This is a genomic window from Burkholderia pyrrocinia (assembly GCF_001028665.1).
GTDB classification, from domain to species: Bacteria; Pseudomonadota; Gammaproteobacteria; order Burkholderiales; family Burkholderiaceae; genus Burkholderia; species Burkholderia pyrrocinia.
Genome location: NZ_CP011503.1, coordinates 57,672 through 114,421, shown reverse-complemented (window position 1 = coordinate 114,421; position 56,750 = coordinate 57,672). Strand labels below are relative to the sequence as shown.

Genomic DNA, 56,750 nt, shown 5'->3' with positions numbered 1-56,750 from the left:
GACAGCCACTTCGACCTGTTTCACCTGCCGGCGCAATTCGCGCTCGACGAGGCGACGCTCGACGCCGCCTATCGGACGGTGCAGACGCAGGTGCATCCCGACCGCTTCGCGGCAGCCGGCGACGCGCAAAAGCGCATTGCGATGCAATGGGCAACCCGCGCGAACGAGGCGTACCGCACGCTGCGCGATCCGCTGAAGCGCGCGTCCTATCTGCTGTCGCTGCGCGGCGTCGACATCGGCGCGGAAAACAACACCGCGATGGAGCCTGCGTTCCTGATGCAGCAGATGGAGTGGCGCGAGGGCATCGAGGATGCAGCGGCTGCCCGCAACGTCGACGCGCTCGACGCGCTGCTCGCCGAGTTGCGCGACGAGAAGCGCGTGCGCGTCGAGCGCCTCGGCATGCTGCTCGACAGCGGCGCCGATCAGGCGGCCGCCGAGGCCGTGCGCCAGTTGATGTTCATCGAACGGGTCGCGTCGGAAGTGGGCACGCAGATCGAGCGCCTCGAAACTTAACCGCGTGCCTTGCGGCACGCGCAGCAAACGGGCCGAGCGCCCGAACGAACCAAGATGGCTTTACTGCAAATTTCCGAACCGGGCATGGCGCCGGCGCCGCACCAGCGGCGACTCGCCGTCGGGATCGATCTCGGCACGACGAACTCGCTCGTCGCGGCCGTGCGCAACAGCGTGGCCGAAGTGCTGCCGGACGAAGCGGGCCGCGTGCTGCTGCCGTCGGTGGTCCGTTATCTCGAGAAGGGCGGCCGCCGCATCGGCCACGAAGCGAAGGAGCAGGCCGCGACCGATCCGCGCAACACGATCGTGTCGGTCAAGCGCTTCATGGGCCGCGGCAAGGCCGAGGTCGAAGGCGCGGCGAATGCGCCGTACGAATTCGTCGATGCGCCGGGCATGGTGCAGATCCGTACCGCCGACGGCGTGAAGAGCCCGGTCGAAGTGTCGGCCGAGATTCTCGCGACGCTGCGCTATCGCGCCGAGGATTCGCTCGGCGACGATCTGGTCGGCGCGGTGATCACGGTGCCCGCGTATTTCGACGAAGCGCAGCGCCAGGCGACCAAGGATGCCGCGCGCCTCGCGGGCCTCAACGTTCTGCGCCTGCTGAACGAACCGACGGCCGCGGCGATTGCCTACGGCCTCGACAATGCGGCCGAAGGCCTCTACGCGGTGTACGACCTCGGCGGCGGCACGTTCGACCTGTCGATCCTGAAGCTGACGAAGGGCGTGTTCGAAGTGCTGGCCGCGGGCGGCGATTCCGCGCTCGGCGGCGACGACTTCGATCACGCGCTGTTCGGTCATGTGCTCGCGCAGGCCGGCATCGACGCGAAGACGCTCGCGCCCGAGGACGTGCGCCTGCTGCTCGACCGTGTGCGCGTGCTGAAGGAGGCGCTGTCGTCCGCGCCGCAGGCGTCGCTCGACGTGACGCTGTCGGGCGGCGCGCACCTCGTGCAGACGATCTCGCACGACACGTTCGCATCGCTCGTCGAGCCGCTCGTGCAGCGTACGCTCACACCGACCCGCAAGGCGCTGCGCGACGCGCAGGTGACGCCGGCCGACATCAAGGGCGTCGTGCTCGTCGGCGGCGCGACGCGCATGCCGGTGATCCGCGATGCGGTCGCGAAGTATTTCGGCCAGCCGCCGCTGGTGAACCTCGATCCGGATCAGGTCGTCGCGCTCGGCGCGGCGATCCAGGCCGACCTGCTCGCGGGCAATCGCGGCACTGGCGACGACTGGCTGCTGCTCGACGTGATTCCGCTGTCGCTCGGCGTCGAGACGATGGGCGGCCTCGTCGAGAAGATCATTCCGCGCAACTCGACGATTCCGATCGCACGCGCGCAGGAATTTACGACCTTCAAGGACGGCCAGACCGCGATGGCGATCCACGTCGTGCAGGGCGAGCGCGAGCTCGTCGCCGACTGCCGGTCGCTCGCGCGCTTCGAGCTGCGGGGCATTCCGCCGATGACGGCCGGCGCCGCGCGCATTCGCGTGACCTATCAGGTCGACGCGGACGGCCTGCTGTCGGTGTTCGCACGCGAACAACTGTCGGGTGTCGAGGCATCGGTCGTCGTGAAGCCGTCGTACGGCCTCGCCGACGACGATATCGCGAAGATGCTCGAAGACAGCTTCAAGACCGCCGAAATCGACATGCGCTTACGCGCGCTGCGCGAAGCGCAGGTCGAGGCCCAGCGGATGCTCGAGGCGACGCAGGCCGCGCTGGCGGTCGACAGCGAACTGCTCGATGCGGACGAGCGCACGCAGATCGACGCGCTCGCCGCGGCGCTGCGCGCGGTTGCGCAGGGCGACGATACGAATGCGATCGAAGCGGCGACCAAGACGCTGGCCGACGGCACCGACGAATTCGCGGCGCGCCGGATGGACAAGAGCATCAAGCGCGCACTGTCGGGCCGACGGCTCGACGAGATCTGAATTCACGAACTGCGCATCGGCCGGCGACGACGGCCCGCGCGATAATGAACCGTGCGGCGCCTGTCGCCGCACCCTGACTGACGGAACGGACATGCCTCAACTGGTGGTGCTGCCTCACGTCGAACTGTGCCCCGACGGCGCAGTGATCGACGCGACGCCCGGCAAGAGTATCTGCGACAACCTGCTCGACCACGGGATCGAGATCGAGCATGCATGCGAGAAGTCGTGCGCGTGCACGACGTGCCACGTGGTGATCCGCGAGGGCTTCAACGATCTGACGCCGTCCGAGGAGGACGAGGACGATCTGCTGGACAAGGCGTGGGGCCTCGAGCCGACGTCGCGCCTGTCGTGCCAGGCGATCGTGAACGAAGATTCGGACCTGGTGGTCGAGATTCCGAAGTACTCGATCAACCACGCGAAGGAAAATCACTGACCAACCGGAGGCAGGCGATGAAATGGACCGATTCGCGCGAACTAGCCATTGCGCTGGCGGACAAGTACCCGGACATCGACCCGCAGCGGATCAACTTCGTCGACCTGCGCCAGTGGGTGCTTGAGCTCGACGGCTTCGACGACGATCCTAAGCATTCCGGCGAGAAGATCCTCGAAGCGATCCAGGCGCACTGGATCGACGAATCGGACTTCGACGACGAAGACTGAGCACCGCGTGCGCCGTAATGGCGCACGCGGCTCCAATGAGAAAACGGCTCGTGAGCGATCGCTCACGAGCCGTTTTCGTTTTCAGGTCGCGTGCCCGCGCACGACGCGCGGGCAGGGGACGCTTACGCGCCGACCAGCGTGCCGTTCTCGATCCGCACGCGCTGGCCCTGGCCGAACGGCGGCGGGTTGTGGTACGTGAACGTACGCGTCGCGCCGCTTTCCATCTGCACTTGCACCTGATAGTCGGTTTCCGCGCGTACCTGCTTCTCGACCTGGTTGCCGGCGAGACCGCCGCCCAGCGCGCCGATGATCGTCATCGCGGTGCGGCCGTTACCGTTGCCGAACTGGTTGCCGAGCAGGCCGCCGGCCGCTGCACCGCCAACGGCGCCGATCCCCGAACTCTGGCCCGGCGTGCGCGTCTGCGTGATCGCGACGACCGTTCCGCAAGTCTGGCAGTAGGTCTGCGCAGGCGTCGACGGCTGTTGCTGTGCGTATTGCGGCGGCTGCGGCGCCGTCGCGTGGCGGCGGTGCGTCGGCGCCGGGCGCGGCGCGGGCTTCGGTTCGGCCTGCGCGATCGCCTTCTGCTGCGCGGCGGCTTGTGCGGCGGCCTGTTCGGCCGCCTGCTGCCGGGCTTGCGCGGCCAGCGCAGCGCTGGCGGCTGCGGCCGTATCGACGGCCGGCTGCGACGCGATCAGCGCGGCCTGGGTCTGGCCGTTCTGTTCGTTGCTGCTGCTGGCCTTCGGGAATACGCCCGTGATCGCTGCCGTCGCCGCGAGGCTGGCGACGATGACGGCGCCCGCTGCCGTGGCGATCAGCGGGTGGAGGCGTTGCTTTTGCGGCGTGGTCTGATTCTGGTTGTCCATTTTTTTCTCCGATGTCGATCCGGATCGGCACGTCGGCGCCGGGCCGGATCCCACGCTTCGGGATCGAGCAGACTCGGCGTTCCGGCGCCTCGTTCTGGTCCCGTGGTCATGCGTGGTGACGCAAACGGAGTGTCGTCCACTGGCGTGCGGCGCGCCGTATCAAGGTGTAACGAATTGCTGCGGGGCGTGGGCGGTCGTTACCGGGAAAACCCGCGGCAGGCCGTCGCGACGAGGGAATAAAACGGGGTTGGATCGAAAGCCGGCGGACGCCGGCTGGCGGGATTTACGCGTCGTTACAAAGCCGATGCGTGTACGCCGCAGGGCGCGGCGCACACGCGGGTATGGCTGTCAGTCTTCGCGGCGCAGATGGGGGAACAGCAGCACGTCGCGGATCGTCGGGCTGTCGGTCAGCAGCATCACGAGGCGGTCGATGCCGATCCCGCAGCCGCCGGTCGGAGGCATCCCGTATTCGAGCGCGCGGATGTAGTCGGCGTCGAAGAACATCGCTTCCTCGTCGCCCGCATCCTTCTGCTCGACCTGCTTCTTGAAGCGTGCGGCCTGGTCTTCCGGATCGTTCAGCTCCGAGAAGCCGTTCGCGATCTCGCGGCCGGTCATGAACAGCTCGAAACGCTCGGTGATGCCCGGCACGGTATCCGATGCGCGTGCGAGCGGCGACACCTCGACCGGGTAGTCGATGATGAACGTCGGCTCCCAAAGGTGCGCTTCGGCCGTTTCCTCGAACAGCGCGAGCTGCAGCGCGCCGGTGCCCGCGTTCAGGAACGCCGGCTGCGTGACGTCGACGCCGAAGCGCTTCAGTTCGGTGCGCAGGAACGCGTCGTCGGAGAGCTGGCCGGCGGTGTAATCCGGCGCGTACTTCTGGATCGCCTGCGTGATCGTCAGGCGATGGAACGGCTTCGCGAGGTCGAGCTCGCGGCCTTGATACTGGATCGTCGCGGTGCCTAGCGCATCGATCGCCGCCTGGCGGATCAGTTGCTCGGTGAAGTCCATCAGCCAGCGGTAGTCGGTGTACGCGGCGTAGAACTCCATCATCGTGAATTCCGGGTTGTGACGCGGCGACACGCCTTCATTCCGGAAGTTGCGGTTGATCTCGAACACGCGCTCGAAGCCGCCGACGATCAGGCGCTTCAGGTACAGCTCCGGTGCGATGCGCAGGAACATCTGCATGTCGAGCGCATTGTGATGCGTGACGAACGGCTTCGCGGCCGCGCCGCCCGGGATCGGGTGCAGCATCGGCGTCTCGACTTCCATGAAGTCGGCCGAATCCATGAACTTGCGGATCGACGCGATCGTCTTGGTACGCGCGCGGAACGTGTCGCGCGTTTCCGGCGTGACGATCAGGTCGACGTAGCGCTGGCGATAGCGCATTTCCTGGTCGGAGAGGCCGTGGAACTTGTCCGGCAGCGGACGCAGCGCCTTCGACAACAGGCGTAGTTCCTTGCACTGGACCGACAGCTCGCCCTTGTTGGTGCGGAACAGCACGCCGCGCGCGGCGACGATGTCGCCGAGGTCCCACTTCTTGAACGCGTCGTAGGTTTCCGCGCCGACGTCGTTCGGCGTCACGAAGAACTGGATCTGGCCCGACCCGTCCTGCACCGTCGCGAAGCTCGCCTTGCCCATCACGCGCTTGAGCATCATGCGGCCGGCGACCGACACCTCGACCGGGTTCGCTTCGAGCGCGGCCTTGTCCGAGTCGGCGAATTTCACCTGCAGATCGGCTGCGTGGTGCGTCGGCCGGAAGTCGTTCGGGTAGGCGACGCCTTGCTCGCGCAACGCGCGCAGCTTCTCGCGGCGCTCGGAAATGATCTGGTTTTCGTCCGCTGCGACGGCGGGCTGCGTTTGAGTCGGTTCGGTCATGATGGTCGGAATTCGGATTGGGTGCGGCAACGCAAACGGGAAGGGCAACGATGGCGCGACCTGGCCAGGCCGCGCCGCGGCGCTTACACGCCCTGTTTGAGGCTCGCGCTGATGAAGTCGTCGAGGTCGCCGTCGAGCACCGCGCGGGTGTTGCTCATTTCGACGTTCGTACGCAAGTCCTTCACGCGGCTCTGGTCGAGCACGTACGAGCGGATCTGGTGGCCCCAGCCCACATCGGTCTTGCTCGATTCGAGCTTGTCCTGCTCGGCCTGGCGCTTGCGCATCTCGACTTCGTACAGGCGCGACTTCAGCATCGCCATCGCTTCCGCGCGGTTGCGGTGCTGCGAGCGGTCGTTCTGGCACTGCACGACGATACCGGTCGGCATGTGCGTGATCCGCACCGCGGAGTCGGTCTTGTTGATGTGCTGGCCGCCTGCGCCCGATGCGCGGTACGTGTCGATGCGCAGGTCGGCCGGGTTGATCTCGACTTCGATCGAGTCGTCGATTTCCGGATAGACGAACACCGACGAGAACGACGTGTGGCGGCCGCCCGACGAATCGAACGGCGACTTGCGCACGAGACGGTGGATGCCCGTTTCGGTGCGCAGGAAGCCGTATGCGTATTCGCCCGAGACCTTGACCGTCGCGTTCTTGATGCCGGCGACGTCGCCGTCGGACTCTTCGAGCACCTCGGCCTTGAAGCCCTTGCGTTCGCAGTAGCGCAGGTACTGGCGCAGCAGCATCGATGCCCAGTCGCACGCCTCGGTGCCGCCGGCGCCGGCCTGGATGTCGATGAAGCAGTTGTTCGGGTCGGCCGGGTTCGAGAACATCCGGCGGAACTCGATGTCGCCGACGCGCGCCTCGAGCTTCGCGGCGTCTTCTTCCGACGCGATGAGGGTGTCTTCGTCGCCTTCCTCGCGGGCCAGCTCGAACAGGTCGAGCGCGTCGCGCAGGTCGCCGTCAAGCGCGGTGAGCGTCGTGACGACGCCCTCGAGCAGCTTCTTCTCGCGACCGAGCGCCTGGGCGTTCTTCGAATCGTTCCAGACGTTCGGGTCTTCGAGTTCCTTGTTGACTTCGGTCAGACGCGCAGCTTTTGCGTCGTAGTCAAAGATACCCCCGGAGCTCGCCCGCGCGATTGCGCAGGTCGAGCAGGGAGCTTTCGATCGCGTTGAGACGTTCCGCTTCCATGATCGCTCGCTATTCTTGCTTCGTAAAAAAGCGGAATTATAGCCGATCGGCAGGGTTGCCCGGTGACGCGAATGGTGCTCGCACGCGCGCCGCGGCCCCGTCCGGCGCAGCGTGCATGCATCGGCGGGCACTGCGGGCAGGGCGGTCCGCGCTCAGCCGGCCGCGTGTTCGACGATCAACTGGACGCGCGTGACGCCGTTCCACGTGTCGGCGACGAGGCGGTACGCGATCAGCGCGCTCGCCGGCAGCGGCTCGGTGTGGTTGAACCAGATCGCGTTGAAGCGCTGGCGGCCGCGCGCAAGCTGCAGCTTCAGGTGCTTTTCCTTCACGAGCGACTGCGACACGACGTCGAATTCGCCGGAGAAAAGCGGGGCCGGAAAACCTTGCCCCCAGACGGCCTCGTCGAGCAGCCCGACGAACTGCGGCGTGAAGTATGCGTCCTCGAGTTCGCCGTCGGTCTCGATCACGCGGGCGAGCGCGTCGTCGGACAGCCATTCGCGCGCGACGGCCTCGAACGCGGCCGCGAAGCGCGGCACGTTCTCGGTGTCGAGCGTGAGGCCGGCCGCCATTGCATGGCCGCCGAACGCGACGATCAGGTCCGGCTCGCGTTTCGACACGAGGTCGAGCGCGTCGCGCAGGTGGAAGCCGGCGATCGACCGGCCCGACCCCTTGACCCGCTTGCCTTCGTCGTCCGCGTGCGCGAACGTGAACGACGGGCGGTGGAATTTTTCCTTGAGCCGCCCGGCGACGATGCCGATCACGCCCTGGTGCCACTCGGGGTTGAACAGCGTGATCGTGCACGCGTCGGCCGGGTCGACGTCGGCGAGATCGGCGAGCGCCTGCTGCTGCATGCCGGCCTCGATCTCGCGGCGCTCGCGGTTCATCACGTCGAGCTGCTGCGCGAGATCCCACGCGCGGCCGATGTCGTCGGTGATCAGGCACTCGATGCCGAGCGACATGTCGGACAGCCGCCCCGCGGCGTTGAGCCGCGGGCCGAGGCCGAAGCCGAGGTCGAAGCCCGACGCGGTGCGCGCTTCGCGCGCGGCGGCGCGGAACAGCGCGGCGATGCCCGGCTGCATGCGGCCGTTGCGGATGCGCTGCAGCCCCTGTGCGACGAGCACACGGTTGTTGCCGTCGAGCCGCACGACGTCGGCGACGGTGCCGAGCGCGACGAGGTCGAGCAGGCCGTCGAGGCGCGGCTCGGCTTCCTTGCTTGCGAATGCGCCGCGGCGGCGCAGTTCGGCGCGCAGCGCGAGCAGCACGTAGAACATCACGCCGACGCCGGCGATGTGCTTGCTCGGGAACGCGCAGCCGGGCTGGTTCGGGTTGACGATCGCGCGGGCGGCGGGCAGCGCGTCGCCGGGCAGGTGGTGGTCGGTCACGAGCACGTCGATGCCGCGTGCGTTCGCGGCTTCGACGCCCGCGACGCTTGCGATCCCGTTGTCGACGGTGATCAGCAGGTCGGGCTTGCGCGCGGCCGCGAGCTCGACGATCTCGGGCGTGAGGCCGTAGCCGTATTCGAAGCGGTTCGGCACCAGGTAGTCGATCTGCGCGCCGAACATCCGCAGGCCGCGCACCGCGACCGCGCACGCGGTCGCGCCGTCGCAGTCGTAGTCGGCGACGACGAGCAGGCGTCGTTTGTCGGCGATCGCGTCGGCAAGCAGCGACGCCGCGTCGGCGCAGCCTTTCAGCTCGGTGGGCGGGACGAGGCGTGCGAGCGCGGTCTCGATGTCGGTCGGGGACTGCACGCCGCGCGACGCGTACAGGCGTGCGAGGACGGGATGCAGGCCGTGGCGCGCGAGCACTTCGGCGTCGGCGGGCGCGACGGGGCGGGTAACGATCCGGGTCATTCGGGGTCTGCTGGTTATTCGAACAGGGAGGCGAGCGCACGGCGGCGCCAGAATTTGCGCAGATCGCCGCGCGTCGCGTGCAGCGTCACGGAGCTCGTATCGCCGCACAGCGTGAAGTCGACGCTGGCGAGCGCACCGTTCTGCAGTGCGGCGAGCGCGGGCGCGAACCAGTCGCGCTCGAGCGCGGCGAGCCCGTCGTGCCAGCGCGCCCAGTCCTGTTCGATGAATGGGGTAGTCAGCGCCGGCAGCTCGACGAGCGTCGCGCCATCGGCGGCGGGCAGCGCGCCGAACGTGGCGGGCGGGGTGCCGGCTTCGGCTTGCGCGGCGCGCGCGAGGCCGAGCGCGGCGGACGACGCAGACAGCACGCGCGCGAACGGCTTGCCGACCGGCTTCAGCGTGCCCTGCGCATGGAACCAGATCGAATTGACGGTCGGCAGGCCACGCGCCTCGCGGGCTTCGTTGACAGGATGCTCGAACCACGCCATCTGCACTTCGTTCTGCAGTTTCATCCACATCCGCGAGCGTTCGCCCGTGTGCGCCTCGTGCGGCAGCCAGATCTCGATGTTGCGGCCGCTTGCGCGCAGCGGCGCGGCGCCGGCGAGCCGTGCGAGCTGTTCGCTCGACAGGTACCAGCGCGCGGGGTTCGGCGCTTCGAGGCGCACGCCGAGCTCCTCGATCAGCGGCCGCGCGACCGCGAGCAGCGCGGCCGCGTCGCCTTCGTCGAGCGCGAGGGCCGCCGGATCGACGAGCACCAGGTGATCGTGCGCGATTTCGACGTGCACGGGCTCGACGCATGCCCAGGCGTGCGCGCCGGGTTCGCCGCCGTCCGCCAGCAACATGTAGGGCGCGAGCGGCGCCTCGTCCGCGGCGTTGCCCCGGGTTGCGCCGAACTGGCGGGCCAGCCAGCGCTCGTGCGGCAGCGTGCGCTGGAAGTCTTCGCCGGCCACGCGCTCGACGAGGCTCGCGCGGGCGAGCAACTTTTCGAGCGCGGGGCTGTCCAGCGTGTGCAGGGACGAGGCCGCATCGGCCGCCGACGGCAGCGCGAACGGAACGAGAAAATGGAGGCGTCGGTCGTGCATGATGGTGCGCATTGTATGGCAAACTGCGCGCGTGATCGGGCCGGCAGACGGCCCGTTCGCGTCCGGCGGCCGTTTTTCGACCGTGCCCGGGCCGGTGGCCGCCGCCGGGCGGCGGTTCGGCCCCGGGGCGCCTCCCCGCCGTAACCAGCAGAAAGGATTCGCTTGAAACTTCCGTACGAATGGCAGATCGGCTGGCGCTATACGCGCGCCGGCAAACGCACGACCGGCAACGGCTTCATTTCCTTCATCGCCCTCGTGTCGATGCTCGGGATCGCGCTTGGCGTCGCGGCGCTGATCGTCGTGCTGTCGGTGATGAACGGCTTCCAGAAGGAAGTGCGCGACCGCATGCTGTCGGTGCTCGCGCACGTCGAGGTGTTCTCGCCGACGGGCTCGATGCCCGACTGGCAACTGACCGCGCAGGAAGCGCGCCGCAATCCGTCGGTGGTCGGCGCGGCGCCGTACGTCGACGCGCAGGCGCTGCTCACGCGCCAGGACGCGGTGAGCGGCGTGATGCTGCGCGGCGTCGAGCCGGCGCTCGAGCCACAGGTGTCGGACATCGGCAAGGACATGAAGGCCGGGCAGCTTACCGCGCTCGTGCCGGGCCAGTTCGGCATCGTGCTCGGCGACGCGCTCGCCGGCAACCTCGGCGTGACGGTCGGCGACAAGGTCACGCTCGTCGCGCCCGAAGGCTCGATCACGCCAGCCGGAATGATGCCGCGCCTGAAGCAGTTCACGGTCGTCGGCGTGTTCGAGTCCGGCCACTACGAATACGACAGCACGCTCGCGATGATCAACATCCGCGACGCCGAGGCGCTGTTCCGGATGGCCGCGCCGACCGGCGTGCGGCTGCGGCTGACCGACATGCAGAAGGCGCCGCAGGTCGCGGTCGAGCTGTCGCATACGCTGTCGGGCAGCCTGTACATCCGCGACTGGACGCAGCAGAACAAGACGTGGTTCTCGGCCGTGCAGATCGAGAAGCGGATGATGTTCATCATCCTGACGCTGATCATCGCGGTGGCCGCGTTCAATCTCGTGTCGTCGCTCGTGATGACCGTGACCAACAAGCAGGCCGACATCGCGATCCTGCGCACGCTCGGCGCGCAGCCGGGGTCGATCATGAAGATCTTCGTCGTGCAGGGCGTGACGATCGGCTTCGTCGGCACGGCGTCGGGCGTCGCGCTCGGCTGCCTGATCGCGTGGAGCATCCCGTGGCTGATCCCGATGATCGAACACCTGTTCGGCGTGCAGTTCCTGCCGCCGTCCGTGTACTTCATCAGCGAGCTGCCGTCCGAGCTTGTTGCGAGCGACGTGATCCGGATCGGGCTGATCGCGTTCGCGCTGTCGGCCGTCGCGACGCTCTATCCGAGCTGGCGCGGTGCGAAGGTGAAGCCGGCGGAGGCACTTCGTTATGAATGACCGCGCGACCGCATTCGCGGATTCAAAACAACACAACAGACAGGATTCGGCAGGTATGCAGGAATACGTGCTTCAGGCGCGCGGGATCACGAAGGCGTTCGTGCAGGGCGGCTTCAACGTGCAGGTGCTCAACAACACCGAGCTGACGGTGCGGCGCGGCGAGAAGCTCGCGGTCGTCGGCGCGTCGGGTTCCGGCAAGAGCACGCTGCTGCACGTGCTGGGCGGGCTCGACGAGCCGAGCGCGGGCGAAGTGTCGCTGCTCGGCAAGCCGTTCACGCAGCTCGCCGAGCGCGAGCGCAACGAATTGCGCAACCGCGCGCTCGGCTTCGTCTACCAGTTCCATCACCTGCTGCCCGAGTTCACCGCGCTCGACAACGTTGCGATGCCACTGCGCATCCGCCGGATGACGACCGAGGACGCGCGCGCGCAGGCCCAGGCGATGCTCGAACGCGTCGGTCTGGGCCCACGTGCGAAGCACCGGCCGGGCGAGCTGTCGGGCGGCGAGCGGCAGCGCGTCGCGATCGCGCGCGCGCTGGTCACGAAGCCCGCGTGCGTGCTCGCCGACGAGCCGACCGGCAACCTCGACGGCACGACGGCCGACACGGTGTTCAACCTGATGCTCGAACTGTCCGAGACGCTCGAAACGAGCTTCGTGATCGTCACGCACGATCCCGATCTTGCCGCGCGCTGCGACCGCATCATGCGGTTGCGCGACGGCGTGCTGCACGAGGAGCCGGCGCTGCCGGTGTAAGCGAACGCCGCTGGCCGCGCTGCCGGGTTTGTCCCGGCGCGGTGCAGCGGTACAGGAATGCCGTCATGTGGATCGATACGCACTGCCACCTCGATGCCGCCGAGTTCGACACCGACCGTGACGCGGTCGCGCAGGCGGCGCGCGCGGCCGGCGTGTCGCGAATCGTGATCCCGAGCATCGGGCGCGACAACTTCGCGACGGTACGCGAACTCGCGCAGCGCACGCCGGGTGCGGCCTACGCGCTAGGCATCCATCCGATGTATACGCCGCACGCGCGCGACGAGGATCTCGACCGGCTGCGCATGGAGATCGAAGCGAGCCTCGACGATCCGCGCTTCGTCGCGATCGGCGAGATCGGTCTCGACTATTTCGTACCGGGGCTCGACGAAGACCGGCAGCAGCTCTTCTACCAGGGGCAGCTCAAGCTGGCGCGCGAATTCGACCTGCCCGTGCTGTGCCACGTGCGCAAGTCGCAGGACCGCGTGCTCGCGGGGCTGCGCCGTTTCAACGTGCGGCGCGGCATCGCGCATGCATTCAACGGCAGTTTCCAGCAGGCCGAAGCGTATCTCGCGCAAGGGCTGCATCTCGGCTTCGGCGGCAACGTGACGTTTACGCGCGCGTTGCAGATCCGCCGGCTCGCCACGGAATTGCCGCTCGACGCGATCGTCGTCGAGACGGACGCGCCCGACATTGCGCCCGAATGGGCGTACAGATCCCGAAACACGCCCGACCAGGTGCCGCGCATCGGCGACGTGCTCGCCGAACTGCGCGGTCTCGACGCCGGCGCACTGTCCCTATGCACTTCGGCTAACGCGCTCGCCGCGCTGCCGCGACTCGCACTTTCGTCCTCATAATCGTTGCCGGAAGGCGCCGCGTTCGCAACGGCGGCGCCAGGTCGACGAGGAGGCGGGATGCGCGTGTGGTGGGTCGCGTTCGCGCTCGGCGCCGTCGTGCTGCAGCGGCAGGCGGCGTTGCCGGGTGCGATCGCATGGACGATCGGTGCGGTCGTGCTCGCGGGCTGTGCGGTGCCGGGTGCGTGGTACATGCGCCGCCGGCGCACGCGCACGACCGTCGCGCTCGGATGGATGCTGTGCGCGCTCGCGGCCTGTGTGGCCGGGTTCGGCTACGCGGCGGCGCGGGCCGAATGGCGGCTGCGCGACAGCTTGCCCGTCGAATGGGAGGGGCGCGACATCGTCGTCACCGGCGTGATCCGGGGGCTGCCCGTCGTCGACGAGACGGGCGCGCGGCTGCTGCTCGCGGTCGAGTCGAACGATGCGGGGCTGGCCCGTTTCCCGCCATTGATTCGGCTGTCGTGGCGCGCGTATGGCCCAGCCGCGACCCGCGACGCGCTTCCCGACCTGCGTGCCGCGCAGCGCTGGCGTTTCGTCGTGCGCTTGAAGCGCCCGCACGCCGAGGCCAATGCCGGCGTGCGCGACAGCGAGGCGGCATGGCTTGCCGCAGGTATCCGCGCGATCGGTTATGTCAGCGCGCCGCGGCGGTCGGTATTGCTCGATGCGCACGCATCGGGTTGGCGTGCATCGATCGATCGACTGCGCGATGCGCTGCGGGCACGCATCGGCGAGACGCTCGGGGTCGACGCCGGCCATCGCGGCATCGTCGCCGCGCTCGCGATCGGCGACCAGTCCGGCATCGGCGGCGACGACTGGCGCGTGCTGCGCAACACGGGCACGAGCCATCTGGTCGCGATTTCCGGTCTGCACGTCGGGCTCGTCGGCGCGATTGCGGGCGGGCTCGTGTCGATGGTCTGGCGCCGGTTGCGCTGGCGTGCGCGGGCCGCGACGCTCGTGTTGCCGGCGCCGTACGCGGCATCGCTTGCCGCGCTGGCCGCTGCGGCCGGTTATGCGGCGCTCGCCGGCTTCAACGTGCCGGCGCAGCGCGCGTGGTGGATGATCGCGGCCGGCGGCATCGCGTATCTGGCCGGGCGCAGCGTGCCGACGTCGGCGGTGCTGTGCGCGGCGCTCGGCGGCGTGCTGCTGGCCGATCCGTGGGCCGTGCTGTCGGCCGGGTTCTGGCTGTCGTTCGGGGCGGTCGCCGTCATCCTGCTGACTGTCGCGGGCTGGCGAGCGGCGCGTGAAGTCGACACAGCGGGCGTAGAGCAGGACGATACGCCCAGCCCGCCGGGCCGGTTGCGCGCGTGGGGCATGCGCGCCGCGCGCCGCATCGCCGAGGCCACGCGCGTGCAGTACGCGGTGACGATCGGTCTTGCGCCGCTGACGGCGGCGTGGTTCGCGCAGATTTCGCTGTCGGGCCCGTTCGGCAACGCGTTCGCGATTCCCTGGGTGAGCACGGTCGTGACGCCGATCGTGCTGGCTGGCATCGCGCTGCCTGCGCCGCTCGATGCGTACGCGTTCCGGCTTGCGCATGCGGCGCTCGAACCGATGATGACGCTGCTCGGGTATCTCGCCGACTGGCCGGCTGGCGTGTTCTGGCTGCGCATGCCCGACTGGCCGGTGCTGGCGCTTGCGTGCGTGGGCGTCGCGTGGGCGCTGATGCCCCGCGGCTGGCCGTTGCGCTGGGCGGCGCCGCTCACGTGGCTGCCGCTCGTCGCGCCCGCAGCCGATGCACCGCCGCCGGGCGGCTTCCGGCTGACCGTGCTCGACGTCGGGCAGGGCGCGTCGGTGCTGGTGGAGACCGCGCGCCGAACCTTGCTGTTCGATGCGGGGCCGGGCGCGGAGTCGACCCACGCCGGGGCGCGGATCGTCGCGCCGACGCTGCGGGCGCGCGGCATCGCGGTAATCGATTCGCTCGTGCTCAGTCACGCGGACGCCGATCACGCCGGCGGCGCGCCGGCCGTCTATGCGGCAGCCGACGTGCGTCAGCTGCTGGCCGGCATTCCGGCGAAGAGCCCGCTGTGGCGCGACGCGACGGCCGCCGGCGTGGCCGACCGGCTGCCGTGCGCGGCCGGGCAGCGCTGGACCTGGGACGGCGTCGTTTTCACGATGCTCTGGCCGTCGGGCGGCCCGGGCGCGGGCTCGTCGAACGGGCAATCGTGCGTGCTGCGCATCGACGCGGGCGGCACATCCGCGCTGCTGACGGGCGACATCGAAGCACGCGTCGAACGCCAGCTCGTGGACGCCGCGCGCGACGCGCTGGCCGCGCAGATCCTGGTCGTTCCGCACCACGGCAGCCGCACGTCGTCGGTCGAGCCTTTCCTCGATTCGGTCGGGCCGCGCGTCGCGGTATTTCCTGTAGGCTATCGCAATCGCTTCGGACATCCGCACCGGACCGTCCTCGCGCGCTACGAGGCGCGCGGGATTCCGCTGCCGCGCACCGATCGCGACGGCGCCGTGCGGTTCGACGTCGCGCCGGCTGACGGCGGGTTCGCATTCGAGCGTTACCGCGACGTACAGCGACGGTACTGGATGGACCGTTGACCGGGGCGAGGGCGGGTTTATAAAGAATGCATGTGGCCAGCGCAAAGTGCCGGAGCACTGGCCCGGTAGAACGCGAAGCATGGGACGGGAGTCAGTGCTGAAGCACTCACTCCCGTCGACAAAGGAGACATCGGCATTTGAAGGACATCCTCCACTTCTCGCATGCGAACGGCTTTCCGGCGTCGACATACCGGACGATCTTCGCCGAACTGGCCGACGACTACGAGCTGCGCTACATCGAACGGATCGGCCACGACCGCCGCTACCCGGTGACGCGCGACTGGCCGCATCTCGTCGAGCAGCTGCTCGACGACATCGGCAGCCGCTACGAGCGCCCCGTGTGGCTCGTCGGCCATTCGCTCGGCGGCTACCTGTCGCTGATGGCCGCGCTGAGGAAGCCGCAATGGGTGCGCGGCGTCGTGATGATCGATTCGCCGATCATCGCGGGCTGGCGTGCCGGTGCGTTGCGCGCGAGCCAGTGGGCGGGGCTCGACGAGCGGCTGTCGCCGGCCGCCGCGACGCGCAACCGGCGCACGCACTGGGTGAGCCGCGACGAAGTCTGGCGGCACTTCCGCGAGAAGCCCGCGTTCGCCCGCTGGGACGAACGGATGCTGGCCGACTACATCGACTACGGCATTCCGCAGGCCGGTGCCGACGGCGAGCGCGCGCTCGCGTTCGACCGGCAGGTCGAATACCTGATCTACCGGACGCTGCCGCACACGCTCGGCCCGCGGCTCGCGCACGGCGCGCCGGTGCCGCTCGGGTTTCTCGCCGGCACGCGTTCGCGCGAGGTGCGGCAGGTCGGGCTCGATGCGACGCGCCGTGCGACGCGCGGCCGCGTCGAGTGGCTCGAGGGCAGCCACCTGTTCCCGATGGAGCGGCCGCTCGAGACGGCCCGCGCATTGCAGCGGATGCTGAATTCGCTGAAGGCGGAGGAGGGCGGTGTGTCGCAGGGCGGCGCCCCGCTCGCGAAGCGCGCCTGACGCTCCGTCCGGCGTCCCGGCATGTGCGGTCGTGCCGACCGGCCGGCCGGTTTTCGCCCGGCGGGCGGTTGGCGCGGGTCTGCCCGAAAGGGCGCGATCATCACGTCAGTTGCTGAGAAAAGGGCGGGCTTTACGGTATAATCCGTTTTTCCCGCGAGCATCCAGCGATGACCAAATATGTTTTCGTCACCGGCGGCGTAGTTTCTTCCCTTGGCAAGGGCATTGCCGCCGCTTCCCTCGCCGCGATCCTTGAATCGCGCGGTCTGAAAGTCACCCTCCTCAAACTCGATCCCTACATCAACGTCGACCCCGGCACGATGAGCCCGTTCCAGCACGGCGAAGTGTTTGTGACGGAAGACGGAGCGGAGACGGACCTCGACCTCGGCCACTATGAGCGCTTCATCAGCACGAAGATGCGCAAGGCCAACAACTTCACGACCGGCCAGATCTACGAATCGGTGATCCGCAAGGAACGCCGCGGCGACTATCTCGGCAAGACCGTGCAGGTCATTCCGCACATCACGAACGAGATCCAGGCATTCATCGAGCGCGGGGCCGCATCGGCCACCTGCGGCGAGCCGGATGTCGCGATCGTCGAGATCGGCGGCACCGTCGGCGACATCGAGTCGCTGCCGTTCCTCGAAGCTGCGCGCCAGATGAGCCTGCGCCTCGGCCGCAACAGCGCGTGCTTCGTGCACCTGACGCTCGTGCCGTACGTCGCGACGGCCGGCGAGCTGAAGACGAAGCCGACCCAGCACAGCGTGCAGAAGCTGCGCGAGATCGGCATCCTGCCGCACGTGCTGCTGTGCCGCGCGGATCGCCGCATCCCCGACGACGAATCGAAGAAGATCTCGATGTTCTCGAACGTGCCGGAAGACGCCGTGATCTCGGTGTGGGACGCCGACAGCATCTACAAGATTCCGCAGATGCTGCACGACCAGGGCCTCGACAAGATCATCTGCGACGAGCTGAAGCTGTCGCCGCACGATGCCGACCTGAGCATGTGGTCGGAACTCGTCGAGAAGCTTGAGAACCCGAAGCACGAAGTGACGATCGGCATGGTCGGCAAGTACGTCGACCTGACCGAATCGTACAAGTCGCTGATCGAGGCGCTGCGCCATGCATCGCTGCACACGTCGACGAAGGTCAACATCGAGTACATCGACTCGGAAGAGATCGAGACGAACGGTGTCGACAGCCTGAAGCACCTCGACGCGGTGCTGGTCCCGGGCGGTTTCGGCCGTCGCGGCACCGAAGGCAAGATCGCGGCGATCCGCCATGCGCGCGAGGCGAAGGTGCCTTATCTCGGCATCTGCCTGGGCATGCAGCTCGCGGTGATCGAGTTTGCGCGCGACGTCGTCGGCCTGAAGCAGGCGAACAGCACGGAATTCGATCCGGACACGCCGGAACGCGTGGTCGCGCTGATCACCGAGTGGTTCGACCGCGACGGCAAGGTCGAGACGCGCACCGAGGAATCCGATCTCGGCGGCACGATGCGCCTCGGCTCGCAGCGCTGCCCGATCAAGCCCGGCACGATGGCGGAAGAAATCTATGGCAAGGACGTGAACGAGCGTCATCGCCACCGTTATGAAGTCAATAACCGCTTCGTGCCCCAGCTCGAAAGCGGCGGCCTTATCATCAGCGCGCGTACCCCGAGCGAGGATCTGCCGGAAATGATGGAACTGCCGCGCTCGATGCACCCGTGGTTCGTCGGCGTGCAGTTCCACCCGGAATTCACGTCCACGCCGCGTGACGGCCATCCCCTGTTCAAGTCGTTCGTCGAAGCCGCGCTCGCCAACAAGCAAGCGCGCGGAGTGAAAGCATGAAGCTGTGCGATTTCGAGGTCGGTCTCGACAAGCCTTTTTTCCTGATCGCGGGTACCTGCGTCGTCGAATCGGAGCAAATGACGATCGATACGGCGGGCCGCCTGAAGGAAATCTGCGAGAAGCTGAACGTACCGTTCATCTACAAGTCGTCCTATGACAAGGCGAACCGCAGCTCGGGCAAGTCGTTTCGCGGCCTCGGAATGGACGAGGGCCTGCGGATCCTGTCCGAGGTGAAGCGCCAGCTCGGCCTGCCGGTGCTGACCGACGTGCATTCGATCGACGAGATCGAGCAGGTCGCGTCGGTCGTCGACGTGTTGCAGACGCCCGCGTTCCTGTGCCGCCAGACCGATTTCATCCATGCGTGCGCGCGCTCGGGCAAGCCCGTCAACATCAAGAAGGGCCAGTTCCTCGCGCCGCACGACATGAAGAACGTGATCGACAAGGCGCGCGACGCGGCCCGTGAAGCGGGGCTGTCGGAAGACCGCTTCATGGCGTGCGAACGCGGCGTCTCGTTCGGCTACAACAATCTCGTGTCCGATATGCGTTCGCTCGCGATCATGCGCGAAACGAACGCGCCCGTCGTGTTCGATGCGACCCACTCGGTGCAGCTGCCGGGCGGGCAGGGCACGAGCTCGGGCGGCCAGCGCGAATTCGTGCCGGTGCTCGCGCGTGCGGCGGTCGCGACGGGCGTCGCGGGCCTCTTCATGGAAACGCACCCGAATCCGGCCGAGGCGAAGTCGGACGGCCCGAACGCGGTGCCGCTGAACCGGATGGGCGCGCTGCTGGAGACGCTCGTCACGCTCGACCAGGCGGTGAAGCGCAATCCGTTCCTGGAAAACGATTTCAACTAAAGATCGAATGAACCTTGCGACGGCTTCGCGCGTCTGTAGCGAAAGCGGTTTCGGCACGCATGCCGTCGCAGTTTGAAGAATCCATCGTCATTCTCAGAGGAAACCCATGAGTGCAATCGTAGATATCATCGGCCGCGAGATTCTGGATTCGCGCGGCAACCCCACCGTCGAATGCGACGTGCTGCTCGAATCGGGCACGATGGGCCGCGCGGCGGTGCCGTCGGGCGCGTCCACGGGCTCGCGTGAAGCGATCGAACTGCGCGACGGCGAAGCCGGCCGTTACAACGGCAAGGGCGTGCTGAAGGCAGTCGAGCACATCAACACCGAAATCTCCGAAGCCATCATGGGCCTCGACGCGTCGGAACAGGCGTTCCTCGACAAGACGCTGCTCGAGCTGGACGGCACCGACAACAAGTCGCGTCTCGGCGCGAACGCGATGCTGGCCGTGTCGATGGCCGTCGCGAAGGCTGCCGCCGAAGAGGCAGGCCTGCCGCTGTACCGCTATTTCGGCGGTTCGGGCGCGATGCAGCTGCCGGTGCCGATGATGAACATCGTCAACGGCGGCGCGCACGCCAACAACAGCCTCGACATCCAGGAATTCATGATCGTCCCGGTCAGCCAGCCGACGTTCCGTGAAGCCCTGCGTTGCGGCGCGGAAGTGTTCCACGCGCTGAAGAAGATCCTGAGCGACCGCGGCATGAGCACGGCAGTCGGCGACGAAGGCGGCTTCGCGCCGAACTTCGGCAGCAACGACGAGTGCCTGTCGACGATCCTGCAGGCAATCGAGAAGGCCGGCTACCGTGCGGGCGAAGACGTGCTGCTCGCGCTCGACTGTGCGGCATCCGAGTTCTACCACGACGGCAAGTACCAGCTCGCGGGCGAAGGCCTGCAACTGTCGTCGGCCGAATTCACCGACTACCTCGCGACGCTCGCCGACAAGTTCCCGATCGTGTCGATCGAGGACGGCATGCACGAAAGCGACTGGGAAGGCTGGAAGCTGCTGACCGACCGCCTCGGCAAGAAGGTGCAGCTCGTCGGCGACGACCTGTTCGTCACGAACACGCGCATCCTGAAGGAAGGCATCGAGAAGGGCATCGCGAACTCGATCCTCATCAAGATCAACCAGATTGGTACGCTGACCGAAACGTTCGCGGCGATCGAAATGGCAAAGCGTGCGGGCTACACGGCCGTGATCTCGCACCGCTCGGGCGAAACGGAAGATTCGACGATTGCGGACATCGCGGTCGGCCTGAACGCCGGTCAGATCAAGACGGGTTCGCTGTCGCGCAGCGACCGCATCTCGAAGTACAACCAGCTGCTGCGCATCGAGGAAGATCTCGGTGACATCGCGAGCTACCCGGGTAAATCGGCTTTCTATAACCTGCGCTAACGCGCTAATATCGGGTTCGTCATATCGACGCCGCTCTGTGCATGTGCGCGGAGCGGCGCTTCTTATATCTGCGTCTCTTACATGCGGCTTGTCACTGTCGTCCTGATTGCCTTGCTGGCGCTCATTCAGTACCCCCTATGGTGGGGACACGGCGGCTGGCTGCGGGTGCATGAATTGCGTCAGCAGCTCGGCGACCAGCTCCAGAAGAATGCGGACGAGAAGCTGCGCAACGAGCGAACCGCGGGCGAAGTGCAGGATCTGCAGAGCGGTACCGCGGCCATCGAGGAGCGCGCGCGCTACGAGATGGGCATGGTGAAGGACGGCGAAGTATTCGTGCAGTTCGTGTCGCCGAATGCACCGGCGGTGCCGCTGAACAACACGCCTTCGAACACGTCGACGCGCGGTGCCGTGTCGGCGGCGCCGGTGCGTGTCGTGCCGAATCCGCAGTCGATGGCGAAGCCGTCGCGGCATCATGGCGGCGACAAGGGCAAGGCCCAGCATCACTGAGTGCGGCAGTTCGAACCCATTGAAAAAGCGCGGGAAATGCCGCGCTTTTTTATTTCCTGACAGTATTCAATCGGCCGGGCGACTGCTTACCACCACCAGCCCGGGTAGCCGTAGCTGATACCCGTTCCCCAGCGATTCCCCCATCCGCCGTAATACCCGCCGTAAACCGTCACGGGCGGCGGCGAGTAATAGGCCCATGCGCGCGCGGCCGCTTCGGCCGCCATCGCGCTGTTCTGTTCGCGCAGAACCTGCTGGTCGATCTCGTCGTAGCGCTTGCGTTCGGCGCTCGACAGCACGGGCGGCTGGCCACCCGACGCGCCCGGTTCGGGCAGGCGGCTCAGGATCGTGGAAGACGGCGGCGGCATCGCGCAGCCGGCAAGCGCGAGCGTGCCGGCGGCAACGCTCGTCAGGACGATGGTGCGAAACGGACGATTCATGTGTTTCTCCTGCAGCGCGCCGCCGACGGGAAGCGGCTTGCGCCGAAGGCCGAGCCTTCGGCGCCTGAGCCGCGCGTGCGACGCTCTTGCGTCATTATGCGCCCGTGCCCGGACGGCGGGCATCGGGCGCGCCGCTCAGTGACGCTGGTCGGTCGCGGGCGCGATGCCGGTCTCGACGCCGGGTGCTGCGAACAACTGCGCGACGTCGACGGGATCGAATTCGTAGCGCTGGTTGCAGAACTCGCAGTGGATCTCGACGTGGCCGCGCTCGACGATCACGCTGTCGACTTCGTCGCGGCCGAGCATGCGCAGCATCGCACCGACCTTCTCGCGCGAGCATGAGCACTGGAAGCGCGTGCCGGCCGGCTCGAAGTGCTGCACGTTCTCCTGCCAGAACAGCCGGCGGAACACGACTTCCGGTTCGACTTCGAGCAGTTCCTGCGCGGACAGCGTGCCGCCGAGCGTGCAGACGCGCTCCCACGTGTCGATATCGGTTTCGGCGTTGCGCGGCACGATGCCACCGTCGCCCGGCAGCTTCTGCAGCAGCATGCCGACCGCGCGGTCGCGATCGGCCGCGAGCCACAGCCGCGTGTCGAGCTGCTCCGAGTGGTGCATGTAGTGCTCGAGCACCTGCGACACCGATTCGAGCGGGCCGTCGACGCCATTCAGCGGCACGATGCCCTGGTACGGCTGCTGGCCCGGCAGCTTGTCGGCCGGGTCGAGCGTGATCACGCAGCGGCCATGGCCGCTCGCGTTGACGAGCGACGCGAAACTCGTGTCGTCGCCGATCGTTTGTGCCGCGTCGCCGGAGAACTTCGCGGTGGCCCGCATCGACAGATCCGAACCGCACTGGACGACCAGCATCTGGACCGGCCCGTCGCCGAAGATCTGCATGATCAGGGTGCCGTGAAATTTCAGGTTCGCGGACAGCAGCGCGCACGCGGCCATCATCTCGCCGAGCACCGTGCGCACGGGGGCAGGGTAGTCGCGGCGGGCGAGCACTTCCTGCCACGTATTGCGCAGCGAAACGATCTCGCCGCGCACGGGCGCCGCATTGAACATGAATTTCTGTAACTGGTCGCTCACTCTTCTTCCTTGAAATCGCGCGAATCACCCGATCCGCACGAGTTGCTCCTTGAAATGCGCACGCCGCTCGACATACGTCTTCGCGTTTGCGCGCAACCGCGCGATGTCCTCTGCCGACAACTCGCGCACGACTTTCGCCGGTGCGCCGAGAATCAGCGAGTTGTCCGGGAACGTCTTGCCTTCCGTCACGACCGCGCCGGCACCAACCAGACAGTTGCGGCCGATGACCGCTCCATTCAAGACCACCGCCTGAATACCGATCAGCGAACCTTCGCCGATCGTGCAGCCGTGCAGCATCGCCTGGTGCCCGATCGTCACGTTTTCGGCAATCGTCAGCGGAAAGCCGGGGTCCGTGTGCAGTACCGCGCCTTCCTGGACGTTGCTGCCGGCGCCGACCGCAATCGTCTCGTTGTCGCCGCGAATCGTCGCGCCGAACCAGACGCTCGCGTTTTCCTCGAGCACGACCTTGCCGATGATGGCCGCCGTATCGGCGACGAATACGCTTTCGTGGATCGTCGGGGCCGTATCGCCCAGCTTGTAGATCGTCACGGAGTCTCCTTGTCTCTTCGGTGATGGGCGCCGGTAGAATGGCGCGTCTGGTTTGCCCGGCGCATGGCGCCGCGGAACAATCGCATATTGTAAACCGTCGCGTGCGTGCGCTCCCGCGATGCGCGCGCAGGGTGTCCCCGTTTATGAGCATGGAGTCTTCTTCTTTCGGTCATGTGCCGGCCTGTGTGCGTCGCGTTGCGCTCGACGCGCTGCGTGTATCCGCACCTGCGGCCAAGGCCGCGCAGGTGCGTTCGCTGTACGACGCGCTGCTGGCCGGGCAGGCCGCGATTGCGCCGTCGCTCGACCTGCACGAACCGGGTGATCTGCCCGGGCGCCCGGCACGTCCGGCGCTCGTCGAGCCGCGCCAGCTCGAGCGACGCAGCATGCGTTCGCCCGAAGGGCGCGCGGTGTTGCTGCACGCGCTCGCCCATATCGAATTCAATGCGATCAATCTGGCGCTCGACGCGGTGTGGCGCTTCGCGGGCCTGCCGGATGCGTTTTATGCGGACTGGCTGAAGGTCGCGGCCGAGGAGGCCTGTCACTTCACGCTGCTGTCCGACCGGCTGGCGGCATTCGGGCATGCGTACGGCGATTTTCCCGCGCACAACGGGCTGTGGGAGATGTGCGAGCGGACCAAGGGCGATGTGCTGGCGCGCATGGCGCTCGTGCCGCGCACGCTCGAGGCCCGCGGGCTCGATGCTTCGCCGCCGATCCGTGCGCGGCTCGTACAGGCGGGCGACGATGCGTCGGCCGCGATCCTCGACGTGATCCTGCGCGACGAGGTCGGCCATGTCGCGATCGGCAACCGCTGGTTCCGGCATCTGTGCGACGAAACCGGCCGCGATCCGGTGCCGGCCTACCGCCAGCTTGCCGAGCAATATCATGCGCCGCGGCTGCGCGGCCCGTTCAACTTCGATGCGCGGCGCGATGCCGGATTCGAGCAGGCCGAACTCGACGAACTGGCCGCGCAGGACGCAGCGGACGGAAACGCGGCGCGTTAGCCGGATCGCGTCCGGCTACGTGTTGCCTGCCGCCAGGCCGGCCCGCGCGCCCGGCCGATGGCGCTTCCCGGTCGTTTCGTCGGACCTCGAGCCGCCGCACCGCTAGAGAGGGGCCTCGACTGCCGACCGCCGGAACGAGGGCGTCGCCGCTATAATCGAACGACCATTCTTTTTTCTGGCGGCTGCAATGAGTGCCTCGAGTTCTGTTTCCGATTTCGTCACGGTGCGCGGCGTGAAGCTGCATGTGCGGCGCTGGGGCCGGCCCGATGCGCCGACGCTGTTCATGCTGCACGGCTGGATGGACGTCGCGGCGTCGTTCCAGTTCGTCGTCGACGCGCTCGCGGGCGACTGGCAGGTGATCGCGCCCGATGCGCGCGGCTTCGGGCTGTCCGACTGGCCGGTCGCGCGGCAGGGCGGCGGCCACTACTGGTTCCATGAATACCTGGGCGACCTCGATGCGCTCGTCGACCACTATGCGCCGGCCGGCGAAGTCAACCTGGTCGGGCACAGCATGGGCGCGAACGTCGTGTGCCTGTACGCGGGCGCGCGGCCGGAACGCGTGCGGCGCGTGGTCGACCTCGAGGGTTTCGGGCTCGCGCCCGCGCGGGCCGAGCAGGCGCCGCGCCGGCTGCGCGGCTGGCTGGACGAGCTGCGCGAGCCGCCCGCGCTGCGGCCTTACGCATCCCTCGACGAGGTGGCGGCGCGCCTGACCAGGACCAATCCGCGGCTCGACCCGCAGCGCGCCGCATTCCTCGCCGCGCACTGGTCGAAGCGCGGCGACGACGGCCTCTACCACCTGCTCGCGGACCCCGCGCACAAGATGCCGGGTCCGCTGCTGTACCGGCTCGACGAGGTGATGGCCACCTGGAAGCAGGTGCGCGCGAAGGTGCTGCACGTCGAGGCCGTCAATTCGCCGACGCTCGCGTACATCGCCGGCGACATCCCGCTGCCGGAATTCAAGGCGCGTTTCAACGCATTCCCCGACTGGCGCGAGAAGCTCGTCGAGGATGCCGGCCACATGGTGCATCACGACCAACCCGAGCAGATCGCGGCGCTGATCGAGGCGTTCTGCGCGTAGGCGCGCGACGGCGGCGGCGGGGCAGGCGGGCGGCGCAATTGCCGCGTTGCAGTAGAATGAAGCCTTACCTGCCATGCCGACAATGAACGCTGATCTCCACTGCCATTCGAATGTTTCCGACGGGTTGCTGTCGCCTGCCGATGTCGCGCGCCGTGCCCATGCCGGCGGCGTGACCCTGTGGGCGCTGACCGACCACGACGAGATCGGCGGCCAGGCGGCGGCGCGCAGCGAGGCGAAAGCGCTCGGCATGCACTACCTGAGCGGTGTCGAGATTTCGGTCACGTGGGCATCGCGCACCGTGCACATCGTCGGCCTGAACATCGATCCCGCGAACCCGGCGCTCGTCGACGGCCTGTACCGCACGCGCCACGGCCGCGCGGCGCGCGCGCGGGCGATCGGCGCGCAGCTCGAGACGCTCGGCATTCCCGGCGCGTACGAAGGCGCGCTGAAGTACGTATCGAATCCCGACCTGATCTCGCGCACGCACTTCGCGCGTTTTCTCGTCGAAAACGGCCACGCCGAATCGACGTCCGACGTGTTCGACCGCCTGCTCGGCGACGGCAAGCCCGGGTTCGTCCCGCATCGCTGGGCGACGCTGTCCGACGCGGTCGGGTGGATCCGCGCGGCGGGCGGGGAAGCCGTGGTCGCGCATCCGGGCCGTTACCGCTATACGCCCGTCGAATTCGACGCGTTCTTCGGCGAGTTCATCGATCTCGGCGGCCGCGCGATCGAGGTCGTCACGGGCAGCCACACGCCCGACCAATACCGCGAATACGCGGACGTTGCCCGCCGCTTCGGCTTCGAAGTGTCGCGCGGCTCGGATTTCCATGCGCCGGGCGAGGGCCGCGTCGAGCTCGGCGGCTTGCCGCCGCTGCCGTCCGACCTGACACCGGTCTGGGAGCGCTGGCTCTGACGCCGGGCGGCCGCCCGCCGCCCGAGTTGCTGCCGACGCGCGCATCCGACTTCCCCCCTCTTTATCTGCTTCCATGTCCCAGTTCTTCAGGATTCATCCGGATAATCCGCAGCCGCGCCTGATCAAGCAGGCCGTCGAGATCGTCAGCAAGGGCGGCGTGATCGCGATGCCGACCGATTCGAGCTATGCGCTCGCGTGCCATCTCGACGACAAGGATGCGGTCGAGCGGGTCCGCCGGATTCGCGGCCTCGACGAGAAGCAGCACCTGTCGCTGCTCGTGCGCGACCTGTCGGAGCTCGCCAACTTCGCGATGGTCGACAATCGCCAGTACCGGCAGATCAAGTCGGTGACGCCGGGCCCGTACGTATTCATCCTGCAGGCGACGAAGGAAGTGCCGCGCCGGTTGTCGCACCCGTCGCGCAAGACGATCGGGCTGCGCGTGCCCGATCACGCGATCACGCTCGCGCTGCTGGAATCGCTCGGTCAGCCGCTGCTCGGCACGACGCTGATCCTGCCGCCGGACGACGAACCGCTCAACGATCCGGACGACATTCGTGCGCGGCTCGAGAAACAGGTCGACCTCGTGATCGACGGCGGCGCGTGCCCGCGCGAGCCGTCGACGGTGATCGACCTGACCGGCAACGAGCCGGAACTCGTGCGCGCGGGGCGCGGCGCGCTCGAACCGTTCGGACTCTCGGCCGCGTAAGCGCGCGCCGTTCCATTTTTGCGCGAGTGCGCTTGTTACAATAACGCGATATGGATGCTTCCCTGATACAGACCATCGCCGTCTACGCGCTGCCCGTGATCTTCGCGATCACGTTGCACGAGGCCGCGCACGGCTACGCCGCCCGCCTGCTCGGCGACAACACCGCCTACGTGATGGGGCGCGTGTCGTTCAATCCGATGCGCCACATCGATCCGATCGGCACGATCGCGATCCCGCTCGCGATGTATTTCCTGACGGGCGGCGCGTTCCTGTTCGGCTATGCGAAGCCGGTGCCGGTTTCGTTCGGCAACCTGCGCGATCCGCGCTGGGGCAGCCTGTGGGTAGCGCTCGCGGGCCCGGCCTGCAACTTCGTGCAGGCGCTGATCTGGGGGCTGCTGACCCTCGTGCTGCCCGCGGTCGGCATCGACGAGCCGTTCTTCACGCGGATGGCGTTTGCCGGCGTCAGCGCGAACCTCGTGCTCGGCGTGCTGAACCTGTTTCCGCTGCCGCCGCTCGACGGCGGCCGCATCCTGGCGGCGCTGCTGCCGCCGAAGCAATCGATCGCGCTGTCGCGCATCGAGCCGTACGGTTTCATCATCGTCCTCGCGCTGGTCGCGACGGGCGTGCTGACGAACTTCTGGCTGCGCCCGCTCGTCAACGTCGGCTATGCCGTGCTGAGCGCCATCCTGTCTCCATTCGCCTCGCTTCTCTAACGACAATCATGTTCCCAGAACGTATTTTCTCCGGCATGCGACCCACCGGGTCGCTGCACCTCGGTCATTACCACGGCGTGCTGAAAAACTGGGTGAAACTGCAGTCCGAGTACCCGTGCTTCTTCTGCGTCGTCGACTGGCATGCGCTGACGACGCACTACGAGACTCCCGAGGTCATCGAGAAGAACGTGTGGGACGTGCTGATCGACTGGCTCGCGTCCGGCATCGATCCGGCGCAGGCGACGCTGTTCATCCAGAGCAAGGTGCCCGAGCACGCGGAGCTCGCGCTGCTGCTCGGCATGAGCACGCCGCTCGGCTGGCTCGAACGCGTGCCGACCTACAAGGAGCAGATGGAGAAGCTGAAGGACAAGGATCTGTCGACCTACGGCTTCCTCGGCTACCCGGTGCTGATGGCGGCCGACATCCTGCTGTATCGCGGCTCGCTCGTGCCGGTCGGCGAGGATCAGGTGCCGCACGTCGAGATGACGCGCGAGATCGCGCGCCGCTTCAACTACCTGTACGGCCGTGAGCCCGGTTTCGAGGAGAAGGCGCTCGACGCCGCGAAGAAACTCGGCGGCAAGCGCGCGAAGCTCTATCACGAGCTGCGCAACGCGTACCAGCAGGAAGGCGACGACGAGGCGCTCGAACAGGCGCGTGCGATGCTGCAGGAATCGCAGAGCCTGTCGATGAGCGACCGCGAGCGCCTGTTCGGCTATCTCGAAGGCGCGCGCAAGATCATCCTCGTCGAGCCGCAGGCGCTGCTGACCGAAGCGTCCCGGATGCCGGGCCTCGACGGGCAGAAGATGTCCAAGTCGTACGGCAACACGATCGGCCTGCGTGAAGACGCCGAGACGATCACGAAGAAGGTCCGCACGATGCCGACCGATCCGGCGCGCGTGCGCCGCACCGATCCGGGCGACCCCGACAAGTGCCCGGTGTGGCAACTGCACCAGGTCTATACGGACGAAGCGACGCACGAGTGGGTGCAGAAGGGCTGCCGCTCGGCAGGCATCGGCTGCCTCGACTGCAAGCAGCCGGTCATCGAAGGCATCCTGCGCGAACAGCAGCCGATGCTCGAGCGCGCGCAGAAGTACATGGACGATCCGTCGCTGCTGCGCGCGATCGTCGCGGACGGTTGCGACAAGGCGCGCAAGTACGCGACGGAAACGATGCGCGACGTGCGCGACGCGATGGGCCTGTCGTACAACTGATCCGACTGCATGAGCGAATCCGTCATCGCCGCCGCGGGCGGCCACGTCGCACAGGCCGAGCCGTCGCGCTGGGTCGCGCAATGGTCGCGGCTCGTTCCGGCCGGCGGCGCGGTGCTCGACGTCGCCGCGGGCGGGGGCCGCCATGCGCGCTGGTTCGCGTCGCATGGGCATCCGGTGGTCGCGCTCGACCGCGACCCGGCCGCGCTGGCCGCGTTGCGCACGATTGCGGGCGTCGATGCCCGCGATGCCGATCTCGAAGGCGCGCCGTGGCCGCTGCCGGCCGGCGAGCGGTTTTCGGCCGTGATCGTCACCCATTATCTGCATCGCCCGCTCTGGCCCCATCTGCTCGATGCGGTGGCCCCGGGCGGCGTGCTCATCTACGAAACTTTCGCGCAAGGAAACGAAACGGTCGGCAAACCGTCCAACCCCGCGTTCCTGCTCGCCCCGGGCGAGCTGCTGGACGCCGTGCACGGCCGCCTGCGGGTGGTCGCGTACGAGGATGGTTTCGTCGCCGCGCCGCGCGAGGCGTTCGTCCAGCGTCTCTGCGCAGTGCGCGAGGGCGCGACCCCGAAGGCGGGGGCGGGAATTCCACGTTACGAACTGCCCGGCTAATCCGCTACAATCTCAACGTTTACCGGTACACAATCAATCGCGTTTCATGGCTAACGGCACCCAAGACGGCATTCAAATCCGCGGCAGCATCCCCGCGATCGTCACCCCGATGCTCGAAGACGGCAGTCTCGACCTGCCGGCGTTTCGCAAACTGATCGACTGGCACATCGCGGAAGGCACCGATGCGCTCGTCGTGGTCGGTACGAGCGGCGAGTCGGCAACGCTCAGCGTCGAAGAGCACATCCTGATGATCCGCACCGCGGTCGAGCATGCGGCGAAACGCATTCCGATCATCGCGGGCGCGGGCGGCAACTCGACCGCAGAGGCGATCGAGCTGACGAAGCACGCGAAGTCCGTCGGCGCGGACGCGACGCTGCAGGTCGTGCCGTACTACAACAAGCCGACGCAGGAAGGCATGTACCGTCACTTCAAGACGATCGCCGAAGCGGTCGACCTGCCGGTGATCCTGTACAACGTGCCGGGCCGCACGGTCGCGGACATGGCGAACGAGACGATGCTGCGTCTCGCGCAAGTGCCGGGCATCATCGGCGTGAAGGAAGCGACGGGCAACATCGATCGTGCCGCGCACCTGATCAAGGCCGCGCCGAAGCATTTCGCGATCTACAGCGGCGACGATCCGACGGCGATCGCGCTGATGCTGCTCGGCGGCCACGGCAACATCTCGGTGACGGCGAACGTTGCGCCGCGCGCGATGAGCGAGCTGTGCCGCGCGGCGCTGGCCGGCGACGTGCAGACGGCCCGCGAGCTGCACATGAAGCTGCTGTCGCTGCACAAGAACCTGTTCATCGAGGCGAACCCGATTCCGGTGAAATGGGCGCTGCAGGCGATGGGCAAGATGCAGGGCGGCATCCGACTGCCGCTCACGGCGCTCGACGAGCGCTGCCACGATGCCGTGCGTTCGGCCCTCGTCGAGGCCGGCGTTCTCGCCTGATGCCGAGGCGGCCGCGCCCTGCGGCCGCCGGCTCGACCCCTGATCAACCCGCACCGGCCGGCTCCGTCCGGCGCCGCTCCTGACGAGCGTTCAAGCAAGACGAAGGATTTCATGAAACGTTTCGCCATTTCCTCTCGCGCCATCCAGATGTCGGTGGTGGCGCTGGCGCTGGGCGCGCTCGCCGGCTGCGATACGCTGAACGATTACCTGGCCCCTGATCGGGTCAACTACAAGAACACCGGTTCGGCGCCGCCGCTCGCGGTGCCGAGCGACCTGAAGCCGGTGCCGACGACCCAGCAGTTCGTCGCGCCGCCGACCAACGCCGGGCTCGGCACGCTGCCGCCGCGAGTCACGACGCAGGCCGGCAACGCGACCGACGGCATCCCGAGCGCGCAGGATCCGCTCGGCATGCACATCGAGCGCGACGGCGATCGCCGCTGGCTCGTCGTCGATGGCCGGACGCCCGAGCAGTTGTGGCCAATCCTGAAGGAGTTCTGGCAGGAGAACGGTTTCTCGCTGAAGACCGATGCGCCGTCGACGGGCATCATGGCCACCGACTGGGCCGAGAACCGCGCGAACATTCCCGACGACTGGTTCCGCCGCACGATCGGCAAGGTCATCGATTTCGCGTACTCGTCCGGCACGCGCGACCGTTTCCGTACGCTCGTGAACCGCACGTCGGACGGCAACACCGACATCTCGATCACGCATAGCGCGATGGAAGAAATGATGGTCGGCCCGCAGGGCGGCACGTCGTCGCGCTGGGAAGAGCGTCCGCGCAATCCGGTGCTCGAAGCCGTGTTCCTGTCGAAGCTGATGCAGAAGTTCGGCCTGACCGACGCGCAGGCGAAGCAACTGCTGACCGATGCGCATCCCGCGACGGCACCGGCGCAGGTCAGCGACACGAGCACCGGCGCCGCGACGCTGCAACTGGCCGAGTCGTTCGACCGTGCGTGGCTGCGCGTGGGCCTCGCGCTCGACCGTACCAACTTCACGGTCGACAATCGCGACCGCGAGAAGGGCGTGTACACCGTGCGCTACGCGAATTCGATGGAAGAGCTCAAGCGCGACGGCCTGTTCGGCAAGCTGTTCTACGGCGGTCCGGCAGCGGCGAAGCCGGGCAAGGAATTCCTGGTCAACGTGCGTGCGCAAGGCAACGGCGGCACGCAGGTCGCGGTGGTCGGCGCAAACGGCCAGGTCGACAATTCGTCGGACGCGCAGCGGATCATTTCGCTGCTGCACGCGCAGTTGAACTGAGCGCGTGCGATTCGCCAGCCTCGGAAGCGGCAGCGAAGGCAACGCGCTGGTCGTCGAGGCCTCGAGCGGCACGACGACCACCCGCGTGCTGCTCGACTGCGGCTTTTCTGCCAAGGAGGTCGAGCGCCGGCTCGGCCGACTGAATCTCGGCATCGATGATCTCGATGCGATCCTCATCACCCATGAACACAGCGACCACGTCGGCAGTGCGCTGACGCTCGCCCGGCGCGCGTCGCTGCCGCTCTACATGAGCTGGGGCACCGCGCGGGCGGTAGGCGCGGACGAGGCCGATGTCGATCTCCACGTGCTGTGGGGCGACGAGACGGCCGCGATCCGCGATCTGGCCGTCATACCCTATACGGTCCCTCACGATGCGCGCGAGCCGCTCCAGTTCGTCTTTATGGACGGCTGCAGCCGGCTCGGCGTGTTGACGGACGTCGGAATGGCCACGCCGCACATCACGGCCGTCCTGAGCGGCTGTGACGCGCTGGTGCTCGAATCCAACCATGACACGGCGATGCTGGCCGCGAGCCGCTATCCGCAGTCTCTGAAGGCGCGGATCGGCGGCAACCACGGTCACCTGAGCAACGACGCGGCGGCCGACATCCTCGCGTCGCTCGAACGCAGCCGCCTCCAGCACCTGGTCGCGGCCCATCTGAGCCAGCAGAACAACCTGCCGGAACTGGCCCGCCAGGCGTTTGCCGGCGTGCTGGGGACGAGCGGGGAAGACGTGGTCGTGGCCACGCAGGACGCGGGGTTCGACTGGCTGATGCTCGGTTGAGCGGGGCAGGGCCGCGGTGGCGGCCCGGTGCGACTGCCGGGCGATCGATCCGGAAACCGCAGACGTAAAAAAACCGGCCCGTGGGCCGGTTTTTTTTCAGCTGATGCTGAGGCTTACTGGCTTGCGCCCGAAGCCGGAGCAGCCGTCGCTGCCGAAGCAGCCGACGCCACTGCAGCAGCAGCGTCGCTCGCAGCAGCCGTTGCCGACGAAGCAGCGGCAGCAGCGTCGCTCGCTGCACCAGCAACTGCCGAAGCAGCCGTCGAAGCAGCAGCAGCCGCGTCGCTTGCAGCCGACGAAGCAGCTTGATCAGCGCTCTTGTTGCAAGCAGCCAGTGCAACAGCAGCCAACAGGGAAGCTACGAGGAGGGATTTCTTCATGATCACGTCCTTTTATGGTTAAAGGTAAGCAACAGCGCGAAACAATACCGGTAATGTGCTCCAACACCGACCTGGGCCGCTGGTGGAGATGCACTTCTAGAGCGTGAATCTTCCCTACGGCTTGGGCGGAAATTATATGCACTTTCCTATCGACCGTCGACAAATGCGGGGTCAATACGTTGTCTTTCCCATACAGAAATTGATCTGTACGGGCATACGGGGCGACTCACACTAATTCCGGCCTCCGACCCGTATCCAGCCCGCACAATACCACTCGTGCAACAAGGCTGTCATCGAGGGAGCCCGGGATAGTGTTACAAACCGTTTCGCCTCCATCTGGCGTTGATTGGCCAGTTCGGGCAGCCATTCGCCGGCCTGCTCGAGCGGTCCTTCCTCGCCATTAATGAAGTACGATCGCGCGTTATACATCAATGCGGCCCTTCTGTCGAGACACACACCGCGGCGTGACGCTTGCGTGACGAACGCGGCCTCGGACAGCGGACGCGCCGGCGGGTCGAATACGACGTTCGGTTTGGGCTCGCTCAGGTAGCAGCCGAGGAATTCGGCGACGTCGCGCTTGCGCCAGCGGATGGCGTCGACGATCTCGGCGACGCGCTCGACCAGCGCCGGAGGCAATTGCGCGGGCGTGTCGACGGCCGGCTGCTTCGGATCGCGGTAGAGGTCGTCGCCGCCCCCGTCGCGCAGGCCGCCGCGCTCCGCGAGATAGTACAGGAACTGGGCGCCCAGTTCGCCCGAGGACGGGGCCCGGAAGCCGATCGAGCAGGTCATGCATTCGCCTTCGGCGACGCCGTCGTGCGCGATGTGGGGCGGCAGGTACAGCATGTCGCCGGGCTCCAGCACCCATTCGTCGCTCGGTTCGAAGTTCTCGAGGATCTTCAGCGACACATCCGGCTGCAGCGACAGGTCTTTCTGCGCACCGACGCGCCAGCGACGCCGGCCTTCGACCTGCAGCAGGAATACATCGTACGAATCGAAATGCGGACCGACGCCGCCGCCGTCGGTCGCATACGAGATCATCAGGTCGTCCAGCCGCGCGTCGGGGATGAAGCGGAAGCGGTCGAGCAGCGCGCGCGCCGCATCGACGTGCAGGTCGAGCCCCTGCACGAGCAGGGTCCAGGACTTGCGCGTGACGGCCGGCAGCGAGTCGGGCTCGAACGGACCGTGCGACAGTTGCCACTTGTTACGAAAATGGGTGATCAGTCGCGATTCCGCGTCATAGTCGGATGCCAGCTCGAACAGCGCATCGCGCGTGACCGGCGACGCAATGCCGGGGATCGCCTGGCGGATCAGGAGCGGTTTCTTCTGCCAGTAACCGCGCATGAATTGCGCCGGCGTGAGACCGCCGAGCAGCGGTGTGGGAAGATCGGAAGGCGGCGCGCCGAGCGGGGCGGCAGCGGCATCCCGCGGTTCGGCTTGAGACCGGTTGCGCATCGTATAATGAGACTTGTATTTGGGAGAATTGGATGAAAATCGCAAAAAACACCGTCGTGTCGGTCACTTACAAGCTGTCGGATGCACAGGGCAATCTGATCGAGGAAAGCGACGAGCCGATGGTCTATCTGCACGGCGGCTATGATGGCACGTTCCCCAAGATCGAGGAACAGCTCGACGGCCAGGAGCCGGGCTACCAGGCACAGATTCAGCTCGAGCCGCAGGACGCGTTCGGCGACTACGATCCCGAACTCGTGAAGATCGAGCCGCGCGATCGTTTTCCCGAGCCGCTCGAAGTGGGCATGCAGTTCGAAGGCACGCCGGAAGACGGTGACGAGGAAGTCGATTCGCTGATCTATACGGTCACCGACGTCGCCGAAGACAAGGTCGTGCTCGACGGCAATCACCCGCTGGCAGGCATGGCGCTGCGTTTCGCACTCACGGTGAAGGACGTTCGCGAAGCAACCGAAGACGAAATCGAGCATGAGCACGCGCATGGCGCGGAAGGGCTCGAGATCGTCGACGAGGACGAAGACGAAGACGGCGAAGCGCCGTCAGGGCGCACCCTGCACTGAGCTCGCAGGCAGGCCGGGCGCCGGCCCCGATGCAGGGGGCGGTGCCGGCCACGACGCGCCGCCTGGTGCGGCGCCGTCACCCTGCAGCGGCGGCGCGACCGACGACGAGTCGGGCAGCGCCGGCAACGCGGGGATTTCCGGCATCTGCGGCAGCGGGACATCGTCGTGCGGTACGAGCGGCAGCGCGGGCGGCACGGGCAGGTTCTTCGGCACCTCCTGCAGGCTCACGTTGAAGATCGTCTGCCGCGCCGGCGACACACTCACCTTCACCCACTGATTCGCCGGATGGCGCGGTCCGATCGCGACGCGTGTCACGTTTCCTACCAGTTCACCATCGTCGGCTCGCAGCGGACGATCGATCAGAAAGCCGTTGGCAAGCGGTTCGCCGCTCGCGTGCATCACCAGTATCGGGCCGCGGAACGTCGCCGCGGCCTTCACCAGCGTTCGTTTCAACTCACGGAAGCCGTCACGCACGCGCGGCCGGTTGAAACGCAGCCATGAGAACCGTTCCGAGCGCTCATAGCGTTCGAATTGCGGATCGCCTTCGAAAATCACCACCATCGCACGCGCCGCGCGCCGCTTCGCGTATTCGGCCGCATGGTCGATCCAGAAACCGTTCGCGATGACGCGGTCCTCGAATTCGCCGTTGCGGCCGCCGGCCGTCAGGAAGTGGTTGTTCGGCGCCGGCGCGTTGAGCGCGACATAGACGATGTCGTCGCGCATCCAGCGTGCGTTTTCGCGATACGGCCGGAACCGCGCGATTTCGCTTTCCCGCGTGATCTGCAGTGCGCCGGGGTCGGGCAGTGCAGAATCGGCGAGCAGTGTCTGCCGCAGGAAGTCGAGCCGCTCGACCGGATCGTAGCCGCCGCCGGCCACGGTGTTGCACGTCACCCAGTCGTCGTGGCCGGGGATGAATACGAGCGGCACGCGTGCGGCGTCCAGGATCGCGCCGCGCTGCGAATACAGTGCATCGCGGCACGCTTCCTTCGAGCCCTTGAGATCGCCCGCATAGACGACGAAGGCAAGGTTGCGCTCGCGCGCGATCGAATCGAGCAGCCGCTGGGTCGCCGGTTCGTCCGCCGGTACGTTGATGACGCCCGACACGACTGCGAACGAGTAGGGCGCGGTGGCACGCTTCGGCGGCGCTGCCAGCGCGCCGGCCTGCGCGAGCGCGAGTACCGCTGCGCCGAGCGCGGCGGCGGCGCGCGCCGCCAGGCGCCGCGGGGTGTGCTTACGCGTGCCCGTCGGCATCGTGCGACCGGACCAGCGTGCGCAGTTCGTACAACAGGTCGAGCGCCTCGCGCGGCTTGAGATCGTCGGGATCGATGTCGCGCAGCTTCTCGAGCGCCGGATGCGGCGTGTCGGGCAGCGCAGGCGCGTCCGCGCATTCGAGATCGTCGACGACCACCGGCTGCGCGCTGAACAGGTCGAGTTGCGGCGTGTGCTGTACCGCCGACTGCTGTTCGAGATAGGCGAGGTGCTTGCGCGCGGCGCGGATCACGGGCGTCGGGACGCCCGCGAGCTGCGCGACCTGCAGGCCGTAGCTCTGGTTCGCCGGGCCTTCGTTGACCGCGTGCAGGAACACGATGCCGTGGCCGTGCTCGACGGCCGACAGGTGGACGTTGGCCGCTTGCGGGAATTCGGCCGGCAGTTGCGTCAGCTCGAAGTAGTGCGTCGCGAACAGCGTGTAGCAGGCGTTGTGCGCCAGCAGGTGGCGCGCGATGGCCCACGCGAGCGCGAGGCCGTCGAACGTCGACGTGCCGCGGCCGATCTCGTCCATCAGCACGAGGCTTTGCGGGGTCGCGTCGTTGAGGATCGCCGCGGCCTCGGTCATCTCGACCATGAACGTCGAGCGGCCGCCCGCGAGATCGTCGGCGGCGCCGATGCGCGTGAAGATCCGGTCGATCGGACCGAAGCATGCCGACTTCGCCGGCACGTAGCTGCCGACGTAAGCCATCAGCGCGATCAGCGCCGTCTGCCGCATGAACGTCGACTTACCGCCCATGTTCGGACCGGTGATCAGCAGCAGCTTGCGCTCGGTGCCGAACCGGCAGTCGTTCGCGATGAACTGCTCGACCTGGGCTTCGACGACCGGGTGACGGCCCTGTTCGATTTCGATGCCGATCTCGTCGGTGAAGGTCGGCGCGACCCAGTCGAGCGCGCGCGCGCGTTCGGCGAATGCGGCGAGCAGGTCGAGCTCGGCGAGTGCCGATGCGACGCGCTGGCACTCGGGGATGAACGGCAGCAGCGCCTGCAGCACGGCGTCGTACAGCGCGCGTTCGCGCGCCAGCGCGCGTTCCTGTGCGGACAGCGCCTTGTCCTCGAAGGTCTTCAGTTCGGGCGTGATGTAGCGCTCGGCGTTCTTCAGCGTCTGGCGGCGGCGGTAATCGTCGGGCACCTTGTCGGTCTGGCCGCGCGTGACCTCGATATAGAAGCCATGCACCTTGTTGTATTCGACGCGCAGGTTCGCGATGCCGGTGCGCGTGCGTTCGCGCGCTTCGAGATCGATCAGGAACTGCCCGCAGTTCTCCGAGATGTCGCGCAGCTCGTCGAGCTCGGCATCGTAGCCGCGCGCGATCACGCCGCCGTCGCGCACCATCGCGGCCGGCTCGGGCGCAATCGCGCTCGTCAGCAGGTCGAGGCATTCGGCGGGCGGCGCGAGTGCCGCGTCGACGCGGGTGAGCGCGTCCGCATTCGCGACGATCGCGCCGATGCGCTCGCGCAGCGCCGGCAGCGCGGCGAACGTGTCGCGCAGGCTCGACAGGTCGCGCGGGCGCGCGGACAGCAGCGCGAGACGCCCGGTGATCCGCTCGACGTCGGCGATCTGGCGCAGTGCGCTGCGAAGCGCATCGAGGCTGGCATTCGCCGGCGCATCGAGCAGCGCGCCGATCGCCTGCTGGCGCGACTGCGCGGCGACCGATGCGCGCGGCGGGTGATGCAGCCAGTGACGCAGCAGGCGGCTGCCCATCGTCGTGCAGCAGGTGTCGAGCAGCGAATACAGCGTCGGCGACTCGGTGCCGCGCAGCGTCTCGGTCAGTTCGAGGTTGCGGCGCGTGGCCGGATCGAGCCCGATGTATTCGGTTTCGTTCTCGACCTTCAGGCTGCGCACGTGCCGCAGTTGCTGGCCTTGCGTGGCCGCTGCGTAGAGCAGCAGCGCGCCCGCGGCGCCGCAGGCGCTCGTCAACGAATGCGCGCCGAAACCGTCGAGGCTCGCGACATCGAGCTGGTCGCACAGGCGTTGCGTGCCCGATGCGATGTCGAAGTGCCACGCCGGCACGCGCTTGGTTGCGCCCGTGCCTGCCGGTGCGGCGTCGGTTGCGCCGTCCGCCGTCAGGATTTCGGCTGGCCGGATGCGCTCGAGCGCGGCGCCGAGCTGCTCGGGTTCGATTTCGGCAAGCCGCAGCGCGCCGCTTGCGAGGTTGAGCCACGCGAGGCCGATGTTGACCGCGACGCCGCGCTTGTTGTGGCCCGTGCACATCGCGAGCAGGTAGACGTCGTTCTTGTCGGACAGCAGCGCGGCATCGGTCAGCGTGCCGGGCGTGACGACGCGCACGACCTTGCGCTCGACGGGGCCTTTCGACGTGGCCGGATCGCCGATCTGCTCGCAGATCGCGACCGATTCGCCCATCTTCACGAGCTTCGCCAGATACTGCTCGACCGCGTGATGCGGCACGCCGGCCATCTTGATCGGCGTGCCGGCTGTGGCGCCGCGCTGCGTGAGGGTCAGGTCGAGCAGGCGCGAGGCCTTTTCCGCATCTTCGAAAAACAGCTCGTAGAAGTCGCCCATCCGGTAGAACACGAGCGTGTCGGGGTGGTCGGCCTTGATGCGCAGGTACTGCTGCATCATTGGAGTGTGGCCAGCAAAGGCCTCGGGCGACAGCGTGGTCATAGGTCAGGCATGAAGTTGTTGCTTTGGTTGCCCGAGTTTACCAGCGGCCCTGATGTGCAAGTGCGAAGTTCGCCGTTTGGCCAGATGCCGGAGATCGCGACCGGCGGCTGCCGGCCCTGTCCGACGAGTCGACCCCGCACTCGGGCGGACCTGCGAAAGCCGGCACCGCCCGGCTCACGGCGCTACGCTCGCCGATCCTGTCCGAACGTCAGGACGCGTGCGCCGACGTCATGCTGAGTGCCACCGCTTGCGCGACTTCGATGCCGTCGATGGCAGCCGAATAGATGCCGCCCGCATACCCCGCGCCTTCGCCGGCCGGATACAGGCCTTCGACGTTCATGCTCTGGTAGTCGTCCTTGCGTCGAATCCGGATCGGCGACGAAGTGCGCGTCTCCACGCCGGTGAGCACGGCATCGTGCATCGCGAAGCCCGCGATCTTTTTGTCGATCTGGGGCAATGCTTCACGGATCGCTTCGATCACGTAGTCCGGCAGCGCGGTGCTGAGATCGGTCGGATTCACGCCCGGCTTGTAAGACGGCTCCACCGAGCCCAGCGACGTCGACGGCCGGCCCGCGATGAAATCGCCGACCAGTTGGCCCGGCGCGCGGTAATCGCCGCCGCCGAGTTCGAATGCGCGCTCTTCCCATTTGCGCTGGAACGCGATGCCCGCCAGCGGGCCGCCCGGATAGTCTTCCGGCGTGATGCCGACGACGATGCCCGCATTCGCGTTGCGCTCGGCCCGTGAGTACTGGCTCATGCCATTGGTGACCACGCGGCCCGGCTCCGAGGTCGCCGCGACCACCGTGCCCCCGGGGCACATGCAGAAGCTGTAGACCGCCCGTCCGTTGCTGCAGTGGTGGACCACCTTGTAGTCGGCCGCGCCGAGTTGCTTGTGGCCCGCAAACTTGCCGAAGCGGCTGCGATCGATCAGCCCCTGCGGATGTTCGATGCGAAAACCCAGCGAAAACGGCTTGGCTTCGATATACACGCCGCGATCGTGCAGCATCTGGAACGTGTCGCGCGCGCTGTGGCCCACCGCCAGCACCACGTGGTCGCACCGGAGCGTTTCCCCGTTCGAGAGCGTGAGCGACCGCACCTTGCCCTGGTCGATTTCGATGTCGTCGACCCGGGTTTCGAAGCGCACTTCACCACCCAGTTCATGGATGGAAGCGCGCATTTTTTCCACCATGCTGACGAGCCGGAACGTGCCGATGTGCGGCCGGCTCAGATACAGGATGTCTTCCGGCGCGCCCGCCTTGACGAATTCGTCCAGCACCTTGCGGCCATAGTGGTTGGGATCCTTGATCTGGCTGTACAGCTTGCCGTCGGAGAACGTCCCGGCCCCGCCTTCGCCGAACTGCACGTTGGATTCGGGGTTGAGTACGCTCTTGCGCCACAGGCCGAAGGTGTCCTTGGTGCGCTCGCGCACGGCCTTGCCGCGTTCGAGGATGATGGGGCGAAATCCCATCTGCGCGAGGATCAGTCCTGCGAACAGGCCGCACGGCCCCATGCCGATGACGACCGGGCGCAGGAAATCGGCGTGCTCGGGGGCCTTCGCGACGAAGTGGTACGCCATGTCGGGCGTCACGCCGCAATGCGGCTTGCCGGCGAGTCGCTTGAGCACGGCCGCTTCGTCCTTGACTTCGACATCGACGATATACGTCAGCTTGATGTCGGAGCGCTTGCGTGCATCGTGCGCACGGCGGAACACGCTGTATCGGAGGAGCCCGTCTGCCGCCACGCCAAGCTCCTCGAGGCGCGCGCGAATCGCGGCTTCGAGAGCGCTTTCGGGATGGTCGAGGGGGAGTTTAACTTCGCTTAGCCGTAACATGGGTACTCGGATGCGGTTGCCACGGAGCCGTGGCGGTGTTGAGACGGGCGGGGGCCGGCATGCGGGGGGCGGCGTTGTTCGCTGCGCGGGTATCCCGGATGCAAACCGTTCATCGCTGGATCAAGCTGTACAGGGGGCTGCGCACTGACCAGGCCGGACAACTCGGGCAACGCCAGGATCGGAGCGTGAAGCGACCGTTGCGGGGGGGAGATCGTCCATCCCCGAACCATCGGGCGGCGAAAGTCGCTCCATCATGGCGGTGCCGGCGAGCGGCTGGTGCGAAAGCCGCGCCAGGCGGGCGCAACCGCCCGTGTCGTTCATGCTGGCCAACATAGCACATCGATATCAATGCCACGCGGAAATGCGGCCGCCAGAGGAACAGCGCGGCAGCGACGTGCTGCGCAAGCAGCATGCGTTGCCGACGGCCCGTGCCGCATGAAGCGGACCCGGGCCGTCGCAGCGCGCCGCACCGGCGGGCGCGGCCGACGTTTATTCCGCCGCCGGATGCACGCGGGTGTAGCGATTCAGGATCGGGATCATCTGCGCGTAGATCTTCGGGTTCGCGGCGACGATTTCATGGCGATGCAGGAAATCGGCGTCGCCCGTGTAGTTGCCGACGAGGCCGCCGGCCTCGGTGATCAGCAGGCTGCCCGCCGCCATGTCCCACACGTTGATGCCCTGTTCGAAGAACGCGTCGAGGCGGCCGGCCGCGACGTTGGCGAGATCGAGTGCCGCCGCACCCGGGCGGCGCAGGCCCGTGCAGGCTTGCGTCATTTCGGTGAAGAGGCGCGCGTACGCATCGAGGCCGTCCTTCTCGCGGAACGGGAAGCCCGTGCCGACCAGTGCGTCCGACAGGCGGTCGCGGCGGCCGACGCGGATGCGGCGATCGTTCAGGTATGCGCCGCGGCCACGCGTGGCCGTGAACAGGTCGTTCTTGTTCGGATCGTAGACGACGGCCTGCGTGACGACGCCCTTGTGCTCGAGTGCGATCGATACGCAGTAGTACGGGAAGCCGTGGATGAAGTTGGTCGTGCCGTCGAGCGGATCGATGATCCACTTGAATTCGGATTCGTTTTCCGACTCGCCCGATTCTTCCGCGAGGATCGCGTGGTCGGGGTAGGCGGTCTTCAGCGTCTCGATGATTGCCTCTTCGGCGGCCTTGTCCACTTCGGTGACGAAGTCGTTCTGCTGCTTCTTGCGGATCTCGATCAGGTCGAGATCGAGGGACGCGCGATTGATGATCTGTCCGGCGCGGCGCGCAGCCTTGACAGCAATATTGAGCATGGGATGCATGAGCCTGGATCCTGTAGCCGGCGGCACGGGCCGCCACGAAGTGGAACAACCGTCCGGAACGGCGCAAGCGTGCCGGGCGAGGTGAGACGCGAATTGACAAAGAGCGGGGTACGACCCGCGCCGCACGGAGCGCGACGCGTAAAGGCATGATTTTACCCGATTTTTGGCGGTTTCAGGCGACCGGAATGCGGGGAAACCCCCACCGGCCGTCCGGACGAGTGGGTTTGCCGGGGCGATGGCGCTACCATACGGCCATTCTGATGAACCGAGTCGTATCGTAGTGGAAACCCCGCAGAACACCGCCGCGCCGTCCGAGTCGGACGCGGCCACGTCCCGGCCGCCCTCCGGCGGCTTTACGTCCACCCGCTTCGTGCTCGTCGAGCCGAGCCATCCCGGCAATGTCGGGGCGGCTGCCCGCGCGCTGAAGACGATGGGCTTCTCGCGTCTCGTGCTGGTCGCGCCGCGCGTGCCGCACGTGCAGAGCGACCCCGAGGCGATCGCGATGGCCAGCGGCGCGGACGACGTCCTCGCGTCCGCGCATGTCGTGCCGACGCTCGGCGACGCGCTGTCCGGTGTCCACTGGTCGATCGCGCTGACCGCGCGCACGCGCGAATACGGGCCGCCGCGCCTTGCGCCGCGCGCGGCCGCCACGCAGGCGTGCGCGCAGGTCGGCGCGGGCGACATCGCGCTCGTGTTCGGCAACGAGCGCACGGGCCTCGCGAACGAGCATGTCGAGCAGTGCAGCGCGCTTGCGCACATCCCGGCGAACCCTGCATACAGCTCGCTGAACCTCGCACAGGCCGTGCAGGTGCTTGCGTACGAGCTGCGCGTCGCGTTTCTCGAGCAGGCGAGCGAGCCGTCGCCGCAGCCGTCGGCCGAGGCCGGCACGCTCGCGCAGAGCGACGAGATCGAGCGAATGTACGTGCACCTCGAGAACGCGCTGATCGCGCTCGATTTCCTCGACCCGCGCAATCCGAAGAAACTGATGCCGCGGCTGCGGCGTCTGTTCGCGCGCACGGGCCTCGAGCGCGAGGAAGTCAACATCCTGCGCGGCGTCGCGAAGCACATCCTGCTGAAATCGGGCAAGCCCGACGGCGACGCTTAAGCGGTTGGTGTACCGGCAACCGGGCGTTCAAGTGCCGCGCCGCGGGGTGGCCCGGCCGGCGTTGAATTGCGCCGCCGAAAGCGTCGGGCCCGGAGCGTTTCCGACCGGCCGAACATCCCGCGAACACCGCGACAGCAAGCCGCCCGCCCGAATACCCGCGCCGGCGGCGGGGTGAACGCGCGGCCTCGTGCGGCCGTGTGCGACTGGCCCTACAATCGCCGGACGTCATAAGCAAATTACCCGGCGCGATAACGGCCGGTCATCGCCGGCGGTGCGCGCCGGCCTTTTCCCCGATCAGATCATGTTCACGAGACTGCGCGAAGACGTTGCAACGATTCGCGAGCGGGATCCCGCCGCTCGCAGTGCCTGGGAAGTGCTGACCTGTTATCCGGGGCTGCATGCGCTCGTGCTGCACCGTTTCGCGCATGCCTGCTGGCGCGCGAAGCGCTACTGGCTTGCACGTTTCGCGTCGCAGGCCGGGCGGTTCCTGACGGGCATCGAGATCCACCCCGGTGCGACGATCGGCCGGCGCGTGTTCATCGATCACGGCATGGGTGTCGTGATCGGCGAGACGGCGATCGTCGGCGACGACTGCACGATCTACCAGGGCGTGACGCTGGGCGGCACGTCGCTCACGCGCGGCGCGAAGCGCCACCCGACGCTCGAGGCCGGCGTGATCGTCGGCGCGGGCGCGAAGGTGCTGGGCGGTTTCACGGTCGGCGCGGGCGCGAAGATCGGCTCGAACGCGGTCGTCGTGAAGCCGGTGCCGGCGGGCGGCACGGCGGTCGGCAATCCGGCTCGCATCGTGATGCCGGCACAGCCGAAGCCGCAGCCGGAACGCGCGGCGTTCTGCGCATACGGGATCACGCCGAACGCCGACGATCCGATGTCGCTCGCGATTCACGGCCTGATCGATCACGCGGCGAAGGAAAGCCGCCGTGTCGACGAGATCGTCGCGGCGCTCGAGCGGCTCGGCACGCATCTGGAAACGCTGCAGGGCGCCGATGCGGCGCGCCTCGACCTGCGCAGGCTGTCGGCGGTGCTGGAAGGAAAGACGGTCGAGCGCCAGGCGTAATGCAATGTACGCCGCCGGCTGCCGGTCGGTACGACGGCAGCGGCGGGCGGCGTCAGTCGAGCGGCATCGCGTGGATGCCTTCCGCGTCGACGCGCAGGTAGCCGCCGCGCGGCTTGCCGTGGTCGAGATCCCAGTCGGGCAGCACCCAGCGTATGCCGCCCGGTTCGGCGTGGCTCGCCGGGCGGTGCGTGTGGCCGTGAATGATCACGGCCGCGCGGCTCTTCCGGAACAGTGCGGCCACGCCTTCGCGCGTGACATCGTAGATCGCCGAAGCGGGGCGCATCCGGCCTGCTTCGCTGTTCGAGCGCATGCGTTGCGCAAGCGCGCGGCGCCAGCGCAGCGGCCACGCGAGAAACAGCCATTGCGCGACGCGGTTGCGCGCGAAGCGGCGGAACACCTGGTAGCCGCGGTCGGCCGTGCATTGCGCGTCGCCGTGCGCGAGCACGATGCGCTGGCCGAACGCCATGATCAGCGAAGGATCGGGCAGCAGCATCGCGCCGGCTGCCTTCATGAAGCGCCGGCCGAGCAGGAAATCGCGGTTGCCGTGCATCACGTAGAGCGCGATCCCGCGTTCCGAGAACGTGTGCATCAGCGCGGCCATGCGTGCCGCGAACGGATCGTCGTCGAGGATATCGTCGCCGATCCAGTATTCGAACAGGTCGCCGAGGATGAACACCGAGTCGGCGCTGTCGGCGGTGTATTTCACGAAATGCTCGAACGCGGCGACCGTCTTCGGAATCGCTTCGCTCAGGTGCAGATCGGAGAGAAACAGGAACGGGCGTGCGGCTTGCGCGTATTCGCGCTCGCCCGGCACGCCCGCGGAGACGCTTCGCGGCGGACTCTCCTGCAACATCGAAGTGCCTCCGTTACTTGCTGTGCGTCAGACTACGACGGCCTTCTCGATCACGACGTCGTCGGCCGGCACGTCCTGGTGGAAGCCCGCGTTGCCCGTCTTGACGCCCTTGATCTTGTCGACCACGTCCTGGCCTTCGACGACCTTGCCGAACACCGCGTAGCCCCAGCCCTGCGGCGTCGGCGACGAGTGGTTCAGGAAGTCGTTGTCGTTCACGTTGATGAAGAACTGGGCGGTCGCCGAGTGAGGATCGTTCGTGCGCGCCATCGCGACCGTGTAGTTGTCGTTCTTCAGGCCGTTGTTCGCCTCGTTGTCGATCGGCGCGTCGGTCGGCTTCTGCTTCAGGCCCGGCTCGAAGCCGCCGCCCTGGATCATGAAGCCGTTGATCACGCGATGGAACACGGTGCCGTCGTAGTGGCCCTTCTTCACGTAGTTCAGGAAGTTCTCGACCGTCTTCGGTGCCTTCGCGGCGTCGAGCTCGAGCTTGATCACGCCGTGGTTCGTATGCAGTTCAACCATGATGAATTCCTTCGGTGAGGCGGTTTAAATGGCACGCGGCCGGTCGTGCGACGCGGCCGCGTGAGTCGCCGGACGTGCCGGCAGGTTCTTACTTCGAGACGATGCTGGCCGATTCGATCAGGATCGGTTGGGCGGGCACGTCCTGCATCGGGCCGCGCGAGGTCGTCGCCACGCCTTCGATCTTCTTCACGACGTCGAGACCCGACACGACCTTGCCGAACACCGCATAGCCGTTGCCGTCCGGGTTCGGGTAGTCGAGGCCGTTGTTGTCGACCGTGTTGATGAAGAACTGCGCGGTGGCCGAGTTCGGATCGCTCGTGCGCGCCATCGCGATCGTGCCCGTCAGGTTCTTCAGACCATTGCGGCTCTCCAGCGGGATCGGCGCGCGGGTCGGCTTCTCCTCGAAGTTGGTCTTGTAGCCGCCGCCCTGGATCATGAAGCCCTTAATCACGCGATGGAAGATCGTGCCGTTGTACTGGCCGGCCTTCACGTAATCGAGGAAGTTGGCGACCGACTTCGGCGCCTTCTCCGGGTAGAGCTCGACGCGGATGTCGCCCTGCGAGGTCTTCAGCTGCACGACGGGGTGCGCGGTGGCCGTTTGCGCGAACGCGGGCGCAGTCGCGAGTAGGGCGGCGCCGCCAAGCGCCAGCAACAGACGTTTCATTGCGATCCTCAGGTTGGGAAGGAAAGGAGGCCGCGCCGCTTATTGCGACGGCGGCGCGACGTACGGCGCCGCCAGTGCGCCCGACGGACCGCTGAACTGGAACGTCGGCGACATCGGCAGCGTGGTGGTGCTCACGTTCGCGGCTGCGCGATTGGTGTAGTCGCGCGTGGCCGGCGTGACCGCGCGGGCATTCGGCGCGGCCTTCGGCGGCGACACGATCTTCTGCAGGTCGGCGAGGCGCTGCGCGGTCGCGCCGCTCGTGCGGCCGAGCGATTGCGCACGCTTGTACGATTCGGCCGCGAGGCGCAGGTACAGGTCGCCGAGGTTTTCGTACGCGAGCGAGTAGCTCGGGTTCGATTGCGTCGCCGTGACGAGCGCGGTGCGCGCTTCGTCGTAGCGGCCGTGCTTCGCGTAGAGCGCCGCGAGGTTGTTGTACGGCTCGGGCAGTTCGGGATACGCCTGCGTGATCGCGACGAACTGCTGGATCGCGTCGTCGTCGCGGTTCAGGCGGGCCAGCACGGTGCCGCGCTTGAACTGCGCCTGCACGTCGTGCGGGTTCGACGCGATGCGCGCGTCGAGCTGCGCGAGCGCCTGCTTCCACTGCTTGCCGGCGATCGACGCGTCGATTTCGGGGGTGCCGTCGGCGGTGGCCGGGGCCTTCTGCGCATGCGCTGCGGGGGCCGCGAACAGCGTCAGCGCGACGCCCATGACGGTGGTCGCAACGAGGGTCGCAGCGCTCGGCGCGCGGCCGCGATGAGGTTTCATAGGCGTAAATCGGAATGTTATACTCCGAGCCATTCTAACAAAACGTCTGCGCGTTCCGGCGAGCCGCAGGCAGTCTTTCTTAGCCTCTCGTGGCCGTCACCGCTGTGCTTGCAGCCTGACCGCCCCATGTGATAGCGAGGACGCTCGGCCTGGCGCCGCAGCAGATGGTCCGTCCGCTTCGCATGCTGGGCGAGCTTCGCCAGGGCGGTTTCCTTCGGCTCACGGTTCATCTCTATGGAATCACTGCGCATCTACAACACGCTCGCGCGTGACAAGCAAGTTTTCGTGCCGCGCCAGTCCGGCGAAGTGCGGATGTACGTATGCGGGATCACCGTCTACGACTATTGTCACGTGGGCCACGCGCGCATGCTGGTCGTGTTCGACCTCGTCCAGCGCTGGCTGCGTGCGATCGGCTACCGGGTCACGTACGTGCGCAACATCACCGACATCGACGACAAGATCATCCGCCGCGCGGTCGAGAACGGCGAGACGATCAAGTCGCTGACCGACCGGTTCATCGGTGCGATGCACGAGGATGAAGGCGCGCTCGGCATCCAGCGGCCCGACATCGAGCCGCGCGCGACGCAATTCATTCCGCAGATGCTCGGCATGATCGAGACGCTCGAGACGAACGGCTACGCGTACCAGGCGACCGACGGCGACGTCAATTACTCGGTGCGCAAGTTCGCGAACTACGGGAAGCTGTCGGGCAAGTCGCTCGACGATCTCCGCGCGGGCGAACGCGTCGCCGCGAACGACGCGAAGGAAGATCCGCTCGATTTCGTGCTGTGGAAACGCGCGAAGCCGGAAGATCCGGAAGGCGCGTCGTGGGCGTCGAAGTACGGGATGGGCCGCCCGGGCTGGCACATCGAGTGCTCGGCGATGGGCTGCACGCTGCTCGGCGATCATTTCGACATCCATGGCGGCGGGCAGGATCTGCAGTTCCCGCACCACGAGAACGAGATCGCACAGAGCGAAGGCGCGACCGGCCAGACGTTCGTCAACTACTGGATGCACAACGGCTTCGTGCAGGTCGACAACGAGAAGATGTCGAAATCGCTCGGCAACTTCTTCACGATCCGCGAAGTGCTCGAACGATACGACGCCGAAGTCATGCGTTTCTTCATCGTGCGCACGCATTACCGGTCGCCGCTCAATTACAGCGACGTGCATCTCGACGATGCGCGCGCGTCGCTCACGCGTCTCTATACCGCGCTGAAGGATGTCGAGGCCGACACGCTCGCGCTCGACTGGAACGAGCCGCACGCGCAGCGTTTCGCGGCCGCGATGAACGACGACTTCAACACGCCCGTCGCGGTGGCCACGCTGTTCGAGCTGGCGGGCGAGGTGAATCGCACGCGCGACGCATCGCTCGCGCGGCAACTGAAACAGCTGGCGGGCCTGCTCGGCCTGCTGGGCCGCGAACCGCGCGCGTTCCTGCAGCAGGCGTCCGGCGCCGCGCAGGCGGGCGGGTTCGCTGCCGACGAGATCGAGGCGAAGATCGCCGCGCGCGTCGCGGCGAAGCAAGCGAAGGACTATGCCGAAGCGGACCGGATCCGGGCGGAACTGCTCGAGGCCGGTATCGCACTTGAAGACAAACCGGGCGGATCGACCGAATGGCGTCGCGTATGAGCGCGGTGCGTTCCACTGACCGATCCGTCAGGTAGGAGGCAGGATGGCAACGGCCAGAAAAGCGCCGGTCAGGCGCGCGACCCCGGTCGCCGCGCGTCCGGCAGCCAAGCGCGTGCCGGCGGCGAAGGCGGACGCGTCGCGCGCCGCGCCGAACGGCGCGCTCAACGGTCATGTGCAGCCGGCGGCCGCGCTGCCGGCCGCCGACGCGGCCCGCAAGACGCGTGTGTCCGAAGCGGACGGCGTGGAGGTCGTCGTGCGTCCTGCGTACTGGGACAAGGCGTGCGCCGACCTCGTCAAGCGCGACCGGATCCTGAAGAAACTGATTCCGAAGTTCGGTCCCGCGCATCTCGTGAAGCGCGGCGACCCATTCGTCACGCTCGCGCGCTCGGTCGTCGGCCAGCAGATTTCGGTGCCGTCCGCGCAGTCGCTGTGGGCGCGCATCGAGGATGCCTGTCCGAAACTCGCACCGCAGCCGGTGATCCGGCTCGGCGCGGACAAGCTGATCGCGTGCGGGCTGTCGAAGCGCAAGACCGAATACATCCTCGATCTCGCGCAGCATTTCGTGTCGGGCGCGCTGCACGTCGACAAATGGACGTCGATGGACGACGAGGACGTGATCGCGGAACTCACGCAAATCCGCGGCATCAGCCGCTGGACGGCCGAGATGTTCCTGATCTTCAACCTGTCGCGGCCGGATGTGCTGCCGCTCGACGACCCGGGCCTGATCCGCGCGATCAGCGTCAATTACTTCAGCGGGGAACCCGTCACGCGCAGCGAGGCGCGCGAGGTCGCGGCCAACTGGGAACCGTGGCGCACCGTTGCGACCTGGTATATGTGGCGCAGCCTCGATGCGCCCGACGCCGACGCCTGAGCGTCGGCTATCGGGTTTTAAACATCAATAGTTGAGAGCCGGTTTTGAGTGTCGCCCGCGCGGGTAGAATACGCGCTGCCGCAAGACCCAAGGATTCGAACACATGAAGACCACGTTTCTGGATTTCGAACAGCCGATCGCCGAACTTGAAGCCAAGATCGAAGAGCTGCGATTCGTGCAGGACGACTCGGCTGTCGATATTTCGGAAGAAATCGAGCGGCTGTCGAAGAAAAGCCAGCAACTGACGAAGGACCTCTACGCGAACCTGTCGCCGTGGCAGGTTTCGCAGATCGCGCGGCACCCGCAGCGTCCGTACACGCTCGATTACGTCGCGGAACTGTTTACCGATTTTCACGAGCTGCACGGCGACCGTGCATTCGCGGACGATCTGTCGATCGTCGGCGGCCTCGCGCGCTTCGGCGGCCATCCGTGCATGGTGATCGGTCACCAGAAGGGCCGCGACACGAAGGAGCGCGCCGCGCGCAACTTCGGGATGCCGCGTCCGGAAGGCTATCGCAAGGCCGAACGCCTGATGCGTCTCGCCGAGAAGTTCGGGCTGCCGATCTTCACGTTCGTCGACACGCCGGGCGCGTACCCGGGCATCGGCGCGGAAGAGCGCGGCCAGTCGGAGGCGATCGGCCGCAACCTGTACGTGATGGCTGAACTGAAGACGCCGATCATCACGACGGTGATCGGCGAGGGCGGTTCGGGCGGCGCGCTCGCGATCGCCGTGGCCGACACCGTGATGATGCTGCAGTTCTCGACCTACTCGGTGATCTCGCCGGAAGGCTGCGCGTCGATCCTGTGGAAGAGCGCCGCGAAGGCGCCGGAAGCCGCGGAAGCGCTGGGCCTGACCGCGCACCGCCTGAAGGCGCTCGGCCTGATCGACAAGATCATCAACGAGCCGCTCGGCGGCGCGCATCGCGATCCGAAGGGCATGGCTGCGCTGCTGCGCCGCGCGCTCGCCGATTCGCTGCGCCAGTTCCAGGGCATGAGCATCGATGCGCTGCGCGAGCGCCGCTTCGAGCGCCTGATGGCCTACGGCAAGTTCAAGGAAACCACGCCGGGCGCATGACCGGCCGCGTGTTCAATCCGCGCGCCGCTGCGCGCGCGTCCCTCTCGTGATCCCACCGACCGAATTCTCCGCCGACCGCGTCGTACTCGACGCGGTCGGCGTTGCGCTTTCCGGCATGCCGTCCGATGCGCGCATCGCGATCGCCTACAGCGGCGGCCTCGATTCGACGGTGCTGCTCGACGCGGCCGTGCGTGTTGCGGGCGCGTCGCGTTGCGTCGCGCTGCACGTGCATCACGGCCTGAGCGCGAACGCCGACGCGTGGGTCGCGCATGCCGAAGCGCAAGCGGCGCGGCTCGGCGTCGAATTCGAGTCGATGCGCGTCGACGTGCCGCGCGACAGCGGCCTCGGTATCGAGGCGACGGCCCGCGAGCGTCGTTATGCCGCGCTCGACGCGATGTGCGAGCGCCATGGCGCTGCCACGCTGTGGCTCGCGCAGCATGCGGACGACCAGGCCGAGACCGTGCTGCTGCAACTGCTGCGCGGCGCGGGGATCGCGGGGCTCGCCGCCATGGCGCCGCGCTACCGTCCCGACGGCGCGAGCGTCGAGCGCGTGCGTCCGTTGCTGCGATTGTTGCGCGCGCAACTCGAGCGCTATGCGGCGCAGCACGCGCTCGGATGGATCGACGACGAATCGAACAGCGACACGCGTTACGCGCGCAATGCGCTGCGCATCGACGTGCTGCCGGCACTGGCCGTGCATTTCCCGGGCTTTCGCGACGCGCTCGGTCGCGCGGCCCAGCATGCGGCCGCCGCGCAGCGGCTGCTCGACGATCTGGCCGAACTGGATTTCGCCGTCGCCGCACGCGATGACGGGCGTGCGCTGTCGCGCGAGTCGCTGGTCGCGTTCGACGACACGCGCGGCGCGAACCTGCTGCGCTTCTGGATGCGCCGGCTCGGTTTGCCGGGCGCGTCGGCCGCCCGGCTCGCCAACATGATGAGGCAGTTGCGCGCCGCGCACGACGCGCATGCACTGCGCGTCGAACACGCGGGGCAGTGCCTGCGGCTCTATCGCGACGTCGTCTACTGGGAGGCGGGCGACAGCGCCGAACCGGCCGACGACGGCACGGGCACGCCGCACCCGGAGGCGGCGCTCGCGTGGGACGGGCAGGAAGTCTGGCACCTGCCGGGATGGCGCGGCACGTTCGTGTTCGCGCCGGCCGACGCAGGCAGCGCCGGCGCGGTGCCGGAGGCGCTGCTGCGCGGTGCACGGCTCGCCGCGCGCGCCCGGGCGGGCGGCGAGCGGATGCGCACGTCGCCGGGCGGCCCGGGCCGGACGCTGAAGAACCTGTTCCAGGAGCGCGGCGTGCCGGCATGGCAGCGCGACGTGCCGCTGCTGTTCGCGGGCGACCGGCTGATCTACGTGCCGCGACTGGGCGTGAACTGCGACGGCGAGTTGTTAGGCAGCGGGCCGTCCGGCGGCGGCGCGTGGCGCCGGATCGAATGGCGTCCCGACCTGCTGATCGCGTAACGGCGGGCAGGCTTTCGGCGGCGCGATGGCGCGCCCATTTTCACCATTTGGTAAACAGCGCCGGAACGGCCGCGGACACGGCGGGCGGCTTGTCAAGCGGGCTTCTATCGGGTACGCTCGGTCGTTTGCTCGGCTCGATTTTTGAGCGATTTGTGCAGGTTTCCCGCGTGACGTACCCGGTTTGCGCGGCCTGATCGGCCTTCCGGGCAAATTCCGTCACGCTTGCGCGTTGCGTCCCAGCCGTCCCCCTCGTCGTCCGTCCACAGCCACAAGCCGCGTGACCGAACGGCAACCCGGCCTGCCCAGCGCGCCCGTGCGGTTTCTCCTCCAGTTCAGAACGACAATGGCACTCATCGTACACAAATACGGCGGCACTTCGATGGGCTCGGTCGAGCGCATCAAGAACGTCGCGAAACGCGTCGCAAAATGGCATCAGGCCGGGCACCAGATGGTGGTCGTGCCTTCGGCGATGTCCGGCGAAACCAACCGTCTGCTCGGTCTTGCGAAAGAGATTTCGAGCCAGCCGAGCCCGCGTGAGCTCGACATGATCGCGTCGACCGGCGAGCAGGTCAGCGTCGGCCTGCTGTCGATCGCGCTGCAGGAAATCGGCGTCGAGGCCGTGAGCTACGCCGGCTGGCAAGTACCGATCAAGACCGACAGCGCGTTCACGAAAGCGCGCATCCACTCGATCGACGACGAGCGCGTGAAGGCCGATCTGAACGCAGGCAAGGTCGTGATCATCACGGGCTTCCAGGGCGTCGATCCGGACGGCCACATCACGACGCTGGGCCGTGGCGGCTCGGACACGTCGGCGGTGGCGGTCGCGGCTGCGCTGGGTGCCGAAGAGTGCCTGATCTACACGGACGTCGACGGCGTCTACACGACCGATCCGCGTGTCGTCGAAGAGGCGCGACGCCTTGATCGCGTGACGTTCGAGGAGATGCTGGAAATGGCCAGCCTCGGCTCGAAGGTCCTGCAGATCCGCTCGGTCGAATTCGCCGGCAAATTCCAGGTGAAGACGCGCGTGCTGTCGAGCCTGACCGATCCGCTGATTGCGCTCGACGAAGAAATGTGCTCGGGCACCCTGATTACTTTTGAAGAAGACGAGACCATGGAAAAGGCAGTCATTTCCGGCATCGCGTTCCAGCGCGACGAAGCACGCATTGCTGTGATGGGCGTGCCCGACAAGCCCGGCATCGCGTATCAGATCCTCGGCCCGGTCGCCGACGCGAACGTCGACGTCGACATGATCATTCAGAACCAGAGCGTCGAAGGCAAAACCGACTTCACGTTCACGGTCGGCCGCGGCGACTACCAGAAGGCGATGGACATCCTCACCAACCAGGTGAAGGGCCACGTGAACGCCGAGCAGGTGCAGGGCGACCCGAAGGTGTCGAAGGTGTCGGTCGTCGGCGTCGGCATGCGTTCGCACGTGGGCGTCGCGAGCAAGATGTTCCGCACGCTGTCGGAAGAGGGCATCAACATCCAGATGATCTCGACGTCCGAAATCAAGATTTCGGTGCTGATCGACGAGAAATACATGGAACTGGCCGTCCGCGCGCTGCACAAGGCATTCGAACTCGACCAGGCATGATGAAATTTTCGTGATGCGATGACGAAATTGCATCACGGAAATTGACGCGCGGTTCGAAACCCTATACTATCTCGTTCTCGTCGCACTGCCTCCCTGGTGCGAGCGAAAGTTTGGGAGACGTGGCCGAGAGGTCGAAGGCACTCCCCTGCTAAGGGAGCATCTGGGCCAAAACCTGGATCGAGGGTTCGAATCCCTCCGTCTCCGCCAAAAGCGGTGACAAAGCCCCGCAAGTTCTCGGACTTGCGGGGCTTTTTCTTTTTCCGGCGCACCTCGCGCAAAACATTCGATGGCTGCCACCGGATCTCGTTCGTGGACGGGATCGGTCGTGGCAGCCAGTCAGGCAATGAGTGCTCGACTTGAGCAGTGGTAATGCGCTACATATCGCGTATCGATTGGCGCGACTCAAGGTGATGCTCTTGGCCAGCCCGCACTCCGTCCTGACCGTCCTCTCTCATCGAGCTGTCGACGGACTCGTCGACAACCACGACCGCTACGCGCGACAGCATGGCTACCGCCATGCGACGGTCGACGGCATGCACGTGTATGGCGAGCGCCAGCAGGTCCTGCACAAGTACCACGCGATCATCGCGCAGCTCGTCACGATGGAGCCGGATGCATTGCTGCTCGTGCTCGATCCGTTCTCCGTCGTATTCGACCCGCACGCGTTGCCGGATGTCGCGCACGGTTACGATGCGATCGTCACGACGCAGACGCCGAAGTCGGCGCTGCCCGCCGCAAGCGGCATGATCTTCCGCAACGTGCCCGACGTGCGGGAGCGGTTGCGCAAGCTGGTGGTCGAACTGGGCAAGTGGGCGATGCACCTTCCGGAGCGGCAACACGCGTGCGAGGCGACGTTGCTGGCCGAGTACTTTCCGCCGCTGCGGTTCGACGCGCCGCTCGCGAACGGCCATTTCGCGTCGGTCCAGACGGTCTGGAGCGACGGCATCGCGATCGATTCGATCGCCGGCGCCCGGCCGCTCGTGGCGCACCAGGCCCCCGAGTGGCGGGAAGTGGAGGGCGTCTGGGTGCCGGCGGCCGACTATGACTTCCGCTATGTGGCAGCGCTCGTCGACGATGCCGAACGCTACCAGCGCGGCGATCCCCCGCGCGCGATGGACGACTGGCGTGCCGCGCAGCAGCGAACGCGCGACGCGGAGCGGCATGTGAATCCGCAGGCGCGTGTTGCGTTCGTGACCCTGCATACGTCGCATATCGCGGGCTATGGTGACCTGCACGAGGAGAACTTCGTTCGCTACTGCACGCGGCACGGTTACGCGTACCACGCGTATCGCGAGGCGCCCGCATTCCTGCCGGGCGGCATCGATGCGAACTGGGCGAAGCTGCATCTGATTCGCGAACATCTGCCGCATCACGCGTTCGTGTTCTGGGTCGATGCGGACATCCTGGCGATCGATCAAAGTCAGGCGGTCGACAGCACGATCGATGGCCGCGACTTCGTGATTGGTACCGACCACACGGCCTGGGCGATCAACTCGTGCATGATCGGCGTGCGCAACGTGGCGCCGATGCGCGAACTGGTCGAGCGCATCTGCGCGCGCATCGAGAGCTTCGGCGACCGTTCGTCGGTCTACGCGAGCGGCGGCGACCAGCAGGCGATCTATGTGGAACTGCTGGAGTCCGGCATGATCGATGCACACCATATCGTCGATGCGATGACGCTCGCGTCATCGCCGGTCTATGCGACGCGCGACAGCCGCTTCGTCCATTTTCCCGCGCAACACGACCACTATCGCGCGGTGACGATGCGCGTATGGGACCGTCTGAGCCATCAGCGCTAGCAGCCGGGAACATGAACGATACGGTGCCTGCTGCGACGCCGAGCGGTGGCGTGGTCATTCGCCCGACTCGCATCGAGCAAGGCAAATTGAAATGAAATTGAAAGTGTTGACGTAAGGCTGGAAGCGTCGCGCGATCGCCATCCGGCACGGCGTCAACCATCGTGCTCCGGCCCTCGGAAATAATGCGTCGGCGTCAAAATTGCGGCGCTGCGTCGATTTACACGACCTCTCTCACAGCGCAATACAAAAAATTACTCATAAAAATCAGCATTCTGCGCGTGCGCCGAAAATCGATGCGCTGCTGCGCTGCAAAAAATAATCGGTCGCCTTATGCTGGTTAACCCGATTGCGCTTGAGCGGCATCAAGTTTTTCCGTGATGCCGCTTTACATTTTGCCAACATTGGCGATTCACGAAATCTATCTGTCGATTTGATTTCGTTTCTTTCGTCTCGCCTGTCACCGATGCAGTGCGCGACCTTCCTCAAGGCCTTGTTGACATGCATGATTTCTCTTTCCTGAGCCTGGCCATCTGGGTTCCGATCGTGTTCGGCGCGTGCCTGCTGCGCGCCGGTTCCGACCATCATCCACGCCGGACGCGGCTGATCGCGCTCGCCGGCGCGCTGGCGGGGCTTGTCGCCGTCGTCCCGCTGGTCGCCGGTTTCGATGCGCATTCGGCCGCGATGCAGTTCGTCGAAAGCCGCAGCTGGCTGGCGGCGTTCAATTCGGGATGGCGGGTCGGCATCGACGGCGCGTCGCTGTGGCTCGTCGTGCTGACCGCATTCACGACGCTCGTGGTGGTGGTCGCGTCGTGGGAGTCAGTCACGGTGCGCGTCGCGCAGTACTACGCATCGTTCCTGATCCTGTCGGGGTTGATGGTCGGCGTGTTCGTCGCACAGGACGGGCTGCTGTTCTTCATCTTCTTCGAGGCGACGCTGATCCCGCTTTACCTGCTGATCGGCACGTGGGGGCGCGAGCGCCGCGTGTACGCGGCCGTGAAGTTCTTCTTCATTTCGTTCGCCGGCTCGCTGTTGCTGCTGATGGCGATGCTGTACCTGTACGCGCAGTCGCATACGTTCGACATGGCCGTGTGGCGCACGCTGCAGCTCGGTTTCGCACCGCAGTTGCTGGTGTTCCTCGGCTTCTTCGCCGCGTTCGCGGTCAAGGTGCCGATGTGGCCGGTTCACACGTGGCTGAGCGACGTGTACACGGACGGCCCGACGGGCGCCGCGCTGATGCTCGCGATGCTCAAGCTCGGCGGCTACGGGTTCCTGCGCTTCGCGCTGCCGATCACACCTGACGCAAGCCATTTCTTCGCACCGGCCGTGATCGCGCTGTCGCTGTTCGCGATCGTCTATGCGAGCCTGATCGCGCTCGCGCAGACCGATCTCGGCAAGCTGCTCGCGTACTCGACGGTCGCCCACATGGGTATCGTCACGCTCGGGTTGTTCCTGTTCAACCGGATCGGCGTCGAAGGCGCGATCGTGCAGCTCGTGTCGTACGGCTTCGTCGCCGGCGCGATGCTGCTGTGCGTGAACGTGCTCGTCGA

General features: G+C 67.0%; 53 protein-coding genes and 1 tRNA gene (2 of these 54 cut by a window edge). 34 read left to right on the top strand and 20 right to left on the bottom strand.

The annotated features are described in order from the left end of the window. From hscB to iscX, 4 genes are all read left to right on the top strand, one after another. Positions 1-513 carry the 3' portion of a Fe-S protein assembly co-chaperone HscB gene (hscB, locus tag ABD05_RS00530; protein WP_047901017.1) on the top strand. It extends 15 nt beyond the left edge of the window, so 513 of the gene's 528 nt are visible here — the last part of the coding sequence; its start codon lies off the left edge, out of view; it ends in the stop codon at positions 511-513. 54 nt (positions 514-567) lie between these two features. Then, positions 568-2,436 carry a Fe-S protein assembly chaperone HscA gene (gene hscA, locus ABD05_RS00525; RefSeq protein WP_047898491.1) on the top strand — a complete coding sequence of 623 codons (1,869 nt, stop codon included), beginning with the start codon at positions 568-570 and terminating at the stop codon, positions 2,434-2,436. A gap of 91 nt (positions 2,437-2,527) precedes the next feature. Beyond that, positions 2,528-2,869, top strand: a complete 342-nt coding sequence (gene fdx / locus ABD05_RS00520; protein WP_047898490.1) for an ISC system 2Fe-2S type ferredoxin — start codon at positions 2,528-2,530, stop codon at positions 2,867-2,869. A gap of 17 nt (positions 2,870-2,886) precedes the next feature. Beyond that, positions 2,887-3,096, top strand: coding sequence for a Fe-S cluster assembly protein IscX (gene iscX / locus ABD05_RS00515; RefSeq protein ID WP_034183561.1), 210 nt, complete (start codon positions 2,887-2,889; stop codon positions 3,094-3,096). 122 nt (positions 3,097-3,218) lie between these two features. Here the strand turns inward: iscX and ABD05_RS00510 are convergent, their stop codons facing one another. The 5 genes from ABD05_RS00510 to ABD05_RS00490 all read right to left on the bottom strand — a co-directional run bounded on the left by ABD05_RS00510 (position 3,219) and on the right by ABD05_RS00490 (position 9,963). Continuing rightward, positions 3,219-3,959 carry a glycine zipper 2TM domain-containing protein gene (locus ABD05_RS00510; RefSeq protein ID WP_047898489.1) on the bottom strand — a complete coding sequence of 247 codons (741 nt, stop codon included), beginning with the start codon at positions 3,957-3,959 and terminating at the stop codon, positions 3,219-3,221. 348 nt (positions 3,960-4,307) lie between these two features. After that, positions 4,308-5,834, bottom strand: coding sequence for a lysine--tRNA ligase (gene lysS, locus ABD05_RS00505; RefSeq protein ID WP_047898488.1), 1,527 nt, complete (start codon positions 5,832-5,834; stop codon positions 4,308-4,310). Positions 5,835-5,917: 83 nt separating this feature from the next. Continuing rightward, a protein-coding gene (prfB, locus tag ABD05_RS35495; protein ID WP_099318679.1) for a peptide chain release factor 2 occupies positions 5,918-7,022 on the bottom strand; the annotation gives its coding sequence in 2 pieces (ribosomal slippage) (positions 5,918-6,940 and positions 6,942-7,022; 1,104 coding nt in all). A gap of 152 nt (positions 7,023-7,174) precedes the next feature. Next, positions 7,175-8,872: a single-stranded-DNA-specific exonuclease RecJ gene (gene recJ / locus ABD05_RS00495; RefSeq protein ID WP_047898487.1), complete on the bottom strand. Its 1,698-nt coding sequence runs from the start codon at positions 8,870-8,872 to the stop codon at positions 7,175-7,177. Between the two features lie 14 nt (positions 8,873-8,886). Next, the gene (locus ABD05_RS00490; protein ID WP_047898486.1) at positions 8,887-9,963 is read right to left on the bottom strand and encodes a hypothetical protein; all 1,077 of its coding nucleotides are present in this window, start codon (positions 9,961-9,963) and stop codon (positions 8,887-8,889) included. A 150-nt stretch (positions 9,964-10,113) separates the two neighbouring features. Between ABD05_RS00490 and ABD05_RS00485 the strand changes: the two genes are divergently transcribed. The 9 genes from ABD05_RS00485 to ftsB all read left to right on the top strand — a co-directional run bounded on the left by ABD05_RS00485 (position 10,114) and on the right by ftsB (position 21,070). Then, positions 10,114-11,367: a lipoprotein-releasing ABC transporter permease subunit gene (locus tag ABD05_RS00485; protein ID WP_047898485.1), complete on the top strand. Its 1,254-nt coding sequence runs from the start codon at positions 10,114-10,116 to the stop codon at positions 11,365-11,367. Then, positions 11,360-12,118, top strand: a complete 759-nt coding sequence (lolD, locus tag ABD05_RS00480; protein ID WP_375167711.1) for a lipoprotein-releasing ABC transporter ATP-binding protein LolD — start codon at positions 11,360-11,362, stop codon at positions 12,116-12,118. The genes ABD05_RS00485 and lolD overlap by 8 nt, the downstream gene beginning before the upstream one ends. A 65-nt stretch (positions 12,119-12,183) precedes the next feature. Then, positions 12,184-12,972 carry a TatD family hydrolase gene (locus tag ABD05_RS00475; RefSeq protein ID WP_047898484.1) on the top strand — a complete coding sequence of 263 codons (789 nt, stop codon included), beginning with the start codon at positions 12,184-12,186 and terminating at the stop codon, positions 12,970-12,972. Positions 12,973-13,029: 57 nt separating this feature from the next. Then, positions 13,030-15,513, top strand: a complete 2,484-nt coding sequence (locus tag ABD05_RS00470) for a DNA internalization-related competence protein ComEC/Rec2 (RefSeq protein WP_047898483.1) — start codon at positions 13,030-13,032, stop codon at positions 15,511-15,513. Positions 15,514-15,650: 137 nt separating this feature from the next. Further along, complete coding sequence (locus ABD05_RS00465) at positions 15,651-16,496, top strand: alpha/beta fold hydrolase (RefSeq protein ID WP_047898482.1); 846 nt, start codon at positions 15,651-15,653, stop codon at positions 16,494-16,496. A gap of 167 nt (positions 16,497-16,663) precedes the next feature. Next, positions 16,664-18,322: a CTP synthase gene (locus tag ABD05_RS00460; RefSeq protein WP_047898481.1), complete on the top strand. Its 1,659-nt coding sequence runs from the start codon at positions 16,664-16,666 to the stop codon at positions 18,320-18,322. Then, complete coding sequence (gene kdsA / locus ABD05_RS00455) at positions 18,319-19,173, top strand: 3-deoxy-8-phosphooctulonate synthase (protein ID WP_047898480.1); 855 nt, start codon at positions 18,319-18,321, stop codon at positions 19,171-19,173. The genes ABD05_RS00460 and kdsA overlap by 4 nt, the downstream gene beginning before the upstream one ends. Before the next feature lie 106 nt (positions 19,174-19,279). After that, complete coding sequence (gene eno, locus ABD05_RS00450; RefSeq protein ID WP_011352544.1) at positions 19,280-20,563, top strand: phosphopyruvate hydratase; 1,284 nt, start codon at positions 19,280-19,282, stop codon at positions 20,561-20,563. Positions 20,564-20,644: 81 nt separating this feature from the next. Then, the gene (gene ftsB / locus ABD05_RS00445; protein WP_047898479.1) at positions 20,645-21,070 is read left to right on the top strand and encodes a cell division protein FtsB; all 426 of its coding nucleotides are present in this window, start codon (positions 20,645-20,647) and stop codon (positions 21,068-21,070) included. 86 nt (positions 21,071-21,156) lie between these two features. Here the strand turns inward: ftsB and ABD05_RS00440 are convergent, their stop codons facing one another. The 3 genes from ABD05_RS00440 to ABD05_RS00430 form a co-directional block, all read right to left on the bottom strand. Continuing rightward, the gene (locus ABD05_RS00440; protein WP_047898478.1) at positions 21,157-21,507 is read right to left on the bottom strand and encodes a hypothetical protein; all 351 of its coding nucleotides are present in this window, start codon (positions 21,505-21,507) and stop codon (positions 21,157-21,159) included. Between the two features lie 135 nt (positions 21,508-21,642). Beyond that, complete coding sequence (gene hslO, locus ABD05_RS00435) at positions 21,643-22,593, bottom strand: Hsp33 family molecular chaperone HslO (protein ID WP_047898477.1); 951 nt, start codon at positions 22,591-22,593, stop codon at positions 21,643-21,645. A 24-nt stretch (positions 22,594-22,617) separates the two neighbouring features. Then, a complete protein-coding gene (locus ABD05_RS00430) occupies positions 22,618-23,142 on the bottom strand; it encodes a gamma carbonic anhydrase family protein (protein ID WP_034183575.1) in 525 nt (174 codons plus the stop codon). Positions 23,143-23,285: 143 nt separating this feature from the next. On the opposite strand from ABD05_RS00430, the gene ABD05_RS00425 reads away from it, so the two are divergent. From ABD05_RS00425 to ABD05_RS00380, 10 genes are all read left to right on the top strand, one after another. Then, positions 23,286-24,143 (top strand): ferritin-like domain-containing protein, encoded by an 858-nt coding sequence (locus ABD05_RS00425; RefSeq protein ID WP_047898476.1) that lies wholly within the window; start codon positions 23,286-23,288, stop codon positions 24,141-24,143. A 187-nt stretch (positions 24,144-24,330) separates the two neighbouring features. Next, positions 24,331-25,221: an alpha/beta fold hydrolase gene (locus tag ABD05_RS00420; RefSeq protein WP_047898475.1), complete on the top strand. Its 891-nt coding sequence runs from the start codon at positions 24,331-24,333 to the stop codon at positions 25,219-25,221. 82 nt (positions 25,222-25,303) lie between these two features. Beyond that, positions 25,304-26,134 (top strand): 3',5'-nucleoside bisphosphate phosphatase, encoded by an 831-nt coding sequence (locus ABD05_RS00415; protein WP_047901016.1) that lies wholly within the window; start codon positions 25,304-25,306, stop codon positions 26,132-26,134. Between the two features lie 73 nt (positions 26,135-26,207). Further along, complete coding sequence (locus tag ABD05_RS00410) at positions 26,208-26,840, top strand: L-threonylcarbamoyladenylate synthase (protein WP_047898474.1); 633 nt, start codon at positions 26,208-26,210, stop codon at positions 26,838-26,840. Positions 26,841-26,890: 50 nt separating this feature from the next. Further along, positions 26,891-27,553 carry a site-2 protease family protein gene (locus ABD05_RS00405; RefSeq protein ID WP_047898473.1) on the top strand — a complete coding sequence of 221 codons (663 nt, stop codon included), beginning with the start codon at positions 26,891-26,893 and terminating at the stop codon, positions 27,551-27,553. 8 nt (positions 27,554-27,561) lie between these two features. Continuing rightward, positions 27,562-28,764 (top strand): tryptophan--tRNA ligase, encoded by a 1,203-nt coding sequence (locus tag ABD05_RS00400; RefSeq protein ID WP_047898472.1) that lies wholly within the window; start codon positions 27,562-27,564, stop codon positions 28,762-28,764. 9 nt (positions 28,765-28,773) lie between these two features. Then, positions 28,774-29,376, top strand: coding sequence for a class I SAM-dependent methyltransferase (locus ABD05_RS00395; RefSeq protein WP_047898471.1), 603 nt, complete (start codon positions 28,774-28,776; stop codon positions 29,374-29,376). A 46-nt stretch (positions 29,377-29,422) separates the two neighbouring features. After that, positions 29,423-30,328 carry a 4-hydroxy-tetrahydrodipicolinate synthase gene (dapA, locus tag ABD05_RS00390; RefSeq protein WP_047898470.1) on the top strand — a complete coding sequence of 302 codons (906 nt, stop codon included), beginning with the start codon at positions 29,423-29,425 and terminating at the stop codon, positions 30,326-30,328. A gap of 111 nt (positions 30,329-30,439) precedes the next feature. Beyond that, positions 30,440-31,585, top strand: coding sequence for an outer membrane protein assembly factor BamC (bamC, locus tag ABD05_RS00385; RefSeq protein ID WP_047898469.1), 1,146 nt, complete (start codon positions 30,440-30,442; stop codon positions 31,583-31,585). Positions 31,586-31,589: 4 nt separating this feature from the next. Then, on the top strand, positions 31,590-32,366 hold the full coding sequence (locus ABD05_RS00380; RefSeq protein ID WP_047898468.1) for an MBL fold metallo-hydrolase: 777 nt from the start codon (positions 31,590-31,592) through the stop codon (positions 32,364-32,366). A 113-nt stretch (positions 32,367-32,479) separates the two neighbouring features. Here ABD05_RS00380 and ABD05_RS37250 read toward each other — a convergent pair whose 3' ends face one another. Genes ABD05_RS37250 through ABD05_RS00375 form a run of 3 tightly spaced genes read right to left on the bottom strand, consistent with a single transcriptional unit; the run spans position 32,480 to position 34,195 of the window. Beyond that, entirely contained in the window at positions 32,480-32,743 is a 264-nt protein-coding gene (locus ABD05_RS37250) for a hypothetical protein (RefSeq protein WP_034195863.1), read from the bottom strand. Beyond that, entirely contained in the window at positions 32,673-32,918 is a 246-nt protein-coding gene (locus ABD05_RS39400; protein ID WP_075122947.1) for a hypothetical protein, read from the bottom strand. Before ABD05_RS39400 ends, ABD05_RS37250 begins: the two co-directional genes overlap by 71 nt. 56 nt (positions 32,919-32,974) lie before the next feature. After that, complete coding sequence (locus ABD05_RS00375; protein ID WP_047898467.1) at positions 32,975-34,195, bottom strand: cupin domain-containing protein; 1,221 nt, start codon at positions 34,193-34,195, stop codon at positions 32,975-32,977. A gap of 32 nt (positions 34,196-34,227) precedes the next feature. Between ABD05_RS00375 and ABD05_RS00370 the strand changes: the two genes are divergently transcribed. Further along, entirely contained in the window at positions 34,228-34,770 is a 543-nt protein-coding gene (locus ABD05_RS00370; protein WP_047898466.1) for an FKBP-type peptidyl-prolyl cis-trans isomerase, read from the top strand. On the opposite strand, the gene ABD05_RS00365 is transcribed toward ABD05_RS00370, so the two are convergent. From ABD05_RS00365 to ABD05_RS00350, 4 genes are all read right to left on the bottom strand, one after another. Further along, positions 34,750-36,021 (bottom strand): hypothetical protein, encoded by a 1,272-nt coding sequence (locus tag ABD05_RS00365; protein WP_047898465.1) that lies wholly within the window; start codon positions 36,019-36,021, stop codon positions 34,750-34,752. The two genes, ABD05_RS00370 and ABD05_RS00365, sit on opposite strands and share 21 nt — an antisense overlap. Beyond that, positions 36,002-38,659 (bottom strand): DNA mismatch repair protein MutS, encoded by a 2,658-nt coding sequence (mutS, locus tag ABD05_RS00360; protein ID WP_047898464.1) that lies wholly within the window; start codon positions 38,657-38,659, stop codon positions 36,002-36,004. Before mutS ends, ABD05_RS00365 begins: the two co-directional genes overlap by 20 nt. A 208-nt stretch (positions 38,660-38,867) precedes the next feature. Continuing rightward, positions 38,868-40,490 (bottom strand): NAD(P)/FAD-dependent oxidoreductase, encoded by a 1,623-nt coding sequence (locus ABD05_RS00355; protein ID WP_047898463.1) that lies wholly within the window; start codon positions 40,488-40,490, stop codon positions 38,868-38,870. Between the two features lie 489 nt (positions 40,491-40,979). Then, entirely contained in the window at positions 40,980-41,783 is an 804-nt protein-coding gene (locus ABD05_RS00350) for an inositol monophosphatase family protein (protein ID WP_047898462.1), read from the bottom strand. Between the two features lie 280 nt (positions 41,784-42,063). On the opposite strand from ABD05_RS00350, the gene ABD05_RS00345 reads away from it, so the two are divergent. Both ABD05_RS00345 and cysE read left to right on the top strand, forming a co-directional pair. Then, on the top strand, positions 42,064-42,888 hold the full coding sequence (locus ABD05_RS00345; protein ID WP_047898461.1) for an RNA methyltransferase: 825 nt from the start codon (positions 42,064-42,066) through the stop codon (positions 42,886-42,888). 301 nt (positions 42,889-43,189) lie between these two features. Then, the gene (gene cysE, locus ABD05_RS00340) at positions 43,190-43,963 is read left to right on the top strand and encodes a serine O-acetyltransferase (protein ID WP_047901015.1); all 774 of its coding nucleotides are present in this window, start codon (positions 43,190-43,192) and stop codon (positions 43,961-43,963) included. Between the two features lie 52 nt (positions 43,964-44,015). Here cysE and ABD05_RS00335 read toward each other — a convergent pair whose 3' ends face one another. The 4 genes from ABD05_RS00335 to ABD05_RS00320 form a co-directional block, all read right to left on the bottom strand. Further along, positions 44,016-44,816, bottom strand: coding sequence for a UDP-2,3-diacylglucosamine diphosphatase (locus ABD05_RS00335; protein WP_047898460.1), 801 nt, complete (start codon positions 44,814-44,816; stop codon positions 44,016-44,018). Between the two features lie 27 nt (positions 44,817-44,843). Further along, positions 44,844-45,335 (bottom strand): peptidylprolyl isomerase, encoded by a 492-nt coding sequence (locus ABD05_RS00330; RefSeq protein ID WP_011352518.1) that lies wholly within the window; start codon positions 45,333-45,335, stop codon positions 44,844-44,846. Between the two features lie 88 nt (positions 45,336-45,423). Beyond that, positions 45,424-45,999 (bottom strand): peptidylprolyl isomerase, encoded by a 576-nt coding sequence (locus tag ABD05_RS00325; protein ID WP_047898459.1) that lies wholly within the window; start codon positions 45,997-45,999, stop codon positions 45,424-45,426. 39 nt (positions 46,000-46,038) lie between these two features. Continuing rightward, the gene (locus tag ABD05_RS00320) at positions 46,039-46,764 is read right to left on the bottom strand and encodes a tetratricopeptide repeat protein (protein WP_047898458.1); all 726 of its coding nucleotides are present in this window, start codon (positions 46,762-46,764) and stop codon (positions 46,039-46,041) included. A gap of 234 nt (positions 46,765-46,998) precedes the next feature. On the opposite strand from ABD05_RS00320, the gene cysS reads away from it, so the two are divergent. The 7 genes from cysS (at position 46,999) to ABD05_RS00285 (ending at position 55,203) form a co-directional block, all read left to right on the top strand. Next, positions 46,999-48,396 carry a cysteine--tRNA ligase gene (gene cysS / locus ABD05_RS00315; protein ID WP_047898457.1) on the top strand — a complete coding sequence of 466 codons (1,398 nt, stop codon included), beginning with the start codon at positions 46,999-47,001 and terminating at the stop codon, positions 48,394-48,396. 43 nt (positions 48,397-48,439) lie between these two features. Then, the gene (locus ABD05_RS00310; protein ID WP_047898456.1) at positions 48,440-49,267 is read left to right on the top strand and encodes a DNA-3-methyladenine glycosylase family protein; all 828 of its coding nucleotides are present in this window, start codon (positions 48,440-48,442) and stop codon (positions 49,265-49,267) included. Between the two features lie 103 nt (positions 49,268-49,370). After that, entirely contained in the window at positions 49,371-50,342 is a 972-nt protein-coding gene (locus tag ABD05_RS00305; RefSeq protein WP_006478433.1) for an acetyl-CoA carboxylase carboxyltransferase subunit alpha, read from the top strand. A gap of 46 nt (positions 50,343-50,388) precedes the next feature. Then, complete coding sequence (gene tilS, locus ABD05_RS00300) at positions 50,389-51,810, top strand: tRNA lysidine(34) synthetase TilS (RefSeq protein ID WP_047898455.1); 1,422 nt, start codon at positions 50,389-50,391, stop codon at positions 51,808-51,810. A gap of 343 nt (positions 51,811-52,153) precedes the next feature. Beyond that, positions 52,154-53,404, top strand: a complete 1,251-nt coding sequence (locus ABD05_RS00295; protein WP_047898454.1) for an aspartate kinase — start codon at positions 52,154-52,156, stop codon at positions 53,402-53,404. Positions 53,405-53,517: 113 nt separating this feature from the next. Then, positions 53,518-53,611 (top strand) — tRNA-Ser (locus ABD05_RS00290). A 203-nt stretch (positions 53,612-53,814) separates the two neighbouring features. Further along, a complete protein-coding gene (locus tag ABD05_RS00285; protein ID WP_047901014.1) occupies positions 53,815-55,203 on the top strand; it encodes a glycosyltransferase family protein in 1,389 nt (462 codons plus the stop codon). A 264-nt stretch (positions 55,204-55,467) separates the two neighbouring features. Here ABD05_RS00285 and ABD05_RS37245 read toward each other — a convergent pair whose 3' ends face one another. Beyond that, positions 55,468-55,707 (bottom strand): hypothetical protein, encoded by a 240-nt coding sequence (locus ABD05_RS37245; RefSeq protein WP_148669043.1) that lies wholly within the window; start codon positions 55,705-55,707, stop codon positions 55,468-55,470. Here ABD05_RS37245 and ABD05_RS00280 point away from each other — a divergent pair. After that, on the top strand, positions 55,702-56,750 hold the 5' portion of the coding sequence (locus ABD05_RS00280) for a complex I subunit 4 family protein (RefSeq protein WP_047898453.1). 481 nt of this gene lie beyond the right edge of the window; only the first 1,049 of its 1,530 coding nucleotides appear in the window; it begins with the start codon at positions 55,702-55,704; its stop codon lies beyond the right edge, outside the window. The two genes, ABD05_RS37245 and ABD05_RS00280, sit on opposite strands and share 6 nt — an antisense overlap.

Bases quoted from the DNA above. Each gene is read 5' to 3' on its own strand.
- ABD05_RS00400 (WP_047898472.1), top strand. From the start codon at position 27,562: ATGTTCCCAGAACGTATTTTCTCCGGCATGCGACCCACCGGGTCGCTG.
- ABD05_RS00330 (WP_011352518.1), bottom strand. From the start codon at position 45,335: ATGGTTGAACTGCATACGAACCACGGCGTGATCAAGCTCGAGCTCGAC.
- mutS (WP_047898464.1), bottom strand. From the start codon at position 38,659: ATGACCACGCTGTCGCCCGAGGCCTTTGCTGGCCACACTCCAATGATG.
- iscX (WP_034183561.1), top strand. From the start codon at position 2,887: ATGAAATGGACCGATTCGCGCGAACTAGCCATTGCGCTGGCGGACAAG.
- ABD05_RS00415 (WP_047901016.1), top strand. From the start codon at position 25,304: ATGAACGCTGATCTCCACTGCCATTCGAATGTTTCCGACGGGTTGCTG.
- ABD05_RS37250 (WP_034195863.1), bottom strand. From the start codon at position 32,743: ATGAAGAAATCCCTCCTCGTAGCTTCCCTGTTGGCTGCTGTTGCACTG.
- ABD05_RS00355 (WP_047898463.1), bottom strand. From the start codon at position 40,490: ATGTTACGGCTAAGCGAAGTTAAACTCCCCCTCGACCATCCCGAAAGC.
- ABD05_RS00425 (WP_047898476.1), top strand. From the start codon at position 23,286: ATGAGCATGGAGTCTTCTTCTTTCGGTCATGTGCCGGCCTGTGTGCGT.
- ABD05_RS00325 (WP_047898459.1), bottom strand. From the start codon at position 45,999: ATGAAACGTCTGTTGCTGGCGCTTGGCGGCGCCGCCCTACTCGCGACT.
- ABD05_RS00305 (WP_006478433.1), top strand. From the start codon at position 49,371: ATGAAGACCACGTTTCTGGATTTCGAACAGCCGATCGCCGAACTTGAA.
- ABD05_RS00440 (WP_047898478.1), bottom strand. From the start codon at position 21,507: ATGAATCGTCCGTTTCGCACCATCGTCCTGACGAGCGTTGCCGCCGGC.
- ABD05_RS00370 (WP_047898466.1), top strand. From the start codon at position 34,228: ATGAAAATCGCAAAAAACACCGTCGTGTCGGTCACTTACAAGCTGTCG.
- cysS (WP_047898457.1), top strand. From the start codon at position 46,999: ATGGAATCACTGCGCATCTACAACACGCTCGCGCGTGACAAGCAAGTT.
- ABD05_RS00310 (WP_047898456.1), top strand. From the start codon at position 48,440: ATGGCAACGGCCAGAAAAGCGCCGGTCAGGCGCGCGACCCCGGTCGCC.
- ABD05_RS00510 (WP_047898489.1), bottom strand. From the start codon at position 3,959: ATGGACAACCAGAATCAGACCACGCCGCAAAAGCAACGCCTCCACCCG.
- lolD (WP_375167711.1), top strand. From the start codon at position 11,360: ATGAATGACCGCGCGACCGCATTCGCGGATTCAAAACAACACAACAGA.
- ABD05_RS00420 (WP_047898475.1), top strand. From the start codon at position 24,331: ATGAGTGCCTCGAGTTCTGTTTCCGATTTCGTCACGGTGCGCGGCGTG.
- ABD05_RS37245 (WP_148669043.1), bottom strand. From the start codon at position 55,707: ATGCATGTCAACAAGGCCTTGAGGAAGGTCGCGCACTGCATCGGTGAC.
- ftsB (WP_047898479.1), top strand. From the start codon at position 20,645: ATGCGGCTTGTCACTGTCGTCCTGATTGCCTTGCTGGCGCTCATTCAG.
- recJ (WP_047898487.1), bottom strand. From the start codon at position 8,872: ATGACCCGGATCGTTACCCGCCCCGTCGCGCCCGCCGACGCCGAAGTG.
- kdsA (WP_047898480.1), top strand. From the start codon at position 18,319: ATGAAGCTGTGCGATTTCGAGGTCGGTCTCGACAAGCCTTTTTTCCTG.
- ABD05_RS00350 (WP_047898462.1), bottom strand. From the start codon at position 41,783: ATGCATCCCATGCTCAATATTGCTGTCAAGGCTGCGCGCCGCGCCGGA.
- ABD05_RS00470 (WP_047898483.1), top strand. From the start codon at position 13,030: ATGCGCGTGTGGTGGGTCGCGTTCGCGCTCGGCGCCGTCGTGCTGCAG.
- ABD05_RS00475 (WP_047898484.1), top strand. From the start codon at position 12,184: ATGTGGATCGATACGCACTGCCACCTCGATGCCGCCGAGTTCGACACC.
- ABD05_RS00410 (WP_047898474.1), top strand. From the start codon at position 26,208: ATGTCCCAGTTCTTCAGGATTCATCCGGATAATCCGCAGCCGCGCCTG.
- ABD05_RS00365 (WP_047898465.1), bottom strand. From the start codon at position 36,021: ATGCCGACGGGCACGCGTAAGCACACCCCGCGGCGCCTGGCGGCGCGC.
- ABD05_RS00395 (WP_047898471.1), top strand. From the start codon at position 28,774: ATGAGCGAATCCGTCATCGCCGCCGCGGGCGGCCACGTCGCACAGGCC.
- lysS (WP_047898488.1), bottom strand. From the start codon at position 5,834: ATGACCGAACCGACTCAAACGCAGCCCGCCGTCGCAGCGGACGAAAAC.
- ABD05_RS00375 (WP_047898467.1), bottom strand. From the start codon at position 34,195: ATGCGCAACCGGTCTCAAGCCGAACCGCGGGATGCCGCTGCCGCCCCG.
- cysE (WP_047901015.1), top strand. From the start codon at position 43,190: ATGTTCACGAGACTGCGCGAAGACGTTGCAACGATTCGCGAGCGGGAT.
- ABD05_RS00285 (WP_047901014.1), top strand. From the start codon at position 53,815: ATGCTCTTGGCCAGCCCGCACTCCGTCCTGACCGTCCTCTCTCATCGA.
- ABD05_RS00460 (WP_047898481.1), top strand. From the start codon at position 16,664: ATGACCAAATATGTTTTCGTCACCGGCGGCGTAGTTTCTTCCCTTGGC.
- fdx (WP_047898490.1), top strand. From the start codon at position 2,528: ATGCCTCAACTGGTGGTGCTGCCTCACGTCGAACTGTGCCCCGACGGC.
- ABD05_RS00295 (WP_047898454.1), top strand. From the start codon at position 52,154: ATGGCACTCATCGTACACAAATACGGCGGCACTTCGATGGGCTCGGTC.
- dapA (WP_047898470.1), top strand. From the start codon at position 29,423: ATGGCTAACGGCACCCAAGACGGCATTCAAATCCGCGGCAGCATCCCC.
- hscA (WP_047898491.1), top strand. From the start codon at position 568: ATGGCTTTACTGCAAATTTCCGAACCGGGCATGGCGCCGGCGCCGCAC.
- ABD05_RS00405 (WP_047898473.1), top strand. From the start codon at position 26,891: ATGGATGCTTCCCTGATACAGACCATCGCCGTCTACGCGCTGCCCGTG.
- eno (WP_011352544.1), top strand. From the start codon at position 19,280: ATGAGTGCAATCGTAGATATCATCGGCCGCGAGATTCTGGATTCGCGC.
- ABD05_RS00335 (WP_047898460.1), bottom strand. From the start codon at position 44,816: ATGTTGCAGGAGAGTCCGCCGCGAAGCGTCTCCGCGGGCGTGCCGGGC.
- bamC (WP_047898469.1), top strand. From the start codon at position 30,440: ATGAAACGTTTCGCCATTTCCTCTCGCGCCATCCAGATGTCGGTGGTG.
- ABD05_RS00320 (WP_047898458.1), bottom strand. From the start codon at position 46,764: ATGAAACCTCATCGCGGCCGCGCGCCGAGCGCTGCGACCCTCGTTGCG.
- ABD05_RS00490 (WP_047898486.1), bottom strand. From the start codon at position 9,963: ATGCGCACCATCATGCACGACCGACGCCTCCATTTTCTCGTTCCGTTC.